This is a genomic window from Specibacter sp. NPDC078692 (assembly GCF_040686835.1).
Classification (GTDB): domain Bacteria; phylum Actinomycetota; class Actinomycetes; order Actinomycetales; family Micrococcaceae; genus Specibacter.
Genome location: NZ_JBFBLV010000033.1, coordinates 1 through 43,383, shown reverse-complemented (window position 1 = coordinate 43,383; position 43,383 = coordinate 1). Strand labels below are relative to the sequence as shown.

At 61.6% G+C, this 43,383-nt stretch carries 40 protein-coding genes and 1 riboswitch; of the genes, 23 read left to right on the top strand and 17 right to left on the bottom strand.

The window, feature by feature from the left end; all coding sequences use genetic code 11:
- Positions 1–365 precede the first annotated feature (365 nt).
- A complete protein-coding gene (locus AB0O97_RS17515; RefSeq protein ID WP_363884378.1) occupies positions 366–1,319 on the bottom strand; it encodes an MBL fold metallo-hydrolase in 954 nt (317 codons plus the stop codon).
- 213 nt (positions 1,320–1,532) lie between these two features.
- Here AB0O97_RS17515 and AB0O97_RS17510 point away from each other — a divergent pair, with 213 nt between their 5' ends.
- The gene (locus AB0O97_RS17510) at positions 1,533–2,501 is read left to right on the top strand and encodes a helix-turn-helix transcriptional regulator (RefSeq protein ID WP_363884376.1); all 969 of its coding nucleotides are present in this window, start codon (positions 1,533–1,535) and stop codon (positions 2,499–2,501) included.
- On the opposite strand, the gene AB0O97_RS17505 is transcribed toward AB0O97_RS17510, so the two are convergent.
- Together AB0O97_RS17505 and AB0O97_RS17500 are read right to left on the bottom strand one after the other, a co-directional pair.
- Positions 2,498–2,800: a hypothetical protein gene (locus AB0O97_RS17505; RefSeq protein ID WP_363884374.1), complete on the bottom strand. Its 303-nt coding sequence runs from the start codon at positions 2,798–2,800 to the stop codon at positions 2,498–2,500. The genes AB0O97_RS17510 and AB0O97_RS17505 overlap by 4 nt on opposite strands.
- 12 nt (positions 2,801–2,812) lie before the next feature.
- Positions 2,813–2,924, bottom strand: a riboswitch (SAM riboswitch).
- Positions 2,925–3,024: 100 nt separating this feature from the next.
- Positions 3,025–4,548 carry a sodium:solute symporter gene (locus AB0O97_RS17500; RefSeq protein WP_363884372.1) on the bottom strand — a complete coding sequence of 508 codons (1,524 nt, stop codon included), beginning with the start codon at positions 4,546–4,548 and terminating at the stop codon, positions 3,025–3,027.
- A 214-nt stretch (positions 4,549–4,762) separates the two neighbouring features.
- Here AB0O97_RS17500 and AB0O97_RS17495 point away from each other — a divergent pair, with 214 nt between their 5' ends.
- A complete protein-coding gene (locus tag AB0O97_RS17495) occupies positions 4,763–5,350 on the top strand; it encodes a helix-turn-helix domain-containing protein (RefSeq protein ID WP_363837418.1) in 588 nt (195 codons plus the stop codon).
- A 237-nt stretch (positions 5,351–5,587) separates the two neighbouring features.
- Here AB0O97_RS17495 and AB0O97_RS17490 read toward each other — a convergent pair whose 3' ends face one another.
- Complete coding sequence (locus AB0O97_RS17490) at positions 5,588–7,567, bottom strand: amino acid transporter (protein ID WP_363884371.1); 1,980 nt, start codon at positions 7,565–7,567, stop codon at positions 5,588–5,590.
- Between the two features lie 414 nt (positions 7,568–7,981).
- Between AB0O97_RS17490 and speB the strand changes: the two genes are divergently transcribed.
- Positions 7,982–9,064 (top strand): agmatinase, encoded by a 1,083-nt coding sequence (gene speB / locus AB0O97_RS17485; RefSeq protein ID WP_363884370.1) that lies wholly within the window; start codon positions 7,982–7,984, stop codon positions 9,062–9,064.
- A 59-nt stretch (positions 9,065–9,123) separates the two neighbouring features.
- Positions 9,124–10,794 (top strand): thiamine pyrophosphate-binding protein, encoded by a 1,671-nt coding sequence (locus AB0O97_RS17480; protein ID WP_363838156.1) that lies wholly within the window; start codon positions 9,124–9,126, stop codon positions 10,792–10,794.
- A 156-nt stretch (positions 10,795–10,950) separates the two neighbouring features.
- Here AB0O97_RS17480 and AB0O97_RS17475 read toward each other — a convergent pair whose 3' ends face one another.
- Entirely contained in the window at positions 10,951–11,124 is a 174-nt protein-coding gene (locus tag AB0O97_RS17475) for a transcriptional regulator (RefSeq protein ID WP_363837404.1), read from the bottom strand.
- A 44-nt stretch (positions 11,125–11,168) separates the two neighbouring features.
- Here AB0O97_RS17475 and AB0O97_RS17470 point away from each other — a divergent pair, with 44 nt between their 5' ends.
- From AB0O97_RS17470 to AB0O97_RS17450, 5 genes are all read left to right on the top strand, one after another.
- Complete coding sequence (locus tag AB0O97_RS17470; RefSeq protein ID WP_363884368.1) at positions 11,169–11,798, top strand: hypothetical protein; 630 nt, start codon at positions 11,169–11,171, stop codon at positions 11,796–11,798.
- Positions 11,799–12,102: 304 nt separating this feature from the next.
- Positions 12,103–12,435: a PadR family transcriptional regulator gene (locus AB0O97_RS17465; RefSeq protein ID WP_363837399.1), complete on the top strand. Its 333-nt coding sequence runs from the start codon at positions 12,103–12,105 to the stop codon at positions 12,433–12,435.
- On the top strand, positions 12,435–12,794 hold the full coding sequence (locus AB0O97_RS17460; RefSeq protein WP_363884366.1) for a DUF1048 domain-containing protein: 360 nt from the start codon (positions 12,435–12,437) through the stop codon (positions 12,792–12,794). The genes AB0O97_RS17465 and AB0O97_RS17460 overlap by 1 nt, the downstream gene beginning before the upstream one ends.
- A gap of 11 nt (positions 12,795–12,805) precedes the next feature.
- Positions 12,806–13,621, top strand: coding sequence for an ATP-binding cassette domain-containing protein (locus AB0O97_RS17455; RefSeq protein WP_363884364.1), 816 nt, complete (start codon positions 12,806–12,808; stop codon positions 13,619–13,621).
- Between the two features lie 9 nt (positions 13,622–13,630).
- On the top strand, positions 13,631–14,392 hold the full coding sequence (locus AB0O97_RS17450) for an ABC transporter permease (protein WP_363884362.1): 762 nt from the start codon (positions 13,631–13,633) through the stop codon (positions 14,390–14,392).
- A 110-nt stretch (positions 14,393–14,502) separates the two neighbouring features.
- Here the strand turns inward: AB0O97_RS17450 and AB0O97_RS17445 are convergent, their stop codons facing one another.
- Positions 14,503–15,129, bottom strand: coding sequence for a WHG domain-containing protein (locus AB0O97_RS17445; protein WP_363884360.1), 627 nt, complete (start codon positions 15,127–15,129; stop codon positions 14,503–14,505).
- A gap of 65 nt (positions 15,130–15,194) precedes the next feature.
- Here AB0O97_RS17445 and AB0O97_RS17440 point away from each other — a divergent pair, with 65 nt between their 5' ends.
- Positions 15,195–16,679: a carotenoid oxygenase family protein gene (locus AB0O97_RS17440; protein WP_363884358.1), complete on the top strand. Its 1,485-nt coding sequence runs from the start codon at positions 15,195–15,197 to the stop codon at positions 16,677–16,679.
- Positions 16,680–16,833: 154 nt separating this feature from the next.
- Here AB0O97_RS17440 and AB0O97_RS17435 read toward each other — a convergent pair whose 3' ends face one another.
- Entirely contained in the window at positions 16,834–17,340 is a 507-nt protein-coding gene (locus tag AB0O97_RS17435; RefSeq protein ID WP_363884357.1) for a hypothetical protein, read from the bottom strand.
- Between the two features lie 141 nt (positions 17,341–17,481).
- Between AB0O97_RS17435 and AB0O97_RS17430 the strand changes: the two genes are divergently transcribed.
- From AB0O97_RS17430 to AB0O97_RS17410, 5 genes are all read left to right on the top strand, one after another.
- Positions 17,482–17,889 carry a VOC family protein gene (locus AB0O97_RS17430; protein WP_363884356.1) on the top strand — a complete coding sequence of 136 codons (408 nt, stop codon included), beginning with the start codon at positions 17,482–17,484 and terminating at the stop codon, positions 17,887–17,889.
- 105 nt (positions 17,890–17,994) lie between these two features.
- Positions 17,995–18,660: a TetR family transcriptional regulator gene (locus tag AB0O97_RS17425; protein WP_363884354.1), complete on the top strand. Its 666-nt coding sequence runs from the start codon at positions 17,995–17,997 to the stop codon at positions 18,658–18,660.
- Positions 18,657–19,559 carry a TIGR01777 family oxidoreductase gene (locus AB0O97_RS17420; RefSeq protein ID WP_363884352.1) on the top strand — a complete coding sequence of 301 codons (903 nt, stop codon included), beginning with the start codon at positions 18,657–18,659 and terminating at the stop codon, positions 19,557–19,559. The genes AB0O97_RS17425 and AB0O97_RS17420 overlap by 4 nt, the downstream gene beginning before the upstream one ends.
- A complete protein-coding gene (locus AB0O97_RS17415; protein WP_363837376.1) occupies positions 19,552–20,004 on the top strand; it encodes a hypothetical protein in 453 nt (150 codons plus the stop codon). Before AB0O97_RS17420 ends, AB0O97_RS17415 begins: the two co-directional genes overlap by 8 nt.
- 90 nt (positions 20,005–20,094) lie before the next feature.
- Positions 20,095–22,125 (top strand): DUF5107 domain-containing protein, encoded by a 2,031-nt coding sequence (locus AB0O97_RS17410; protein ID WP_363884350.1) that lies wholly within the window; start codon positions 20,095–20,097, stop codon positions 22,123–22,125.
- Between the two features lie 49 nt (positions 22,126–22,174).
- Here the strand turns inward: AB0O97_RS17410 and AB0O97_RS17405 are convergent, their stop codons facing one another.
- Positions 22,175–23,023: an SDR family oxidoreductase gene (locus AB0O97_RS17405; protein WP_363884349.1), complete on the bottom strand. Its 849-nt coding sequence runs from the start codon at positions 23,021–23,023 to the stop codon at positions 22,175–22,177.
- Between the two features lie 349 nt (positions 23,024–23,372).
- Here AB0O97_RS17405 and AB0O97_RS17400 point away from each other — a divergent pair, with 349 nt between their 5' ends.
- From AB0O97_RS17400 to AB0O97_RS17385, 4 genes are all read left to right on the top strand, one after another.
- Positions 23,373–24,080: a FadR/GntR family transcriptional regulator gene (locus AB0O97_RS17400; protein WP_363884347.1), complete on the top strand. Its 708-nt coding sequence runs from the start codon at positions 23,373–23,375 to the stop codon at positions 24,078–24,080.
- Positions 24,077–25,045 (top strand): asparaginase, encoded by a 969-nt coding sequence (locus tag AB0O97_RS17395; RefSeq protein ID WP_363884345.1) that lies wholly within the window; start codon positions 24,077–24,079, stop codon positions 25,043–25,045. The genes AB0O97_RS17400 and AB0O97_RS17395 overlap by 4 nt, the downstream gene beginning before the upstream one ends.
- Positions 25,046–25,159: 114 nt before the next feature.
- Complete coding sequence (aspA, locus tag AB0O97_RS17390; RefSeq protein WP_363884382.1) at positions 25,160–26,596, top strand: aspartate ammonia-lyase; 1,437 nt, start codon at positions 25,160–25,162, stop codon at positions 26,594–26,596.
- 285 nt (positions 26,597–26,881) lie between these two features.
- Entirely contained in the window at positions 26,882–27,550 is a 669-nt protein-coding gene (locus AB0O97_RS17385; protein ID WP_363837364.1) for an FMN reductase, read from the top strand.
- A 67-nt stretch (positions 27,551–27,617) separates the two neighbouring features.
- Here AB0O97_RS17385 and AB0O97_RS17380 read toward each other — a convergent pair whose 3' ends face one another.
- Positions 27,618–28,673: an alpha/beta hydrolase gene (locus AB0O97_RS17380; RefSeq protein WP_363884343.1), complete on the bottom strand. Its 1,056-nt coding sequence runs from the start codon at positions 28,671–28,673 to the stop codon at positions 27,618–27,620.
- Positions 28,674–28,777: 104 nt separating this feature from the next.
- On the opposite strand from AB0O97_RS17380, the gene AB0O97_RS17375 reads away from it, so the two are divergent.
- The 4 genes from AB0O97_RS17375 (at position 28,778) to AB0O97_RS17360 (ending at position 34,422) form a co-directional block, all read left to right on the top strand.
- Positions 28,778–29,599 carry a TetR/AcrR family transcriptional regulator gene (locus AB0O97_RS17375; RefSeq protein WP_363884341.1) on the top strand — a complete coding sequence of 274 codons (822 nt, stop codon included), beginning with the start codon at positions 28,778–28,780 and terminating at the stop codon, positions 29,597–29,599.
- A gap of 52 nt (positions 29,600–29,651) precedes the next feature.
- A complete protein-coding gene (locus AB0O97_RS17370; protein WP_363884339.1) occupies positions 29,652–30,380 on the top strand; it encodes a hypothetical protein in 729 nt (242 codons plus the stop codon).
- Between the two features lie 107 nt (positions 30,381–30,487).
- Complete coding sequence (locus tag AB0O97_RS17365) at positions 30,488–33,544, top strand: glycoside hydrolase family 2 TIM barrel-domain containing protein (RefSeq protein ID WP_363884337.1); 3,057 nt, start codon at positions 30,488–30,490, stop codon at positions 33,542–33,544.
- A 56-nt stretch (positions 33,545–33,600) separates the two neighbouring features.
- Positions 33,601–34,422 (top strand): SDR family NAD(P)-dependent oxidoreductase, encoded by an 822-nt coding sequence (locus AB0O97_RS17360; RefSeq protein ID WP_363884336.1) that lies wholly within the window; start codon positions 33,601–33,603, stop codon positions 34,420–34,422.
- A gap of 46 nt (positions 34,423–34,468) precedes the next feature.
- On the opposite strand, the gene idi is transcribed toward AB0O97_RS17360, so the two are convergent.
- The 8 genes from idi to AB0O97_RS17320 all read right to left on the bottom strand — a co-directional run bounded on the left by idi (position 34,469) and on the right by AB0O97_RS17320 (position 43,197).
- Positions 34,469–35,083, bottom strand: coding sequence for an isopentenyl-diphosphate Delta-isomerase (gene idi / locus AB0O97_RS17355; protein ID WP_363884335.1), 615 nt, complete (start codon positions 35,081–35,083; stop codon positions 34,469–34,471).
- Positions 35,084–35,115: 32 nt separating this feature from the next.
- Positions 35,116–36,195, bottom strand: coding sequence for a thermonuclease family protein (locus AB0O97_RS17350; RefSeq protein WP_363884333.1), 1,080 nt, complete (start codon positions 36,193–36,195; stop codon positions 35,116–35,118).
- Positions 36,196–36,297: 102 nt separating this feature from the next.
- A complete protein-coding gene (locus tag AB0O97_RS17345; protein ID WP_363884331.1) occupies positions 36,298–38,103 on the bottom strand; it encodes a hypothetical protein in 1,806 nt (601 codons plus the stop codon).
- A gap of 46 nt (positions 38,104–38,149) precedes the next feature.
- The gene (locus tag AB0O97_RS17340; protein WP_363884329.1) at positions 38,150–38,740 is read right to left on the bottom strand and encodes a hypothetical protein; all 591 of its coding nucleotides are present in this window, start codon (positions 38,738–38,740) and stop codon (positions 38,150–38,152) included.
- 46 nt (positions 38,741–38,786) lie between these two features.
- Positions 38,787–39,332: a hypothetical protein gene (locus tag AB0O97_RS17335; protein WP_363884328.1), complete on the bottom strand. Its 546-nt coding sequence runs from the start codon at positions 39,330–39,332 to the stop codon at positions 38,787–38,789.
- A gap of 313 nt (positions 39,333–39,645) precedes the next feature.
- The gene (locus AB0O97_RS17330) at positions 39,646–40,884 is read right to left on the bottom strand and encodes an ROK family transcriptional regulator (RefSeq protein WP_363884326.1); all 1,239 of its coding nucleotides are present in this window, start codon (positions 40,882–40,884) and stop codon (positions 39,646–39,648) included.
- Between the two features lie 112 nt (positions 40,885–40,996).
- Positions 40,997–41,998, bottom strand: a complete 1,002-nt coding sequence (locus AB0O97_RS17325; protein WP_363884324.1) for a sugar phosphate isomerase/epimerase — start codon at positions 41,996–41,998, stop codon at positions 40,997–40,999.
- A gap of 50 nt (positions 41,999–42,048) precedes the next feature.
- Positions 42,049–43,197, bottom strand: a complete 1,149-nt coding sequence (locus AB0O97_RS17320; RefSeq protein WP_363884380.1) for a Gfo/Idh/MocA family oxidoreductase — start codon at positions 43,195–43,197, stop codon at positions 42,049–42,051.
- Positions 43,198–43,383 lie beyond the last annotated feature (186 nt).

Below are 43,383 nucleotides of genomic sequence, written 5' to 3'. Positions count from 1 at the left end.
GTGAACGTGGCGAAGAAATCATGCGTCAACATCATGAGGAAGATATTCTCGTCGATCACTACACAGGCCGCATTTTCGTCGGTGAAGTTGGGTTCTTGCGGGAAAAGACGGCCGTCTAATGCCGTCTTTTCCCGCAAGCGCCGTCCTTTTTGCGAAGGTGGTGCCGATCCGGGCCGACACCCGTGCGTTCCCGGCCGTTCAACCTCTCAAGCTCTCAAGTCCATACGCAACGTCGAAATGCCTGTCCAGACTATGACGTGCAGACCAAGGTCCACTAAAAGGATAGGCACCTTGAATAGACGCAATTGAATAAGCACCCGCAGCAATGCTGTGCCGGTGGGGCTTAGATTGCTGTGCCCGTGGGTCTAGATCGCCACGAGCGGTGCCCACTCACTGACTGTGAACAATGGTCCTGAACCGCTGTCTGATTTGCTGACCTTGAAGCCGCCGTGGCCACCAAAGTGTGCGGGAAACATGGTCAGTCCCTTCTCTGCGGCCTCGGGGAAGATCCGCTCCCGGGTGGCATTTGCCGTGGCCGGGTCCTCGTCGAAGCAGCTGGAGGTATGGACGTCGTGGACCTGGGCCGGACTGTGCAGGGTGTCGCCGACGAATAGCACTTCCTCGCCGTTCGAGGAGAGCCGCACGATCGATGCGCCCGGTGTGTGGCCAGGCGCGGCTTCGAGGGTCAACGCCTTATCGATGCGATGCTGACCGCTCCATGCTGTGGCCTGACCGGCGTCGAACACGGGCATAATGCTATCTGCCCAGACGGTGTGCGCGCCCTCGCCCATGATGGTGGAATTGCCGCTGGCAGGATTCCAAAAATCGAGATCCTTGGCCGGCAGCAGGTACTCCGCGTTAGGGAACGTCGGCACCCAGACCCCGTCCACGAGCCTGGTGTTCCAGCCAACGTGGTCGGCATGCAGGTGGGTATTTACCACGACGTCCACGTCCTGCGGTGCGATGCCCGCCGCGGCGAGCCGGCCCAGGAATTCGGTCTGCAATTGCGACCAGCTGGGCACGTCGGGTCGGTCCTTGTCGTTGCCGACGCACGTGTCAATGAGGATCACTTTTCCGCCACTGCGCAGAACCCAGGTCTGCATGGCGACGCGGGCCGTGCTGCTCAAGACGGTGTCGCCGTCGGATTCAAGGAAGTGGGGCCGCAACTGGTCGGCGCCGCCTGTCCAAGCCGCGGGATCCGTGCCGGGGAAGAATTGCTCCGGGGTCATGCCAATGCTGCCGACGCTTTCAACGACGCGAGTTACGGTGACGTCTCCGATGGTGAGGACTGGGGCGGTTTCAAGGTTGGAAATTGTCATGGTGATCTGTGCTTTCGCTCGGTGGATTCGTTCTGTGGATTCATTCGATGGCTATGTGAAGTACCGGGGCAACGTGAAGGTAAGTCCCGGCGGGCTGTGTTCTTCCAGCCCTGAAATCCAGTATTCGTTCCAGCGGGGAATCGTGGCACTCCCGCTTTTGCCTACCACTGACAGGGGTAGGCAGCATTGCGTGAAAGGCAGCAGACTAGGGGCATGACATCTCAGGACAATGGCGAGCTGGGTGCTTTTCTGCAGGCACGCCGTGAACGCATTACCCCGAAACAAGCCGGTCTCACGCTGTATGGCGACCGGCGCCGTGTGGCCGGGCTGCGCCGTGAGGAGTTGGCAATGCTGGCTGGAGTCAGTTCTTCCTATTACACAAGGCTGGAACAGGGGCGCTCACGCAATGCCTCACACCAGGTTCTGGATGCTCTAGCCACAGCACTGCAGCTCAACAGCGCCGAACGGGCCCACTTGATTCGGCTAGGGACAACCCCTAAGCGCCGCCCGGGAACCCCTAAACCGCCTATAGAGCACGCCGATCCGGCTCTGCTGGAACTGCTGGCGGCTGTCGGTGACGTACCAGTGCTCATTCTGGGCCGGCGCAGTGACGTTCTCGCCTGGAATTCCTTGGGCCACGCGCTGCTTGCACCACATCTAGATATAGCGGCGCCACTATCGCCTGCAGCGCGACCGAACATGGCATCCATGGTCTTCCTGGACACTGAAACTCGTGCCCTGTATCTGGACTGGCCATCCAAAAGCCGTGCTGTGGTGGGCAATTTGCGGCTCATCGCCGGCAAGTACCCCGAGGATCCGCTACTGGCTCAACTGGTGGGTTCCTTGGCCGTAGCCAGCCCAGAGTTCGCTTCTCTTTGGGCCGACCACAGGGTTCAACCGTGCGCGACTGCTGTGTACGAACTGGCGCACCCGCTCATCGGAAAACTTGCGCTGACCCAACAGACCCTCAGATCGGTGGAGCACCCCGATCAAACCTTCGTAACGCACACGGCTGCGACGCACACGGCTGTCCCTGGATCGTCGGCGCGAGAAGCGCGAGAAGGGCGAGAGGCGCTGGTGCTGCTGGCGCAACTGGTGGGAACCGCGCAGGCCGAGGCAGACAATGCTGCCCGGCTGCACACGCAGCCGCACACCCAGCGGCGCGATAGTGAACGGCGCTAGAAAGCGGAGAGCCGGAACCCCACGTTGCGGCCGGCCCGCACACCGCTCTGCGCCACCGTGACGACCAAGGTGCCCAGCTCTGGAATCCAGCGGGCCGGGCGAACCGCCTGGGTCAGGGCTGTGGCAAGCTGTTGCGGCTCCTGCGTCTGATAGTCGTGGAAGCCGTTGGGGGTTTGAAAGGAAACGGCGCCGCGGTTCACATCTACCGAAGGCAGCACCGGAATTCCGGTGGATTTTGCGGGGGCGGACTGCCCAACATTTTGGCGCTGACGGGGCGTGACAGGGGTGCTCGAAGACATGGCGATGACCTTTGCTTGCTCTTGCCCAACGGAGGTTTCCGCGGGCCGCTTCCTCATCCGAACCACCCGTGAAGCATGGGGTTGGCGTGCGGCCAGTCGGAGCTTGGCGCCGCATCTCTTGAAGCTGTCCTCTACACTACTGTTTTAACGGCCGACGGCGGATGGTGACGTAATAAATTACGTCACCATCCGCCGTCGTACTTCTGAGAAGGTTACTTCACGAGTTACTTCACCAAGGTGGCAGCGTCCTCATCCGGGTTGGAGTCCGTGGCCGCCGCGGCGAGGCGGTCGTCCCAGCCCTTGCGGATGTGCGCGGGGGTCGCCGGGGTCAACAGGGAGATGACAACGTAGACCAGCAGCGAGGCGATGAGGCCGAAGTAGATGGGCTCGTTGGCGTAGATGCCGTCGGCGCTGGGGATGATTGAGGTGGCGTACAGAACCAACATGACCAGGGTCAGTGCGCAACCTACGGCCATGGACCAGGCGGCGCCGAGGCCCGTGCCGCGCTTCCAGACCAGACCGCCGATGATGGCCACGAGCAGGCCGCCAACCAGGATGTCGTAAGCGATGGTGAGGGCGAAGACCACATCGTTGACCACGATGGAGATGACGATCACCATGACACCCAGGATCAGTACGTACCAGCGGTTGGCGCGGACGTCGTGCTCGGGGTTGGCGGTGTCGGAGGCATCGATGGTCTTGCCGAACCAGCTTGCAACGAAGGGGACAACGTCTTTGCGGGCCACCGTGGCGGCGGCAATCAGGGCGCCGGACGCGGTGGACATCATGGCGGCCACGGCGGCGGCCATGACAATGCCGCCGATGCCCATGGGCAGCAGGTAGGTGGCTACTTCGGCGTAGACAACGTCCTTGCCTAGGCCTGCAACATCGATGTCTGGCAGTGCCACAAAGGCGGCCATGCCGATCATGGCACCGGCAACGCCGTACAGGATGCAGTAGATGCCGGCCGTGGCGCCGCCCCACCGGGCCACCTGCGGATCGCGGGCGGTGAAGACGCGCTGCCAAATGTCCTGACCGATGAGCAAGCCCAAGGTGTAGACCACAAAGTAGGTGATGATGGTCTGTACGCCGATGCCATCCCACTGGAAGAAGCTGGCGTCAACGCGTTCCTTGATGCCGGCCAGGCCACCGGCTGCGTTCCAGGTGAAGGGCAGCATGAGCAAGAAGATGCCCACGGTCTTGATGACGAACTGCACCTGATCGGCGAGCGTGATGGACCACATGCCGCCAATGGTCGAGTAAATCAGCACAATGACACCACCGATGGCTATGGCCAACCAACGGTCCAGGCCAAACAGCACCATGAAGATGGTGGCGTAGGCGCCGGTGGAGGTTGCCGAGATCATGATGGTGTAAGCCAGCATGACAATGCCGGACATCTTGGTTGCCTCGGCGCCGTAGCGCAGGCTCAACATTTGCGAGACCGTGTAGATCTTTAGCTTCTGCAACGTCGGAGCGAACAACAGGCTCAGTAGCAGCACGCCGACGCCGATCGCGACCACCAGCCACATGCCGGAAATTCCGAACTTATACCCCAGCCCAACGCCACCAACGGTGGAGGCGCCGCCGAGGACCACCGCAGCCATGGTCCCCGTGTAGAGGAAGGGGCCTAGACGGCGTCCGGCGACGAGGTAGTCGCTATTGTCCTTGGTCCGCGATTTTCCCCACCAGCCAAAGGCCAGCATGGCCACCAAATATAAGACGACTATGGCAATGTTTAAGTCCATGGTGTGCTCCAGTGTGCGAAAGTTATGGGATCTAGCCGCGCTAGCTGAACTAGCGGAGCAGGCCGAGAAATAGAGTAGCCAGGGTCTTGCCTAGCCAATATTGCCTATTGAGCAACAATTGTTGTCTATTAGGATAAACTGTGATCGTGGTTACAGTCAATGTGCCGCTAGAAGTCATTGGATCGCACTAGCAACGCGCAATAGAGGAGCCGTCATGAAAGCCTTAGCCCTAGAGCCCAGTTTTGGGCCGGTTGCCATTGGCTCGCGCATCCGTGCTGCCCGTCAGGATCAGCGCCTGACCATTGAGCAAGTGGCTGAGGCTACGGGCCTAACTAAGGGCTTCTTGAGCCGAGTTGAACGCGACCTCACCTCACCCAGTGTTGCCTCCCTCGTCACTATGTGTCAGGTGCTTTCGATCTCCATTGGGGATTTGTTTGCCGCTCCGGAGACGCACTTGACCCGTAGGGGCGAAGGCCCGCGAATCTCTTTGGGCGGCGAAGGGATCGTGGAGCGGCTCTTGACATCGCGTTCAGAACGGCGGTTGCAGGTCCTCGGTGCCACCATTGAACCCTTTGGCCGTGGGGAATCCGAACTGTACGCCGTGGACTGTGACGTGGATGTCCTGCACATCATCAGCGGGGAACTGACGCTCATTATGACGCAGGAATCGTATGACCTGAAAGCTGGGGATACGCTCTCCTTCCCTGGCCGTGAGCCGCACAGTTGGGAAAACCGCACACCGTATCCGGTGGAAGCGCTGTGGATTCTGGTGCCAGCGGCCTCGGGGTCCGGGGCCAGCTAAGGGGGTCACTGATCTGGGCAATAACACCCTCCAGTGCTTTGGCCCTTACGACGGCGAGATCGCCGACAGCGACGGGAACCGCATCTCGGTGGCCGCTCACCCTGGGATGGGCGGAGGATGTGCACAACCGCTGGTGACGTATTTCCCGCGTTGGCGTCGCTGCGCTCGTGGGGCTTCGTGGGGTGCAGCGTCGCGTGCCTGCGTGTTTAGCCGACGTTGGTGCGCAGACCAGCGAGACTAGCCGACGTGGACCCAGGGGCGCTGCATGAGATCCGGCTCCGCCTCACGGAGCACTTCACGTGTGACGGGGGCAATTTCGCCTTCTCCAATGAACAGGAACTTGAGCAGATTGGAGATGGGATTGCCCTCGTTCCAGCGGAAGTAAATGTGCGGAATGAGTCCTGTGACATCACGAATGTGCAGCAGCACGGCGGCAATAGTGTTGGGCACGTTGGTGGCATGAACCTGCAGGATCTTGAAGCCGTGCCGGGTGATACCTCGGACTTCCAGGTCGGCTTCAAAGTCCGAGGAATCATCCACAATAACTTCCAGGAACAAGACATCCTGCAGATTTCCCATCGCGTTGACATAGGCTGCGTGGGCCAGTTTGCGCCGATAAGCTGCGGCATTCTTGGTCTTTGGGTCGTGGGAAACGATCCGGATGGTGTCCGTCTTTACGGAGGTCACAAAAGCAGTGGCCGCCTCATCCATGTGAATCGATGAGGCACGCAGTTCGAACGCACGGCGCATGCGTGAAAGCAGGCTGACCAACACAATCCCCAAGATAAACAGGGCCGCAATCTTGAGCCCGTCGGGCCGTTCAATGGAGTTCGCCACCGTGGTGTAAATGAAGGCCACCGAGATCACGCCGAAGCCAATCGCCTTCTTTTTCTCACCCTTGCGTTTGGCAGACAGGGTGACCGCAACAGCGGCAGAGGTGATGAGCACCAGCACACCGGTGGCATAGGCACCTCCTTGAGCAACGACGTCGGCCTTGAAAATGATGGTGATCAGAACGGCGACGGCGGTAAACACCAGAACCAGCGGGCGGACGGCTGCCGCCCATTCGGGGGCCATGCCAAAGCGCGGCAGGTAGCGGGGGACCAGGTTGAGGAGTCCGGCCATGGCGCTGGCGCCGGCGAACCAGAGGATGGCGATGGTGCTGATGTCGTAGGCGGTGCCGAAGCCTTCCCCGAGGAGATCGTGGGCCAGGAAGGCTAATGCGCGGCCGTTAGCGGCGCCGCCGGGCTGGAATTCGTGGGCCGGGATCAAGATGGTGGTGGCGAGCGAGGAGGTGATGAGGAAGGAGCTCATGATGAGCGCCGCCGTCGTCAGTAGCTTGTGAGCGCCCTTGATGCGGCCCTCGGGATTCTCTTCGGTATCGGTGGAGCGGCCCTTGATTTGCGGCATGACGGCCACCCCGGTTTCGAAGCCGGAAAGGCCTAGTGCGAGCCGGGGGAAGACGAGCAGTGCCACGGCCACGATCATGAACGGGCTGCCGTGTTGGGTGGTGAGGGCTCCCCACCAGTCGGCGGTGAGGAGGGGGCTTTGCGTCACTTTTGCCAGTGCCACCGAGATCACGATCAAGTTCATGGCGAGGAAAACGGCCACCAGAACCACGGCGATGCTCATGGCTTCCTTGAATCCGCGCAGGAAGATGGCGGCCAGGCCGGCGATCAGGATCAGCGTGATGCCGACGTTGTGGCCCTGCAGGAAGTGGGGTGCAAACGGGTTTTCAATAATGTGAGCGGTGGCGTCGGCGCCGGAAAGCGTAATGGTGATCATGAAGTCCGTGGCGGCAAAGCCCAACAACGCCAGAACGAAGAGTTTGCCCCACCAGCGTGGCAGGAGGCGTTCGAGCATGGCGATGGAACCGGCGCCGTGGGGGCTTTCCCGGGCAACGCGTTTGTAGACGGGGAGTGCTCCGAGCAAGGTGACAAGGACCAGAACGATCGTGGCCAGCGGGGCCAGAACTCCTGCGGCTAGGGCGGCGATGGCCGGCTGGTAACCCAGTGTTGAGAAGTAATCCAGACCCGTGAGGCACATGACCCGCCACCAGGAGGCCGGATGATGATTCTCAGCGGGCCGGCCATGGGGACCTTGACGTTTGCCGGAACTCTCAGGCAAACCCTCCAGTAGCCAGAGGCGCAGGGCAGCCTTTCCCCGCGGCTTTGCATACGTGCCGGGTTCGTCGGGTGCTTTGGCGAGCGATGTCACGAAGGGGCCTTCCGTGTCGTGGCCGTCCATTGGCGGCTTATGGAGACTAGCACCGGGTTGGGCTCGCAGACCCCTGTCTTGACGAAATCTTTACGGCCTGGTTTTTGTGTCACGGGATTCTTCCGGCGGAGTAGTCCGTGCCGCCTTAGTGACCAGCGCCGTAGATAGTGCGGCGGCGAGGGGCATTATCGACGGCTTTCTTGAACGGGAGCGCACGGGAGCGCACGGGAAGCGCACGGCGGGGTGGGCACCTGGGTATCGGGTCCGGCGTCGAGCATAAAAAGTATCCTTTATGAAACTTCTGGTTCCCATTAGTGAACATCGGTTGTACGATGGTGAACAATTGTTTGGGTGTGACGCACGTCTACTGTGCGGGACCCGCCTGAGAAAATGCCACATGAAACGAGGACGTCCATGAAAGAGCTCCGCATCGAGGCCAATGGGAATCTTGGCCCGATCGATTCCGCTCAAATTCCGCGCTATGCCGGTGCTGCAACCTACGCACGCCTGCCACGGTTGGACCAGGTGGCGAAGGCTGATGTCTCCGTTGTGGGCGTCCCCTTCGACAGCGGCGTTTCCTACCGCCCGGGTGCGCGCTTCGGCGCCAATCACGTGCGCGAGGCGTCCCGCCTGCTGCGCCCGTACAACCCGGCCTGGGATGTTTCCCCCTTTGAGAACTGCCAGGTGGCCGACGCCGGTGACATGGCCGTGAACCCCTTCAATATCAACGAAGCCATTGAAACCATCCAGCAAAACGCCCTCGATCTAACGGCTGACGGCGCCAAACTCCTGACCATCGGCGGCGACCACACCATCTCGCTGCCTCTGCTGCGCGCTGCCGCCGAACGTGCCGGCGAGCCCGTGGCCATGTTGCACTTTGACGCGCATCTGGACACCTGGGACACCTATTTCGGTGCCGAATACACACACGGCACCCCTTTCCGCCGAGCTGTCGAAGAAGGCATCCTGGACACCGAGGCCATCTCCCATGTCGGCACCCGCGGTCCGCTCTACGGCAAGAAGGACCTCGACGACGATCACCGCTTCGGATTTGGCATCGTCACAGCGGCAGACGTCTACTACCAGGGGGTGCTGGAAACTGTGGCCAAGATTCGTGACCGCATCGGCAAGCGCCCGCTCTACATCTCGGTCGACATTGACGTCCTGGACCCCGCGCATGCACCTGGCACCGGCACGCCCGAGGCCGGCGGCATCACCAGCCGCGAACTGATCGAGATCATTCGTGGATTCCGCGGCATGAACCTGGTCGGCGCCGACATTGTGGAGGTCGCCCCGGCTTATGATCATGCGGAAATCACCGGCATCGCCGCCAGCCACGTGGGCTTCGAACTCGTCACGTTGATGGCCGACAATCATGTGGAAGGTGACCGCTTTGGCACCCCGAACGGTTACGCCGCGCAGGCCCTTGACGCGGAAGCACGACGCCGGCCCGCCGGTTTCGCGCCCACGGCAGCCACTAAGGGGGAAACCAAGTGACGAACGGATTGAACATGAAAAACCACGCCACGGAGGTTCAGGCCGCAGAGGCCCAGACCATGGAAGCCCAAGCACCGGAAGCCCAGCGCAACGGTGGCGACCTCGTCGTAGAGACCCTGACCGCACTGGGTGCCAAGACCGTTTTTGGTATTCCCGGCCAGCACGCCTTGGGCCTCTTCGATGCGCTCAGCCGATCGTCCCTGCACTTTGTGTCCTCCAGAGTGGAGAACAATTCGGCGTTTGCCGCCGACGGCTACTCCCGTGCCACCGGTGAAGTGGGGGTGCTGTTCTTGTCCACGGGCCCCGGCGCACTTACTGCGTTGGCCGGATTGCAGGAAGCCTACGCCACCGGTGTACCCATGATTGTGGTGGCTAGCCAGATTCCGTTGGAGGGTTTGGGAGCCCGACGCAAGGGCATGTTGCACCAGCTCGATGACCAAAAAGCCTCCGCAGCCAACGTCACCAAGAGCCAGCGACTCATCCAGCATGCCTCCGGAATTCCGTCGGCCATCCAGGATGCGTGGACCGAAGCCGTGTCTTCTCCGCAGGGCCCGGTCTGGATTGAAGTGCCACAAAACGTGCTGCTGGATCCCATCTTCGTGCCCGCAGTCGAGGATGCGCTGGCCGAACCGTTCGACAACCCGCCGCGCGTCGAGCTTGTCAGGGAGGCCGTGAAGTGGTTGACGGCCGCCAAGCGCCCGGCGATTGTGGCCGGTGGTGGCACCCGCCGCGGACACGCTGAAAAGCAGTTGCTCTCCATCGCCGAGAAGCTCAACGCACCCGTGGTCTGCACACCCGGTGGCAACGGGGCGTTCCCTTGGAACCATGAACTTTCCTTGCAGTCGTGGATGGAGGACCGCTACGTCACCGAGGTCCTTGAAGACGCTGATGTGCTGGTGGTCATCGGCTCCTCGCTGGGGGAGGTCTCCAGCAATTACTTCACCATGGAGCCGCGCGGGCGCATCATCCAGATCGACGCAGAACCGCGCGTACTGGAATCCAACCGCCCCGCGCTGGGTATCCGGGCCGACGCCGGACAAGCACTGAGCGCTCTCGATGACGCTCTGGACGCATCGTTGCGGGACGATGCCGATTGGCACGGCGCCACACCGCAGGCCGTGGTGGCGGAAACTCTTGCGAAAGTTCAGGCGCGCTTGGACAGCCAGGATTTGGGCCTGGAACGGAAATTCATGGCCGATATCCGCGACGCCGTCCCTGCCGATATGCAAACCTTTTGGGACATGACCATCTCCGCTTATTGGGGATGGAGTTGCTGGGATTCCAAGGACGGCGAGTTCCATTCGGCCCAGGGTGCTGGCGGGCTGGGCTATGGTTTCCCGGCGGCGCTCGGAGCGGCGCTGGGCCTGCAGAGTCAGGGTAAGTCGCCGCGGGTTTTGGCGGTGGCCGGCGATGGTTCCGCCATGTACTCCATCTCGGAATTGGCCACGGCTCGTCAGCACAACGCGCCTGTCACCTGGCTGATTGTGGACGACGGTGGCTACGGGATCCTGCGCGAATACATGATCGACACCTTCGGCAAGGCTACCCACACCGAGCTGGCCCGGCCGGACTTCGTGAAGCTGGCCGAAGCCTTCGGCGTGCCGGCTCAACGGGTCAAGCCGGAGGATGTGGGGGACGCGCTCAAGGCGGCCTTTGCAGCCGACGGCCCCAACGTAGTGGTGGTCGACGTGCTCCTGAAGATGTTCGGCCCCACCCACCTGGACATCTAGCCTCAGCCCCTCAGCGACGCTATCCCACCTTTGGTGCGTTTTTCCGAAACGCTATCCCACCATTGGTTCCCTTTTCGGGATCGCTATCCCACCCAGTACGACGACGGGAGGTCACCTTCGCGAAGAAGGTGACCTCCCGTCGTCGTACTTCAGACGTTACTGGGCGAGGAGCTCGAGCAGGTTCTGCCGGTACTCCAGAAACGCTGCCCGCCCACGCGCAGTAATGCCGAGGTAGGTGACCGGGGTGCGGCCCTGGATGGTCTTTTCTTGGATGATGTAACCAGCGTCCTGGAGCCTGTGCAGGTGCACCGACAGATTCACCGCCCTCATGTCGCGCAATCGGGCGCCTCACCGCGAGGCCTAGACTGGGGCGCATGGCCATTATTTATGACGCGCAGTTGAGCCCATCCAAGTCCGAACTCCTTGAGAAATGGCTGCCGTCGCAGCCGTGGTTCCGCGGCGAAGCGTCCACATTGGTGCGACTCGGAGCGTTTCGCTTCGACGATCCCGCCGGTGAGGTGGGAATCGAAACTCACGTTCTCGCCGTCGATGGTGCGACGTATCAGGTGCCGTTGACCTATCGTGGCGCCCCGTTGGAGGGTGCTGAGGATTTCCTGGTGACCACCATAGACCACTCGGTTCTTGGCACGCGGTGGGTCTATGATGCCACGGCCGATCCGGTTTATCTCCACGAGCTTGCCGCCGCCATAGTCTTGGGGAAGCCGCAAGCGCCGGAGCAGTTGGTGGTGGGAGATTCGTTCGAGGCCCTTCCTGTCACCGTCTCCGTGAGCAGTGTAGGAACGCACGACGCCGCTCTGCCGGAGTTGCGCTTCGAGGCCCCGCGAACTGCTGCAGGAGTCACCACTATTCCAGCTGGGTCAATCAACTTCGCCGTGCTGCGCGAGCTAGACACCTCGGGTGCTCGCCAGTCCGGACCCGCGCTAACTGCCCGATGGGATGGTCAGGACGAACCCGTAGTGGTTGCTGCGGCGATTATTGTCTGAAGCTGAGCTGTTCAGGCCCTAATTTCCCGAGTTACCGAATTCGAGTCGCCACATATGGCCCGTTCGCGGCCTCGGAACAGGCCATATGTGGCGACTCGAATCAGCTGGACGATGCGAATCGATTTATCTGCGGTTTCGAATTGCCGACGCGAGGTGAGGGCACCATTTCGAGCGGCGCCGAGATCGTGGTGTACCTAGCGTTTTTGGTGCGGTTCTTGTTCTAGCTCGCCCCTTCCCACCTCTACTACTTAGCGCTACTATGTACTTGTAACTAGTAGTGCTAAGTAGCTGAGGGGAGTGTGCCGTGGGGAAGCAAATGACGGAGATGCTCAAGGGCACTCTGGAGGGCATTGTTCTGGCTATTCTGGCCACGCAGCCCGCCTATGGCTACGAAATCACCGCGCAACTGCGGGCTCAAGGCTTTGATGACATTGCTGAAGGCACTGTGTACGCGCTGTTGGTGAGGATCGAGCGCAACGGGACGGTCGACGTCGTCAAGGTCCCCTCCGAAAAGGGCCCGCCGCGGAAGGTGTATTCGCTGAATCCGCAGGGCCGGGAACAACTTGAAGAATTCTGGAGAACGTGGGGCTTCGTGGCCGAGAGGCTGGAGAAACTCCGTCGTGGAGGATGGCAATAATGGCTGCAAAATGGATCGAGACGGTCACTGGATCGCTCGAGCAAAAGAAGCAATACAAGGCCAATAAGGCGCGCATGCAAGCACTGCCGGCGCCGTATCGCACGGCGGTCGACGCGATCGAGCGGTACCTGACGTACTTTGGCGCCATTAATAAGGGCGATGTTTTGGTGACGATGTTCCAGGACCTCGGCGATCTTTTCGAACAGGCGGCGGCGGACGGCACCCCGATTCGCGACCTGGTCGGCGCGGACCCCGTTGAATTCGTGGAGGCGTTTCTGGCGAATTACGCCGAAGGGCAGTGGATCAGCAAGGAACGACAGCGCCTGATCGATACCATTGACGGCATCACGGAAGCCTAGCGGAGCCCGCCATGAGTGCGTTTACGCCCCAATCCCTGGCCATCTCGGTGCAGGGTCTGGAGAAGTCGTTTAAGAATGTGCACGTGCTGCGGGGCGTGGATTTCGAGGTGGCCCGCGGCAGCATCTTCGCCCTCTTGGGGTCCAACGGGGCTGGCAAGACCACTATCGTGAAGATCCTTTCCACCCTCTTGAAGCACGACGCCGGTGCTGCCGCCGTCCACGGATTCGACGTCGCCTCCCAGCCCGGCAAGGTGCGGGAATCGATCAGCCTCACAGGCCAGTTCGCCGCCGTCGATGAAATTCTGACAGGGCGGGAAAACCTTGTGCTGGTAGCCAAGCTGCGGCATGTGGCGGACCCAGGTGTTGTGGCTGATGGCCTCCTGGTGCGGTTCGCGCTGACCGAGGCGGGCTCCCGGAAAGTCGCCACCTACTCCGGAGGCATGCGGCGCCGGCTGGACATTGCGATGAGCCTGATAGGCGACCCGCCGGTCATTTTTCTTGACGAGCCAACCAGCGGGCTCGACCCGCAGGCGCGCCTTGAGGTGTGGGCTGCGGTGAAGGAACTTGCCGGCCACGGCACCACTGTACTGCTCACCACGCAGACCCTTGACGAGGCCGAACATCTTGCCGATCGCATCGCGATCCTGCACGAGGGACGGATCATCGTCAACGGCACACTGACCGAACTGAAGGCGCTGCTGCCTCCGGCCAAGGTCGAATACGTGGAAAAACAACCCACTCTCGAGGACGTCTTTTTTGCCCTTGTTGGCGGGAACGGGCACCAGGGCAGCGCCGGAGTTGCTCGGGAGACCACCACAACGGACTAAGGATCCATCATGAGCAAGCATTTCTTTTCCGACACCGCAGTCCTGCTCGGACGGTCACTGCGGCACATTACACGCAGCATGGACACCATCATCACGACCACCATCATGCCGATCGGGTTTCTGCTGCTCTTCGTTTACGTCTTTGGTGGGGCCATTCACGCGGGCACGGACTCCTATGTGAGCTACCTGCTGCCGGGCATCTTGGTCATCACCATAGCCTCCGGCATCTCCTACACGGCATTCCGGCTGTTCCTGGACATGCAGAGCGGCATCTTTGAGCGGTTCCAGTCCATGCCAATTGCCCGGTCTTCGGTGTTGTGGGCACATGTGGTGACATCGGTGGTAGCAAACTCGGTCTCAGTGATTGTTGTGGTACTAGTGGCCGTCATTATGGGATTCCGCTCGGGTGCTGGGCTCTTGACGTGGCTGGCCGTGGCCGGAATTCTGCTGCTGTTGACGCTGGCATTGACCTGGATCGCCGTTATTCCGGGGCTCACGGCTAAATCGGCGGACGGGGCGAGCGCCTTCGCCTATCCCATCATTTTCCTGCCGTTTATCAGTTCGGCGTTTGTTCCTACGGAGACTATGCCGGGCCCGGTGCGTTGGTTTGCCGAGAACCAGCCGGTGACCTCCATCGTCGACACGATCCGGAACCTGCTGGCGCAACAGCCGGTGGGCGCGGACATTTGGATCGCGCTCATCTGGTGCGTTGGCATCCTCCTTGTCGCGTACGTTTTCGCCATGTTGGCCTACCGGAAGAAGATCGCGTAGGCGCCCGCCGGGCAGAAATGATCCCGGTCCCGCTTTCTGACACCGGGATCCCAGCGTCAGAAAGCGGGACCGGGATCATTTTCCGGGAGTCTGGGTTGGTGGATTGAGGCTCAATGGCCCATCGTGACCGGTGCGGTTAGCAGTCGGGACAGTAGCGGATCCAGCACCTGTTGGGTCGCCCCGTCCTCGGCTCGATAGATGCCGGCAATCTCGAGCATTATGTAACCGTGCAGGGCGCTCCAGCACTGGCCGGCCAAGTGCCGGGAATTCTCTCGCGGGATCACTCCGGCGCCCATCACCCGGTCGAGCGCCTCGGCGAGGACCGCGAACGTGTCCCTGCCGACGTCCATTTCCGTGCGGGTCAGCCGGTAGCCGCCTAGCGAGGCGCCGCCGAACATCACTGCATAGAGGTGCGGGTACTCCAGTGCGTTCTCCCGGTATGCCCGACACAGCCGGACGAGGTCCTCGAGCGCGTCGTCGGTGTGCTCGACGGCAGCCAGACGCTCCCGAAGTCTCGCGAAGCCTTCGGCCACCAGTTCCCGGACCAGGGAGGGCATCCCGCCGAATTGAGTGTAGACCGCCATCGTCGAGGTAGACGCCTCCGTGGCCAGTCGACGGGCCGAGAGGGCAGCGGGTCCTTCCTCGCTGAGCAGCTGGGCTGCCGCTTCCAGCAGGTTCCGGCGGACCCCAGAGGCCAATCCGGGGCGTGGTGTGGAGGGTTCGAATGGAGGGTTCATGGTTGACATTATTACATAACGCCGTTATACCTGAAGTAATAACACTGTTATTGGAGGATGTTGACATGACGAATCGCTATCTTCAAGGAAGCCTTGCCCCCGTACGCGAGGAGCGCACCGCGACGAATCTGCCAGTAACCGGTGAAATACCGGCCAATCTCGACGGTCGTTACCTGCGGATCGGACCAAATCCGGTGGTTGACCCCGGTGACAACTACCATTGGTTCCTCGGCGACGGCATGGTGCACGGCGTCCGTATCGCCGACGGCCAAGCCAAGTGGTATCGCAACCGCTATGTCCGGTCCGCCCATGTCACCGACGCGCTCGGGGAGCCCCGGACGCCCGGCAGCGGTAATCCAGGTGACTTCGCGGCGAATACCAACGTGCTCGAGCATGCAGGACGCACCCTGGCTTTGGTTGAGTCCGGTTCCCCTCCCTACGAACTGACCGCGGAGTTGGACACCGTCGGGCCCTGTGATTTCGGCGGCACCCTAACCGGCCCGATGCAGCGGGGAGGGTACACGGCTCACCCGCACGAAGATCCGTTGACCGGGGAACTGCATGCGGTGACCTACAACTGGCTCCGGGGCAACCGGGTCAACTACTCGGTGCTCGGCACCGACGGCCTGATCCGGCACTCGGTCGACGTCCAGGTCGGTGGCAGTCCGATGATGCACGACTTCGCACTGACTGAGCACTATGTGGTGCTCTACGACCTGCCGGTTGTCTTCGACACCTCGATTGTCACACGCACGATGCCGCGACTGATGCGACTGCCTGCGCGTCTCATGATGAGCCGGCTGATCGGAAAGAACCCGCTGCCGGACAAGGTGATTGACGGGATTGCACGCGGCGCGGCCACCGGCGGCGACCAGGCGCCGAGCGTGCTGCCCTACTCCTGGGACTCGAAATACTCCGCCCGGATCGGGCTGTTGCCGCGTGACGGCGGGAGCGACGACGTTCGCTGGTTCGAGATCGAACCCTGCTTTGTCTTCCACACCCTCAACGCCTACGAGGAGGGGCCGCCCGAAGCTCCGCACAGCGTGACCATTGACGTCATCCGGCACGATCGGATGTTCGCCACCGACCTGCATGGACCGAACGAGGGCCCTTCGACACTGACCCGTTTCACGATCGACCTGCTGGCGGGCAAGGTGCGTGAGGAGCAGTTCGACCAGCAGTCGCAGGAGTTCCCGCGGATCGACCAGCGCCTGACTGGATCCCGGCACCGCTATGGTTACGCGGTCGGCTTCGAGCGCGCACTCGGAGGCGACGGCGTGATCAAGCACGATCTCGTGGCCGGCACCTCTAAAGTCCGCCGACTCGGTACGGGCCAGGAGGCCGGTGAGTTTTGTTTCGTGCCCCTGTCCGACACCTCCGCAGAGGACGGGGGCGTGCTGATGGGCTATGTCCTGGACCGGGCCAGTGACCGGAGTGACCTGGTGCTGCTCGACGCCCAGACCCTCGACGATGTCGCTCGGGTGCACCTTCCGGGCCGAGTTCCCGCCGGGTTCCACGGCAACTGGACGCCTACCGGCGCCGATCGATGACGCAGAACCCTTCCAAAAAAGACGCTCCCTCACCTGGGGGGGGTGTTTGGCCCAACGCTCCTGCAGGTCCGGGTCACGTTCAGCGGACGCCCCGGCAGCGGTTCAAGCGGGCTCTGGACCTTTTTGGCAGTCGTGCGCCGTAGGCGCGGTGTTGTCAGTATTCGCGGGGGAGGGGCTCATGCCCTGCGCGGGGGAGCAGAGCCGGGTACGTGCAAACGGCTGCGGTGAATAACAGCAGGAAACCCAACATGCCCATGGCCACAGAATTGCCGGACACCTCAGTCGGGTCCAAGTCCACGGTGCTGAGTATTGTTCCCAGCGCCACCCCAATCACGCCGTAGCCCAGTGACACGAAGCAGACCACCACGGCTTTCTGGGTGGGAAACCAGTGACCGTCCCGGAAGAACCCGCGGGCCAGGACCCAGCCAATAAGGAACGGGAGAATGGAAGCGGCGAAGATGACAGCCATGATGAGAACCGTCGAGCTGTAGCCAACGCCGTCGGGTCCCACATGCCGGGCAATCTGGCTGGGGATCAGGGGACTGAGAATTAAGTAGAGAACCACGGCCACGATCAGTGCGCAGGCCGGGGCCACGATCAGTAATGGCACGGCTCTGGTGTTCACGCGGGTCATGCCGCTCGTGTTTGAATTCACAGTCAATCTGTCCCCTCGGATTCCAATTCCGAAATGGATTGCAGTAACCAATGTATCGACGCCGGGTCGGGGAGTCGAACCGTTCCGTCCCGGGGATGTTCGTTATGGCTGTAGCGCCAGCGACGACGGTTTGATTACGATTGCGCCATGACACACACCGCACCAGCCCCCGTGATCTATCTCAGTTTTCCCGGCACCGCGCGTGAAGCGCTCACTTTCTATGCCGACATCTTTGGTGGGGAGCTCGTGCTGCACACTTATGAGGAATTCAGCCGCACCGATGGTCCCGGCCATGCGATAGCCCATGGAATGCTCCTGGGTCCGGTCTCCTTGGCGGGGTCGGATGCTGCCACGGGACAACAAACGGTTCGGATGGAAGGGGCCATGCTCTCCCTGCTTGGTACCGCGGACGCAGACGTGCTCGAGGAGTGGTTCGCCGAGCTGGCCGTGGGCGGAACTGTTGTGGATCCTCTGACTGAAAAACCATGGGGAGCCTGCGACGGGCAGGTTATTGACCGTCACGGCCTGCATTGGCTCATTGGGTACGAGCATTGAGAATCCTGAGAAACCCAGCTAGCCCTCCAGCAGTTCCAAAAGTTGAACGTGTTCAAAAATGGTGCTTTACTCAGAACTGAACACGTTCAAAAGATGGGATTCGGTATGGACGCGCAACCGATGGACAGCAAGAGCGAGCAAACCAAGGCGCTGGTACGTGAAACTGCCATGGCCATGTTCCGCACCAAGGGCTACGCGAAAACCACCATGCGGGGGATTGCTGCCGACGCCGGAGTCTCCCTGGGTAGTACCTATTACTACTACGCCTCCAAAGATGAACTGGTCCTGGAGCTCTACCGCGAATCCGTCACCGAGCAGCGGGCCGCCGCCATCTTGGCGCTGGCCGATGCCAGCGGCTTAGCCGAAAGGCTCAAGGCCGCACTGCACGCCGGCATTGACGCACTCACGCCGTATCACTCCTTCGGCAGCGCGTTGATTGGCAGCGCACTTCCGCCGCAATCGCCACTGAATCCGTTTGGTGAGCCGTCGCGGGAAGTCCGGGAGTCCGCCGTCGGAATTTTCAGTGAAGTGGTGGAGGGAGCCAAGGTGCCACAATTCCTCCGCGCCCAACTGCCCGAACTGCTGTGGCTCGGGTACATGGGTGTGGTCCTGTTTTGGGTGTACGACCGCTCCGAAGGCCAGCGCCGCACCCGCACCCTGATCGACGGAGCAGCGCCGCTGATCGCCAAGCTCGTTGCATTCTCGCGCCTGCCGGTGGTCAAACCGTTGGTCGAGGAAGTGCTCGCGCTCAAGGCGAAGGTTCAGTCGTGAAAACCGTTGTCATCGCCGGGGCGTCCGGGTTCATTGGCGCTCATTTTCGCCAACAGTTTGCCGCTGCCGGGTGGCAGGTGCGAACCGTGGGCCGCAACGGCTCAATCGCCGACGCCGCGTGGGGCGACACTGCCGCCATCACCGCACTGCTGGATAACGCTGACTTGCTGCTCAATCTCGCCGGAAAATCGGTCTCCTGCCGCTACACCCCTGCCAACAAGGCCGAGATCGTGCGGTCCCGGGTCGAGACCACAGCCGAGCTGGGCCGGGCCATGGCGGCCTGCGCAAATCCGCCGCGCGATTGGTTCAACGCCAGTACCGGCACCATCTATCGTGATGCGCGGGACAGGCCTCAAGATGAGTACGACGGCGAACGTGGCTCCGGTTTTTCCGTCGAGGTGGCGCGGGGCTGGGAGGAAACGCTCGCTGCCGCGGACACTCCGTCGACGCGGCGGATCCCGCTTCGGATTTCCATCGTCATGGGCCCTGGCGGTGGCGTGATGCGCCCCTTCAACAATCTGGCGCGGCTGGGGCTGGGTGGGCGTATGGGTGATGGTGGGCAAATATTCAGTTGGATTCATGTCCAGGATTTGTTCCGCGCCGTGGTGTTTCTGCACGAGCACAGGGAGATCACGGGACCCGTAAATATCGCGTCTCCAGTGGTGGTGACGAATGCCGAGCTGATGCGGGCTGTGCGCAGCGCAAACCGGGCACCGTTCGGGGTCCCCACCCCGGCATGGCTGCTGAAGATGGGGGCGGTGTTGATTCGGACCGAAACCGAGCTGGTGCTCAAGAGCAGGTGGGTGGCCTCGCGGAAACTCCGGGATGCAGGCTTCATCTGGAAGCATCCGGAACTCAGCGGTGCGCTTGCGAGCATTGCCGGGGATCGGCATGAGTGAGGAAAAGGTGGCCGGATTCAGAATGGAGTATGGGGTCCCGGCGGTATTGATTGGCTGGTTCGTGACGTTCTTCGTTTTCTGCTTGGGATTGACCGTCGCCAACTTTGTGACGGAGGGAGCCAATGGGCTGGGCCTTGGATTCCTAGCCGCGTCTATGATGGTTGGCCTCCCCGTCGCAGTATTGATCGGGTTGCCGCTTGCGCTGCTGATTTCTTGGCCGCTGCGGAGGGTGCGGAACCAGGAACTGCACGTTCTGGTATTCGCACTCGGCGTTGGCGCGGCCATGGTGGGTGGGGTGTATTTCTCCTACGGGGGAGAGGTGAACTGGGGTGCTGCGGCTCTGGTAGCAGGGGCCGCCCTGAGCGCCGCAATTGGGCGGGCTAGCGTCATCACCATGGTGGCGAAACGGAATCAAGTGCAAATCGGGCCGCGAGGTAGGTACTAGCAAGCACGTGGATGGCCAAATCCGCTAGGCTCACAGCAATAGAGATCTCCTGCTTTTTGCGTGCCCCTCGACTGTGATTGGACCTTCCGTATGTCAGCCGTCTCCACCCTGAAAATCACAACCCGGACCCTTGAGCTGGCAGAGTTGGGCGCCGATTCGCCGCTGCCTTCGGTGCAGCCGCTGCTGGAGCCGCCCTATACCGTGGGCGCAGGCATTCCCGAAGAGATCTCAGCGGGGGTGCGCTGGGGCAAGGTCAGCAACATTTACCCCTATCCCATGCAGGAGAGCTATTCGCGAGAGACCCGCGCAACGGAACTGACCGCCGTCGTGCTTGAAAATGAGCATCTGAAGGCCACCTTCCTGCCGCAGCTGGGCGGGCGTCTGTGGGAGCTCACGGACAAGGCCACGGGCAAGGAATTGTTGCACACGCAGGAGAAGATTCAGTTCGCGAATCTGGCCCTGCGCAATGCCTGGTTCGCCGGTGGGATTGAGTACAACATTGGCACGCGCGGGCATTCGCCCACCACGTGCGTGCCGCTGCACACGGCGATTGTGCGCACGCCGGAGGGTCAGGAAATCCTGCGGATGTGGGAGTTCGACAGGCTCCGCGAGGTGGTGTTCCAGATCGACGCATGGCTGCCGGCCGACTCCAACGTGGTCCTGGTGGCCGTGCGCATTCGCAACCCCAACGACAAAACCGTGCCCATGTATTGGTGGAGCAATGCGGCCGTTCCGCAGTCGCCGGACACACGCGTGATTGCCCCGGCGACGCACGCCTACGCGACCGATTATGACGGTTCCATGACCCGCGTGGACACCACCAACTTCCATGGCACGGATGCCACGTGGCCCACTAACAACACTCAGGCGGCGGATTTCTTCTTCGATATTGCCCCTGAGGAGCGGCGCTGGGAAGTTGCCGCCGATGCCGACGGCGACGGGCTGGCGCTGATTTCCTCGGCCCAGCTGCGCGGTCGGAAGCTGTTTGTTTGGGGCGAAGGCGTGGGCGGGCACCGGTGGCAGGAGTGGCTGTCGCCCTCGGATTCTGGCGAGCCGCGGCGCTATGCGGAGATCCAGGCCGGCTTGGCCCAGACCCAGTTTGAGCACGTACCCATGCCCGCCGGGTCCAGTTGGCAGTGGGTTGAGGCGTACGGCAACGCGGGCCTTGATCCGGCCCTCGCCGCGGGGGAGTGGAACGCCGCCGCGGCCCATGGCGCGCAACGCGTGGAGGCGTTGGTCTCTGAGCGCAGTATTGCCAATGCCCTGTCCGACGCCGGACGCTGGGCTGATCTGCCGCCTTCGGAAATGGTGGTGGCTGGCAACGGTTGGGGTGCTTTGGAGCGGGTTCGTCGCCACCATTCCACCACTGACTGGATCGATGAGGCTGGCACACCCTTTGGGGTTGAGACGCTCACCGCAGACCAGGCGCCATGGCTGGAGCTACTCAACGCCAACGAAGGGATTGTGGAGAAGCCCTTTGAAGCGTCTTCGGGAGAGGTGCCGAGTCAGCCATTCGCGGGGGCTGATTCCTTTGTCCGCGGACTGGATTGGGAAGACCTGCTCACGGCTGGCCGGAATGCCAGTGCCGAGGGCGCATTCCACCACGCCGTTATGGTGCATGCCCGGGCGTCCACGTCTGCGGGGGATCAGGGTGTGGTTGCGGCGTTGTACCGAACGGCCCTTGAAGGGAGCTTCGTGGCTGGGGAGCCCTTGAGCGCGCGCAGCCGTTCATTGGCACACCGCGGTTTGGGGTTGGCGCTGATAGCTTCTGGGGATGTGGCCGGTGGTTTGTCCCAGTTGCGGGCAGCTTGCGGCGTAGATCCCAGCTGCCGTGAACTGTTGGTCGAGGCCATGACTCTGGCTCTGGACAACGGTGAGCCCGCTGTGGCGCTGGATGCGCTCAGCCGTGCACCCGAATCTCTGGCATCACTGGGCAGGGCCCGGTTCCTAGAAGCCACGGCACTCGCTGCACTGGGGGAGGACGCTGCCGCCGCCGCGATTCTCACGGCAGGACTGGAAGTGGCCGACCTCCGCGAAGGAGCCAACTCAATCTCGGACCTGTGGACTCAGGTCTGCCCAGGGCAGGATGTTCCGGCCGAGTACCAATTCAGCATGAAGTGACTCCTCTAGTGTCAAAGCGGTCTTCAGCCCTAGTTCTGGGGCACGAGGATCACTCGGTCTGTGCGGCTAGAAATTCGGCGAGGGATTGCGGCTTGTGCCCTGTGAGTTCCTCGACGGAGGTGCTCAGCTGTGCCATCGCGCCCGAGCCAATGGCGGTATACGTGGACACCCAGGCGTCGTATTGCCATTGCGGAGCATCCCAAGCTTTGCGAGATTCATAGGCTTCGGACACTGTTTCGTTGTGGAAGCTGATGTCCCGTTTCAAACCGGCACTGAGAATAGCCGCAACTTCCGCCATGGTGAGGGCCTCTGGGCCGGTGAGTTGGTACGTCCGGCCAGCATGCGCAGCAGGATCTTGGAGGATAGCTGCAGCCGCGGCTGCGACGTCGCGGCGGGAGACCACCGCGGCCTTGCCGGTCCCCGCCGGGCCGCGGATGACGCCGTCGTCCCCTACCATCATGGGCATGAAGTCCAGGTAAAAGTTGTCCCGCAGAAACGTCCACGCCATGCCCGATGCGCGCAGGTGTTCCTCCGTGGCGAAATGATCGCGGGCCAGCGTGAAGAGCGCATCCGGAGCTGCCGCCACAAACGATGTGTAGACAATATGCCGCACCCCGGCAGCCACGGCACCGTCTATGAACGCCTTGTGCTCATCCAAACGGGTGGCGCTTTCCGCGGCTGAGACCATGAGAACCGTGTCGATGCCCTCGAGTGCATGTTCGACGCCGGAGCGGTCACCAAACGCTGCCACCGCTACATCCGCCAGTGGAAGTTTCGGTGCCCGCGCTGGGTCGCGGACAATCAGCCGCTGGGGGAGGCCAGCGGCAGCGAGGGTCCGGGCCGTGTGTCCGCCTATGAATCCGGTGGCGCCGGTGACTGCGATGTATGGAAGTGTCATGGCTCAAGTACAACGTTGGGCGCGGAGATTGTCGAGAGAACCCGGGCGGCTGGCGGCCGCTGCTGCGTCAGCCATTACGTATCTAGCCCCCGAATCAGCGCCCTGCACGCATGCCAGCGCCTAAGCCGCATGCTCGTGGAGGCAGATGCGAGCGTGCACCATCCTGTCCAAACCAATAAGTGGCAGCCGAATCGTGGTTATCGGCAATGCTTGCTTCGTCCACTGGCTCATAAGCGTCGACGAAGCAGTGCGCTAGCGTTCCCGAAAAAGCAGCCATTGCTGCGCTAGCGTCGGGCCGGTTGGCAGGGATGGCTTGACACGCGCTGTGAGCCGTGTCATGGTCTTCACTATGAGCCTGTCAGACAGCTGGACAGCCGGACAGTCGCAAATCGTCCGGGTGAGCGCCGCCGAGGCCGTATTCCAAGCCATCCGCTCCGCCATTGAGGGCGGTCAGCTCACCGTTGGCACCAAGCTCAGCAGCGAAACCGCGCTCGCAGCCCAATATGGTGTCAGCCGCTCAGTGGTCCGTGAAGCCCTCCGGTCCTGCACCGCGCTGGGCCTGACGGAAACGCAGACCGGCAAGGGCACCTTCGTCATAGCCAGCCGAGCATCGAGCGATCTGGTCCTGGGTCAGTTCTCGGCCCGCAGCCTCATGGAGGCCCGCCCTCACATCGAGGTGCCCGCCGCCGAATTCGCAGCAACCCGCCGCAGCACCGAACAACTCGAGGAAATGCGCGGCATCCTGACCCTCATGGCCGAAGAGGACGACCCCGAAATCTGGGTCAACCTGGACGCCGCCTTCCACGGCGCCATCGCCCGCGCCAGCGGCAACGGCGTCTTTGAAAGCGTCGTCAACGACATCCGTGACGCCATGGTGAACCAGTCCGAAACCATCAACCTCATCACCGGCCGGGCACGCCAATCCGACGCCGAACACCTCGTCATCCTCGACGCGATCCAACGCAGCAACACCAAGGACGCGGGCCTCGCCATGGCCACGCACCTCTCCGCCGTCGACACCGCCCTGAGCCAGATCATGGGAGCCACCCAAGCATGAACCGCAGCAATTTTCCGGCCCACGCACCGCTCGCCGTGCAGACGCGCGGCGACCTCATTGAGAGTGTCCATTATGGTTCGCTCGTTGCCCTGACGTCCGACGGCGGGAGCGTCCTCCTGCGTGGAGAGCCCACCGCCCGCATGTACCCCCGCTCCGCCCTAAAACCGCTCATGGCGGTGGCCATGTTGCGCGCCGGTGTGGAACTCTCCGATGAACAATTGGCGCTGGCCTCAGCCAGCCATTCCGGCGCAGCTGAACACCAGAGCACCGCGGCAGCCATTCTGGCAGGAGCCGGCCTCACCCCGGCTGATCTGGGGAACTCCACCGATCTGCCCTACGGTGTGGAGGAACGGGTGCAGTGGCTGGCCGCAGGCAATGGCCCCACCCAGTTGACCCAAAACTGCTCCGGGAAGCATGCCGCGTTGCTGGCCACCTGCGTGCATAACGGCTGGTCGGTGGAGAACTACTTGCACGCAGATCACCCGCTCGCGGCACTCATCCGGGCCACCGTGGAAGATCTCACCGGCGAGGCCATCACCATCGTCAGCACCGACGGCTGCGGCACCGAGGTGTTTGCGCTGTCACTGACGGGCATGGCCCGCGCCTTCGCCCGCATGGTCACGGCAAAACCGGGCACCCCGGAACGCCGCGTTGCAGACGCCATGCGCGCGCACCCCGGGATGGTGGCCGGCCGCGGCCGCGACGTCACCGCGCTGATGCAGACAGTTCCCGGGCTCCTGGCCAAGGACGGTTTTGAAGGCATCCAGGTGATTGCCCTCGCTGATGGCAGCGCCGTGGCACTGAAAATTTCCGACGGCGGCGACCGAGCTCGTATGCCGGCGGCAACTCCGGCACTCATCGCCCTAGGAGTCGACCCTGAGCAAATGACTGCTTTCAATCGCCTCCCCGTCTATGGCGGCGGGCATCACGTGGGCGAACTTCTGGGGCTGCCAGTTCCCCTTTAGTGTCTATCGAGCAGCACCCTAAACAAGCTATTGATCCGAACGTTTATCCGCACCAGAGAGTGCAATTTTGTGGCGCAATGATGCGCCTTTCTTAGGAGAGTCATGACTGAAACCATGTCCACCACGCCCGTATCCGATCCCGTTGAATACCGCAGCGAACATGATCTGATTGGTGACCGCGACATCCCCGCGGACGCCTACTGGGGTGTGCACACGCTGCGTGCCGTGGAGAATTTCCCCATTACCGGTATCCCGCTGAGTAACAACACCCATCTGGTCAACGGCTTGGCCATGGTCAAACAGGCTGCAGCGCAGGCCAACCATGAACTTGGATTGCTCGACGACGTCCGGGCCGCAGCCATCATTCAAGCTTGCCAGGACATCATTGCCGGGAAGCTGCACGACCAGTTCGTGGTGGACGTTATCCAGGGAGGTGCCGGGACGTCCTCGAACATGAACGCCAACGAAGTCATCGCCAACCGGGCACTGGAAATCCTGGGTCACCGCAAGGGCGATTACCAGCACCTGCACCCGAATGACCACGTCAACCTGAGCCAGTCCACCAACGATGTCTACCCGACGGCCGTGAACGTGGCGACCATTTTCGCGGCGAAATCGTTGGTCGGGGCCATGGAATACCTGTGCGATGCCTTCGCTGCCAAGGCTCTGGAATTTAGGACCGTGGTGAAAATGGGCCGCACGCAGTTGCAGGATGCGGTGCCCATGACGCTCGGCCAGGAGTTCAACACCTACGCGGTGACGATGGGCGAGGACCGGGCACGGCTGGCCGAATCCACGCTGCTGGTACATGAGATCAACCTCGGCGCCACGGCAATCGGCACCGGGCTGAACGCTCCGCGGGGCTATTCAGAACTGGCCTGCCGCCACCTTGTGGAGATCTCAGGGCTACCGCTGACCGTTTCAGTTGACCTGATTGAGGCCACGCAGGACGTCGGTGCTTTTGTGCACCTCTCCGGTGTGCTCAAGCGCGTGGCCGTGAAACTATCCAAGATCTGCAACGATCTGCGACTGTTGTCCTCCGGTCCGCGCGCCGGCTTCGGCGAAATCACGCTGCCGGCTGTGCAGGCGGGATCCTCCATCATGCCGGGCAAGGTCAACCCTGTCATCCCGGAAATGGTGAACCAGGTGGCCTATGAGGTGGTGGGTAACGATGTCACCATCACCATGGCGGCCGAGGGCGGGCAGTTGCAGCTCAACGCCTTTGAACCCGTCATTGTGTACAGCTTGACCAAGAGCATGCGCCACCTTGAAGCGGCCTGCATTACCTTGGCCGACAAGTGCATCCGCGGCATCACCGCCCACGAAGACAAGCTACGCGCACAAGTTGAGCACTCCATTGGTCTGGTCACCGCGCTCAACCCGCGCCTTGGCTACGCCACCTCAACAGCCATTGCTCTGGAAGCACTGGCCAGCGGGCGCGGCGTGGCCGAGCTGGTGCTCGAACGCAAACTCCTCACAGAAGAACAGCTCAACGAACTGCTGCGTCCGGAGTACCTCGCCAATCTCAGCGAGCTATCTACCAGCAATTGAGCTCCTCAGTAGCTGACCTCTTCCGTAACTGAGCTCTGCTTCCAGTGATCTCACCAGCAACTTTCCATCCAGTATTTTTCCTTCGAGTGGCCCGAATGCGCGGACGTAGCAGTGCGCTAGCGTTCCAGAAGAAACCGCCATTGCTGCGCTAGTCGCGAAGCTTCGAACCATCGCTGGAGCCGCGGGCTAGGCGCTGTTTCGCTGGCCTCAACCAACGCCGGGAATAACTCCGGAATTCTCTCTGTTGACTCAATTAGATGCAAACGCATGAATTAAGGAGTCATAATGCAGCGTACGGTAGTAGTCATTTCGGCAGGCCTCGGTGTTCCCTCGTCCACCCGTATGCTGGCGGACCAAATTGCCGCTGATGTACAGTCGCGTCTGAGCCAGGCAGGGACCGAACCCATCATTGACGTCATTGATCTGCGCGACTACGCCACCGACATCGCCAACAATATGGTGTCCGGATACGCCGGACCGGCATTGGCCGCGGTCATCAAGCGGGTGGAAGCTGCCGATGCCATGATCGCCGTGACTCCTACCTTCAGCGCTTCCTACAGCGGTTTGTTCAAGTCGTTCTTCGACGTTCTGGATCCGAAGTTCATTGACGGAATGCCCGTGCTGTTCGGTGCTACGGGTGGCTCATCGCGCCACTCCCTGGTGCTGGACATGGCTATCCGACCGCTCTTTAGCTACCTGCGTGCCAATACGATGCCCACCGCCATCTACGCTTCCCCGGAGGATTGGGGCGGCTCCGGCACCAACACCTTGGAACGCCGGATTGGGCAGGCCGCGCAAGAATTGGTGACCGTCCTGACCGGCCAGCAAGGATCTGCCGCCGGAACCTCGGGAGCCGTCCTGATCGATCACAAGGCCAAGCGCGCCGAACGTGAGGCCTCGGATATGACGTCGCTGCCGTTTGAAGAACTGCTCGCCCAGACCCAGCGCCGCTAGCCGGTCACCAAGCCGGAACGTACCGAGCCGGAACGTACCGAGCCGGAACACACCGAGCCGGGGCCGCCTAGAAGATGGGCTGCTCCGGCTTTACTGTGAGCGGCCGCGGATCCAAGGCGTCCAGAACCACCGAGAGCGCAGTGCGGTAGACGTCCGGATGAATTTCCGGGCTTGCATGCCCGGTGTGCGGAACGTCGTAGGCGAACCGTGGATTGCGCGGCAGCAGCGCCTCCCAGCCAAGTTTGGCCATGGCGGCATTGACTATGAAGTCTTCGGGATCGTAAATGAGCCCGAGCCCGGTGCTCGTGGGCACGCCGCCGTCGAACTGCCGGGGGAACGCTTGCAGGAACGTGGCTTGGGTGGTGCTCAGAATCAGCGAATTATTGTTCGAATCCAACGATCGAGCCACACCACTGCGGGCCGCCTCATACATGCCCTGACCGTTCGGGTTGCTCAGCCCACCCCAAAGTCCCGCACCCAGCCGCCCCAGTAGCCCCAGATACGGCACCACTTTTCCGGCGATCGAGATGTATTCCTTGCCGGGGTCCAAGGTGTCAGCCACATTCGACGGGCTTGATCCCATCACGATCAGCCGCACTTTTACGCCAATTTCCGTCAGCAAAGAAGCAAGTACGACGGCGGCCATCCCACCAAAGCTGTCTCCGTAGAAATACACGGTGTCGATGTTGCGAGCGTGGATGTCGCGCTGGATGGCGATGAACAGCTGGGCGATATCGATACCTTCATTGGAGTAGCCAATGTAGGAGGCTGGAGCGCGCTGGTTCATGGCCGGCTGCAGCGCCTCGAGTTTGCGCCCGGCGTCGCGGTAGCTGACCCGGAAACCACCCAACAGGTACCAGGTCCGGCCCGGAAAACGTGCAGCGGCAGTCTGGTTGGCTTCGTTATCTGGAGTGGCGATGCGGTACTGGCTGCGCTCGGTGAGTTGAGCATCCAGGGCAATGTTGGCTTGGAAAGTCGTGGTCAGCGCAGCGGCACCCATGGTGAGGAAGAATTTTCGGCGAGGCATATCGGCGATCTGGTGAGCGGGCTTCGCGGCAGGGGCGGGCTGCTCGGGGGCCTGATCGGGCCGCTGGCTAGTGTCTGATACTGTGCTTGCTGTCATGGTGGATCACCCTTATTCTTCCACGCTTCGTGAGGGATTATTCCAGTACCTACCAGCCGTTCCCAGCCACCCGGAATTTAGCTGCGAACCCGTAGACTGGGGGCGTGAACACCACGCCGCACAACCTGCACCCTGCCGTTCCGGAGCTGCCATCTGCCGGAACAGTATCCGGGCGTCTGTATTCCGGCTTACAACCATCCGAACGTGTTCAGGAACGGTATGAGAAGTTCATTGAGGCCGGCATCGAGGTGTTTGGCACCGTGGGGTATTCCGCTTCCAAGATCAAGACCTTGTGCCAACGTGCGGGCCTGAGTGAACGCTACTTCTACGAGTCTTTCGATTCCCGCGAACACCTGCTCACCTGCGTGTATGAGACGCTTTCGACTAACTTAATGCAGCAAGTGACCGCGGCACTGCAGGATCCTGACGCTGAGGCAAAGGATGCCATCAAGGCCAGTTTGGCAGCGGTGGTCAAATTTATGCTGGGAGATCCCCGCCATGCACAAATTGTGTTGGTGGAAATTGTTGGTATTTCTGAGGAATTGGAAGCCAAACGTCACTTGGCGATGACGAATTTTGCCGGACAGTCCATGGGGGCGTTGCTGGTATTGGGCGGGTTGGAAAGCCCCGTGGTCAAAGAGATGCTCGGTGGTGGACTGGGGGGTCAAGGTGGGGGATCCAAATCCCGTGCAGGTATACGTCCTGTAGACCCGAATCACCCGCTGGCCGAGGTATTTGAATTTGCCAGACTCACGGCCATTTCCATGGTGGGCGGGGTGAACAATATGCTCCTCGACGCAGTCATCGGGGGGACCACCTCCAACGTTGAGAAGATCCTCGAGGTCGCCTACCAGCTGATATGCAACGCCTCCTCCGGGATCAGGGCACTTGCCGGCACTGGCCCAGCACGTCCGGCCCGAAAGTGACCCCCGCGACGTAACTATTGGTTGCTGCACAGCGAAGTGACACGATGGGTTCATGTCATTTCCAGAACTCTTTGCCAGCTATTGGTGGTTGCTCTTCCCACTGGGAGGCATGGCGGCCGGCGGTTTCAAAGCACTGTTCGCATCTCATGAACGTGCGCAGGAGCGAGCCCATCAACGTGAGATTGAGATGTACAAACTCCAACACCCGGAAGTGGCGGCGCTGGATGTCTCAACCCGCCCCCAGCCGTTGACGGAAACCATCAGTCTGGCCAAAGACGGCTATTCCGAAGGCGACGTGGCCAGGGTGAAGGGTGAACACGATTCGGTGAATAAGCGCTGGCTCAGCTACGAGCTTGACGTCGGCAAGCTGATCGACTTCCCTATGATGAGCGATGTGCGTGAACCGCTGACAGTCGCGTTTTTACGAGCCAAGCGCGACGCCGATGCCCTCCGCCCGCTCGAGGGCGATGAGATCTCTGCCAAGAGCCGTTGGGACGACTACCGCAACGCCGTCAATGCCTTCGCGGTGGCCTTTGACGTCGCGGAAAAAGAAGCCCACCGGATCAAGGACTCCGCCTTCAACGATGCGCAACGGGCGCGCCTAGGCACCGCCCGCAAGCTAGTGAACATTGCCGAGGACAACGCCGCCAGCCCTGCCGAGCGCCAGACCGCCTACAAGCGGGCGCGCAAGGAACTCGATGGCCTGATCGTCCTCCCCGACGTCACGATCGCCTCCCTCGAGCAAAAGGTGGCACGCATGATTGACGGCACTGCGGGCTAGATAAGGCCGCGCAAACGCTTTTGGGCTCACCCGCTTCCGGTTGCCATGCCTCCCGCGCGAGACCCTCCCCAAAGCCCCAATCCGCACGACGCCAAGGACCCGATACTGTGAACGCCCCGAGCCCTGCCTCCACGCTTGCTGCCAATCTGGCCGAAAACCCCTACAACGTCGTCATGGATCTAGAAAACCCAGGTCCTGGCACCGGTGGGATTCAACCGCGCGCCCACGTGGACAGCGGTTTGCCCACCCTCTCGCTCAACGGCGATTGGCGTTTCCACTACGCACCAACGCTGGCAGCGGCCCCTCTCGGTATTGAATTTGAGACGTTCGACGACGGAGCCTGGGACACGCTACCGGTCCCCTCCTGCTGGAATTTCCATGGCTATGGCGCTCCGGCCTATACCAACGTCCAGTTCCCCTTCCCCCTGGATCCGCCGTTCATGCCGGATGCAAATCCCGTAGGCGATCATAGGCTGAGGTTCAATGCCACACCTGAGTTCCTGAACGGCGCCATTTTGCGTTTCGATGGGATCGATAACGCGGGAACTATTTGGCTCAATGGTGACTTGTTGGGCACCACTCGTGGCTCAAAGCTGGTGCAGGAGTTTGACGTAACCGGCAAGGTTCGGGCCGGCGAAAACCTGCTGGTGGTGAGGGTTTCGCAATTCAGTGCATCCAGTTACCTAGAGGACCAAGACGCTTGGTGGTTACCGGGCATCTTCCGTGACGTGACCCTGTTGGCCCAGCCCGCCGGAGCCATTCGGGACGTGTTCGTGCATGCAGGCTTCACCCCAGACAATTCAGGCGCCAACGCCCTTTCAGGCACGGGAACCCTGCGCGTGGAGTTGGATCCGCCGGTGCCAGGAACCAAAGCGGAGATTGTCCAGCTCGCCGTCTCTGAAATCCTGGATTTTGGTGCGGTATCTGAGACTGACGCCAGCACCACCAGCACCACCAGCACCACGAGCGCCTCAGGCGCCAGCAGCGCAGCCACCTCGCAAACCCTTCACGTGGGTGCCGTGGAACCATGGAGCGCCGAATCGCCCACCCTGTACCAACTGCGGATCACCACACCAGTGCAAACCCTCCACCTAAACGTAGGTTTCCGGAGCATCACGGTTGAGGACGCGCAGATTAAACTGAATGGCAAACCCCTACTCTTTAGGGGTGTCAACAGGCACGAGCACAACCCGGATTTGGGCCGCACCGTCCCACAGGAACAGGTACTGCGCGAACTGCACCTGATGAAGCAGCACAACATCAACGCCATCCGCACAGCCCACTACGCCCCGCACCCGTTCCTGCTGCACGCTGCCGACCAGCTGGGCTTCTACGTCATCGACGAGTGCGACTACGAAACCCACGGTTTTGAAGACGGCGACTGGGCGGGGAACCCCAGCGCCGAACCGCAGTACCGGGAGGCCCTGCTGGATCGGATGGCGCGCTTGGTGGAGCGGGACAAGAACCACCCTTCAATCATCATGTGGTCGCTGGGCAATGAGGCAGGCACAGGAGCCAACCTTGAGGCCATGGCGCAGTGGACTAAGCAGCGCGATCCCGAACGGTTGCTCCACTACGAGGGCGACTGGGCCAGCCCCTACGTGGATGTCTATTCGCGCATGTACGCTTCACCGGCGGAAGTGGAGTTGATCGGCCGCCAGCAGGAGGAGCCGCCAGCGGACGCCGAACAAGATAGTCACCGACGGAACTTGCCGTTCATCCTGTGCGAATATGTCCACGCCATGGGCAATGGCCCCGGCGGCCTGCAGGAATATCAGGAGCTATTCGATAAATACCCGCGCCTACAAGGCGGCTTCGTGTGGGAATGGATTGAACACGGCATCCGCCAGCACACCATGGACGGGGAAGCGTACTTTGCCTACGGCGGTGACTTTGGCGAAAAGGTCCACGACGGCAACTTTGTCATTGACGGGCTCGTCTCCGCAGATCTGGAACCGCGCCCGGGACTGTTGGACTTCAAAAAAGTGGTGGAACCGCTGAGCCTGGTCATTGATGCGAACTGGCAGAGGCTGAACATCCACAACAAGTACAACTTCCTGGACACCTCGCATCTGGCCTTCACCTGGAGCGTTGCGGGGCCGGAAGGTCGCGTGGCCTGTGGCACCCTGGAGGTGCCGTTGACGGCGGCAGGGGAGGAGTCCGGCGTCGTGCTTCCGGCGGAATTGGCTGTGCACCGAGGTGAGCAGCGGGTGGTTTCGATCAGTGCCGTGCTGGCCGCCGATGAGCCGTGGGCGCAGGCCGGGCATCAGATTGCCTGGGGTCAGCAGGGGCAGGTGGCCGCGCCGCTTCCTGAGGTGCGTGGCGACGGCCAGGCCCAGGTGGAGGGGCGGAGTGTGCGTTTTGGGCCCGCAGTCTTCAGCCTCGATACGGGGGAGCTGAGCGCGTTCAAGGGTGTGCCGGTCAATGGCCCGCGGCTGACCGTGTGGCGTTCGCCGACAGACAATGACCACGGCAAGAATTGGGATCTGCCAGGGCAACCGCGCGATGCAGACACCTGGCGGGCTGCCGGGTTGCCGCTGCTTGAGGGGCGTCTGCAATCGATGAAGCACGACGCCGGGATGCTGGCTGTGCGGGTGCGTTACGGTGTGCCGGTGCTCCGGAGTCACGTAGACGTTGAGTATGTGTGGCGCACCGACGGGGTTTATCTGGAGTTGGCGGCGAGGGTGGAGCCGGGGCCCGGCTGGGATGTGGGTTGGCCGCGCGTAGGCTTTGATTTTGAGTTGCCGGGCGAGTTTTCACAGGCGTCGTGGACCGGATTCGGGCCGGGGCAAAAGTACCCGGACACGGGGCTGGCTGCGCAACTGGGCTGGTTCAATGCTTCCATCGAGGAACTCCAGGTGCCGTATGTGCGGCCGCAGGAGAATGGTGCACGGGCGGGAGTATCCCACTTGGAGATTGCGGCTCCGGAGGCCGGGCAGAGCATCACGTTCCAGAGCGAAACGATGTGGTTCACGCTGCGCCCGTGGTCCCAAGAAGTACTGACGGCGGCCAAACACACCCCGGATCTGGCGGCCGATGGCATCAGCTATCTGACGCTGGATGCTGCGGTGCACGGGATCGGCACGGCGTCATGCGGGCCCGGAGTGCTACCGGCGTACCAGCTGGCACCGGGGCCAGTGAGTTTCAAGGTGGTGCTGTCCTAAAAAGCAGCTGGGCGGTGGTCCCGGGAGTAAGCTGAAAATTGTTCTAAGGATGCACTATGAAACGAACGGTTATCATCACCGGTGCCAGCGACGGCATCGGGGCGGCAGCGGCAAAAATGCTGGCCTATCCGGGCGACACCCTGGTTTTGGTGGGGCGCTCGCCGGAGAAGACGCGGGCTGTCGCACAGGAACTCGACGCCGACTATTTTCTGTGCGACTTCACCGAGCTTGCGCAAGTGCGTGCGCTGGCGGTCACGCTTGCGCAGAAGTATCCCAGAATCTCCGTCCTAGCCAACAATGCAGGCGGCATCATGGCTGCGCGGGAAGAAACCGTGGATGGGCACGAGAAGACTTTTCAGGTGAACCACCTGGCCCCGTTCCTGCTCACCACACTGCTCATTGATAATTTGGTGGCCAGCAGGGCAACCGTCATCAACACCTCCAGTGCTGCGCACCGGCACATGGCCAAGTTCAACATTGACGATCTTGACGTGCGCCAGCACTACAGCCCCAGTACTGCCTACGGGAACGCCAAGCTGGCGAACATCCTGTTCACAACGGAACTTCAGCGCCGCTTCGGGGATCACGGCGTGAACGCTGCTGCGTTTCATCCAGGCGTGGTGGGAACCAACTTTGCTGCCGAATCAACACCCTTGATGAAGCTGGGTTACGGGCCTATTGCCAAGCGGTTGCTGCTCTCGCCGGAGCAAGGAGCAGACACGCTGCTGTGGTTGGCCACCACCGTTCCCGGTGCTGATTGGAAGCCGGGGAAATACTACGCCAAGCGCAAACCGGCCAAGCCGAGCCGGCAGGCGCAGGACTCCGCCTTGGCCGTGCAATTGTGGGAGCACAGCGCTGCCATGGTGGCGGCTGGCTAGCGCGGAAACTAAATCCAACCCCGACAACCTGGATCTGCAACCTGCCTTAGGGCTGCAGGTACCCGCCGGTGTAGACGCCTTCGCTCAGTTGCTGAACAAGCCAGGGGCTGAAGGCGAAGGGTGTGGCAGCAACCGCTTCTTCAACATCCACTACGTCGGCCCAGGCCCAGTCACAGACTTCGGCGGGGTTGGGCGCGATGGCAGCAGCGTCATCGTCATCGGATCCTGCAGCAGCATCGCTGTCGGTGGTTGGCACGCCGTCGGCGGAAACAGCGCCGTCGTACACGGCGGTAAAGACGGGGCAGATTTCGTTTTCCACAATGCCGGAGGCGTCCACTGCCCGGTACCGGAAGTCCGGCAATGCTGGCTCGATGTTGGTCACTGTGATGTTTAGTTCCATGGCGGCACGGCGGATGATGGCTTCTTCGAATGATTCCCCGGGGGCCGGGTGACCGCAGAAGGAATTGGTCCATACGCCCGGCCAGGTCAGCTTGGACAATGCCCGGCGGGTCAGCAGGGTGCGGCCCTGGGCATCGAAAAGGTGGCATGAAAAAGCCAGATGCAAGGGGGTCTCAGTGGTGTGGACCAGAGCCTTGTCGGCGGTTCCGATCTCAGCTCCACTGTCATCTAGCAACCTGACCAGCTCAACATTTTGACCCATGGTGGGTAAAGTTCCTTCCGATGACAGCAATTTCAGCAGGGCCGATATGTCTTTCCCCCGGGCGCATAGCACCGAGGACCAGTGTATCCGTCGTAGCCGCCGCCAGAGTTTTCTACAGGTGGCACATAGGCAGGTGGCACATAGGGTGCTGGCGCCGGCGGCACATAAACCGGCGGTAAGTTCCTGATGCGCTCAGCCTCAGCGGCCGCAGCAGCTTCTGCTTGGGCTTTGGCCACGGCTTCCGCTTCTGCTTGCTTGGCTGCCGCCTCCTTTTGGGCTTTAGCCTCTGCTGCATCTTGTTTGGCTTTAGCTTCTGCCGCAGCCTTCTTGGCGGCCGCCTCAGCTTCTGACTTCTGTTGCGAAGCTTCCGCTTGAGTCAGCGCAGCCAGATTGGACTCCGCCTTCTGGATCTTGGTGGTCAGAAGATTGATGTGGGTTTCTAACTCAAGCCCTTTAAACGCGGTCCATGCGACGATTCCCGCATCAGATGTACCTGCTTTCAGGACGGCCAGAAGCGCTTTTCCTGTTGCAAGGGAAGCTGCGGCGATGGTTATTGCAGCGCCCGTGGCGGCCGCAGTAGAACCAGTTTGGGCAGCGATTACCGTCTCCAAAGCGCTGGTGACCGCAGCCACCTGTCCGGGCAAAGTACATTCGAGATCTGGATCAAAGATGCCCAGAGAGCTGACTTTTGCCTCTGCCTCCGCTTTTTCCACTGGAGGCAAGAATTTTGAATTTTTGCCGAAGACCACGGCCGAGCCCAGACCAGCCTTGGCGATTTCGGCACTGACAAACACGTCAGTGGACGTGAATACGGCAGCAAGAGTGCGGTCGTACTGATCTGTTCGTTCAACGTCGTACATCAGCTTAATCCGCGAGTCGATGGGCAGTAGCTCGCTGAGAAACTCGGTGGCTTCTTCGCCGAGACACTCGGGAGGTGTGTTGGGATTTTTGGTTTCGGGGGTGTCGATGTTCAACAACCTGATGGTCTGGTCTTTACCATTCACGCTCGCAACCAGAGTGTCACCGTCGATGATGGATACGACTTTTCCGGTGTCGGAGTTTTCATCTGTGCAGGCGGTGGCACCGACCACGAGTGTGGCAACGAGCCCCATACTCAGCAAAAGTCTTCTCCCCGGGAAACCATTTTTGAATGCCATCGTGACTTCACGCACCAATATTCTCAGGAGCCGGTTGCGGCTCGACCAACAGCCAGTTTACGGCTTGAGCACGTCATGCGTGACCACGGCATGGAGCTCGATCCCGCCTTCCTTCAGCTTCCAATAGTGCAGCCGCAGCGCCCCCGCGGTTCCTTGCTCAACATAGAGCCGCCAGCACACATCCTCCCCGCGCAAGGTGGGTGGGGCTTGGGCGCCGTCGTTGAGTCGCAGGATGTGCGGTTCCCGCTTGTGCAGGGGCCCTTTCCAATGGGCCACCAGCTCCACCGCAGCACGCAGCGACTTGGCGCGTTGTTGCGTTGTGAGGTCCGCCAGAGAGTCCAAAAATACCGGACCCACGGTGAACTTTCCCAGCGGATGCAGACTCTTCTCCGTCGCCGGAACCACCTGTGCCCAAGCATTCCGCAGCTCGAAGGAGAATTGTTCGGTCGGGTCCAGGAACAGGGTCTCCGGCGCATTCTCGGACCGAGAAGTGGCAGATCTGCGCTGCTGCCGGATCTGCACCAGCGACGCCTTGGTCTTGGCCAGCTCAGCCCGCAGCGCCTCCACCTGATGTTCGGCCGCATGCAATTTTCGGGCAAGCTCGGCAGAGCTGCGGCGTTCGTCCACCAGCTGATCTTGCAGCGCCCGCGCCACCTTATCCGTGGCCCCTTGCCGCTTCGCCGCCGCCATCAACTCATCGATGGTGCGCCGGGCCGTCACCAGCTGCATTTGCGTGCTTTGGAGTGCCGTGCGCCGTTGAGCCGGGCTGAGCAGGGCTTCCTGCTGTGAAAGTTCGGCCCCGGATAGTCCGGGTTCGCCGTCGTCGTCCGCGGTCTCCGGGGGAGGGGAGGTAACGGCGGGGCAGGTGGTGAAGATCGAGGCATAAGGCCGGTCCAGGTCAAGCCAGGGTGGACCGCCTCGAAGGAGAGCCGGCGGCGGGACGGCTGATTCGTCGTCGTCCACGTCCAGCATGGACAACACCACGGCACCGTTTTCGTACAGGACTCGCACCCGGACCACTTCACCCTCGGTCAGCAGGTCTTGGGCGGAATCGAGATCGTTGGAGGAGATTCGTTCCACGCCGATGCGGAAGTCACTGCCGGGCCAGAGCTCCACCGTGGCGTAGCTGGGGTAGACGTTTTTGACCCGGGCCAGTGCCACGTCGCCGTTTTGGTAGACGGTGACCGGGGATGGGCGGGGGAGTAGAAGGGTCTTGATGTCCAGGGCATGGGTGGCGGGATCGAGTAGCCCAGAGAGCTGCTGGCCCTTGGCGATCAGCCAATTGAGCGGGATGCCCGGCAGCAGATCCTCGCTGCGAATGAGTGCCTGTTCGCCGCTGGATACCAGTTCCACCATGGCCCGGTCATCGGCGAGAAAGCCCTTGACTATGGCTTCGGAAAGTACCGGGACGGGTGCGGTGACGGGCGGGGCCGGCTCGGGATGTTGGGCGGCCAAGACCTCGTGCTCAAGAGTGTCATACAGTGCCGGCAACTGGCCCGCGTGGTGTGGCACATGAGGCCGAGGGACCCGCGCTTGCCACAGCTTGCCAGAGGGATAGACCCGTGCGCCCGTGCCGAATATGTGCAGCTGAGGAGGCAAGCCCTTTTCCAGCTGGTGAGTGTCGGGGCCATTGGTCACCTCGATGACAGCGGCCTCGGCACCCAGCCGCGAAGCGAGCACCTGGGCATCGATCCGAAAAACTTGCTCCGGAATGTGGGAGAGCACCACCACCGTGACATCACGGGCCGGATCCATAAGATGCCTGGCCAGTGCCGCCCCACCCATCCGGTGCACGGCCGGCTGGGTGGGTTGTTCGGGGGTGGACGCTGGAAGGAGCCGCTTCCTGTTCCGCTGTGCAGGCACTGTGGCTCCTCCCGTCGGTATTACCGAATCGTGTTAGTGACCCACCTTACAGTGGCGGTCTGACACTGGCGGTTGCGGGCACAAAATTACGTGCTGGCCCAGCTGCCAGCCCATAAACCACCCCACCAAGGAGGGCCGACGGCGTGTCATCAGTGCCGTCGTCGTCGGCAAAGCAGTCGTCGGCAATCAAGAGCGCGAAGGGTTGCACCAACGTCACCACCGGCGCCAACGGCACTACCCGCGCCAGCGGAGCGGATGCGGTTTTGGTGGTGGCGGAGACTATGTCCCGAGAGGTGAGTATCTGAATGCCAGCTGCCGGGGCCGTGGAGAAATCCCGCTGCAACGTGGCCAACCACTGCTGCCGGCGATGCTCGTGAGGAACCACAATCAGGACCGCTGCGTCGCGCAGCACCGTGCAAATCGCGGCCGTTACACCAAGGTAGGCCTTTCCGGTGTCGGAGCCTGTGTCAATCACACCACGCCGGGCATTCATGTCCCAGGCAGCCAACGCCTTGTGCTGCCAAGGCTCGGGAAAGCTACTGGTGGACAACGGCCGCGCTGGGCCCTGCTCTGAGCCCTGCGCTGGACCCTGCGCTGGACCCTGCGTGGGGGAATCCTCCTGCTGTTGGACTGTCATGTTGCTCCTTGAGATGAAAGATTTGGGGCGAAACTTAGCGGTGAAACTAGGATGCGAGTGCCATCGCACGGCGGCGCTTGAGCGTCACAGTGCCAGCGATCGCTGCACCAGCGACCACGAGGCCGCCGAGAATCCATGACCACATGCTCGCTGGCGATGCGGGCTCCGAAGTTGCAGCGCTAACGCCGTTGTCGGCAGCCGCCAACGCTTCCGGGGCTACCGGAGCGGCCAGCGGTGCGACCACAAAGTCGGTGGTTGCTGTTGCTTCTTGGGGAGTGGTGGTGGTGACAGTGACGGCCCATTCACCCTCGGTCAAGAAGGCTTCCGGGCTAACCCAGAGGCCGCGGCCTTCGGAGGAAGAGATCAGGGCGATGGGGCCGGCTTCCTTGCCGTCCTTGGATGTTGCAGTGGCCACAGGATTCATGATCGATTGGACCGTGTGGCCGTCCTCCGTGTAGGTGGCCGCCACGGTGATGCCGCCGGCACCATCGGGTGTCACTTGAAGTTCGTAGGGCCCGCCGTGGGCGCTGGCCGTGGAGACACCGATCAGAAGAAGTATGAGGGACAGAGCGGCAACAACGAATGTGCCCATCAGTGTCCGGGAAAGCTGAAGTCCAGTGGTAAGCCAAGCTCTGGAACGCCTCTCGGGGCTCGGCTCTAGAAGATTCACGCACGACGCCGGGCCCACTCACTTAGGCTGGACCACCACGGACGGGGCAGGGCGCAGCGGGGCAGGCGGACCCGGCACAGAGTGGCAAGGCGATAGGACGGATAGTGCGCGGTGGCCGCGGCGTGAGACGGAGCCAGTGCGGGCAGGGCCAAGGGCAGCCAGGCGGACCCGGCGCAGGGCAGCGTCAAGACACCTCTTTCGCGTCAGGACGCAGGTAACCTGACGGGGCCAGGTGTCAGCTGATCAGCGCCTCGGGCTCGGCGATACTGGCCGGGTCTGCCAGCACCGAGGCAAAAGCCAGCTGTGCCGCACCCACCAGCAGTAGATCAAGACCCAGTACGGCACGGACAATGCGGACGTCCGCATCAGGGCCGGTCATGGCCTTGGCCTTGACGATCTCTTCCATGCGTTCGGGCTCGGTGGCGTACAGGGTGCCCAGGAAGCCACCCAAGATGATCAACTCCGGGTTGAAGATATTGACAATGCTGCACAGGGATTCACTCAGGTAGCCGACCTGTTGGTGGACTAGCTCTAGAATCTTCGGCTCGGGCCCGCCGGGACGGGAGAATTGTGCCAGCAGGGTGCTATCGAGTTTTTCAACCTCGTTGCCACTCAAATCCAATGCCGCCAGCAAGGGTGCCTGGCGTACTTCAGTTTCGAGACAGCCTTGCCGTCCACAATGGCAGGTGAGGCCGTTTGAGTTGACCAGCCCGTGGCCAAATTCGCCGGCAAAACCACTGGTTCCCAGTAGTGGATGTCCGTCAATGGCAATGCCGCCACCAATACCGCTGGCGCCGCCGTTGAGGTAAATGTGGTTGCGTCCGCCGCGGCCTGCGCCAAAGGTACTTTCGGCCATGAGCCCGGTGGAGGCATCGTTTGCAGTAGTAACGGGCAGCTTAAGTGCGGCGCTGAGCATGGCCGAGAACGGGACGCCATGCCAGTCAAGATGAGGTGCGGCAACCACTTCACCATCAATTTCACGTACCAGCCCGGGGACCGCCACGCCAACGCCTACGGTACGGAAAGAACTGTCCAGCTCACCACGCATGCCAGCTACAACCGCTGCCACAATGTTGATGACTTCCTCAGGGGTGGGCACCCGGGCAGTGTCATAGCGGATACGTTTGAGGACGCGGCCGGACAGAGAGACCAAACCGATGGTCACGGCGTCGACCTCTGGATTGATGGCGATCGCCACAACGTCCTCGCGAGGCACAATGATGGGGCTTGGGCGGCCGGCATGATGTGTCGTGCCGGGCTCTTGTTCTTCGACAAGCCCCAACTCAACGAGTTCGGCGACAAGACCAGCCACCGTGGACCGGTTCAGGCCTGTGGCTCGGGTGACATCGGCTCGCGACAAGCGTCCACGAACATGGGCCAGGTTCAAGACAACGGCCAGGTTGTTCCTGCGGACGTCATCAAGGTTATTGCCCCTGCGTACAGTCCGAGGAGCTGGAAGATCTGGTACTGCCACTTAAACCACCTCTTTCGGCACACTTGTGAAGGAGAAAACTTGCAAGCGGCCCGCTCCATATTACCCGAACGGCGCAGGAGTTGGAGCGGACCGCTGATCACTGCGGGGCCAGCTACTGGGCTTTGAACGCGGAGTCGAAGGCGGCATCCGGGGCGGCAAAGGCATTGCGTTTGACGAAAGCCAGTGCCTCGGGGGCACCCAACAGCCTGTCCATGCCGGCGTCCTCCCATTCCACGGAGATGGGTCCGTCGTAGCCAATCTGGTTCAAGGCGCGGAAGCTGGCCTCCCAGGGAACATCGCCGCGGCCCGTGGAAACAAAGTCCCAGCCCCGGTTCAGATCTGCCCATGCCAAGTGCGATCCCAGCACACCGTTGCGGCCGTTGCCCAGACGTAGCTTCACATCCTTGCAGTCCACATGGATAATCCGGTCAGCGAATTCCAGAATGAAATCGACAGGATTCAGCTGCTGCCACATGAAGTGGCTCGGGTCCCAGTTCAAGCAGAACGCCTCACGGTGGCCAATAGCTTCCAGGGTGCGCTTGGTGGTCCAGTAGTCGTACGCAATTTCACTGGGGTGAACCTCGTGAGCGTAGCGGACGCCCACCTCGTCAAAGACGTCAAGGATCGGGTTCCAGCGGTCGGCGAAGTCCTGGTATCCGGCGTCGATCAGTTCCTGCGACACCGGCGGGAACATGGCCACATATTTCCAGATGCTGGAACCGGTGAAGCCAATGACTGTCTTCACCCCGAGCTTCGCGGCGAGCCGGGCGGTGTTCTTCATTTCTTCGGCAGCGCGTTGACGCACACCTTCGGGATCGCCGTCGCCCCAGATCGCATCGGGGAGGATGTCACGGTGCCGCTGGTCGATGGGATCATCGCAAACAGCCTGTCCTTTGAGGTGGTTGGAGATGGCGTACACCTTGAGGTTGTACTTGGCCAAGAGCGCCAGTTTTTCGGCGATGTAGGCTTCATCGTCCCACCGCGAAGGGTCAAGATGATCGCCCCAGCAGGCAATTTCCAGCCCGTCGTAGCCCCAGTCTGAGGCCAGTTTTGCCACTTCTTCAAGGGGCAGGTCGGCCCATTGGCCGGTAAACAACGTGATCGGTCGGCTCACTTGTGTCTCCTGTTTCTTGGTGCTCTTGAATGGGGTTAGAAGAATTTGGGTTAGACGGTGGTCCAGATGCTGTTGGCAGCCGCGCTGGCTTCCACGGCCGCAAGGACTTGCTGCACCTGCAGTCCGTCAGCGAACGACGGCGTGGGTGCGGTGGCGCTGGCAACGGCCTGAACGAAATCCCGTACCTGGTGTGAAAAACCGTGTTCGTAGCCGAGCATGTGCCCGGCCGGCCACCACGCGCTGATGTAGGGGTGCTCGGGCTCAGTGACCAAAATAGTGGTGAAGCCCTGCTCGGTGACAGGTGCGCTCGCATCGAAGAAATCTAGCTCATTGAGCCGTTCCAAATCGAAGCTGATGGCGCCTTGGGAACCCGATACTTCGATGCGCAAGGCATTCTTGCGTCCCGTACTGAAACGGGTGGCTTCAAAGGAGCCCAAGAAGCCATCGTCCTTGGATCCAAATCGACCCGTGAAAAGGGCCAAATCATCGACAGTGACGGCGCCACTGCCTTCCGCCGCGGTGCCGGAGAGGCCAGTGGAAGCTGCGGCAAGCGGCCGTTGCGTCACAATGGTTTCCATGGTGCCACTGACAGAGCTCAGCTCCACACCGGTGATGAACTGGGCAAGATCGACGGCGTGCGCCCCGATATCTCCCAAGGCGCCTGATCCTGCGCGATCCTTTTGCAACCGCCAGCTGAGCGGGCTGTTCTCATCCATCAGCCAGTCTTGCAGGTAGGAGGCACGGACCTGGCGGATCTTGCCGATCCGGCCAGCGGCAACCATGTCACGGGCCAGGGTAGCTGCGGGCACCCGACGGTAGGTGAAACCCACCATGGAAAACGCCCCCTTCTTGGCGCCACGTTCGGCAGCCTCAGCCATGGCTTTGGCTTCGGCAACCGTATTCGCGAGGGGCTTTTCGCACAAAACGTGCTTACCGGCGTCGAGCGCTGCAATGGCAATTTCAGCATGAGAATCGCCGGGGGTGACGATATCAATGATGTCAATGTCCTCGCGGGCAATGGCCTCACGCCAGTCAGTAGAGGTCTCTGCCCAGCCCCACTGTTGCGCAGCGGCCGCGGTTTTCTCGGGGTCCCGGGCAACCAGCAGTGTCATCTCGGGTGTGGCGTCCAAGTCAAAGAACCGTGGGGCAACGCGCCAGCCCTGGGAGTGAGCCGCACCCATGAAGCCAGCCCCGATCATGGCGACCCGCAGTGGGCGTGGTGAGTCAGACATGAAAAACCTCTCTGAGTGTTGGAACCAGTGCTACTTTAAACACTTGTCAATGCTGAAGAGCGGGGCGTCCGTGACAGCATTTGAGTGCTGTCACGGATCGTTGGCGAGGCTGAATACCACAGGTGGTCACGTGACGGTGTCTGAGAATGTGGG

Excerpts from the sequence above, each read along its gene's own strand:
- AB0O97_RS17515 (WP_363884378.1), bottom strand. The coding sequence starts at position 1,319 with ATGACAATTTCCAACCTTGAAACCGCCCCAGTCCTCACCATCGGAGAC.
- AB0O97_RS17510 (WP_363884376.1), top strand. The coding sequence starts at position 1,533 with ATGACATCTCAGGACAATGGCGAGCTGGGTGCTTTTCTGCAGGCACGC.
- AB0O97_RS17505 (WP_363884374.1), bottom strand. The coding sequence starts at position 2,800 with ATGTCTTCGAGCACCCCTGTCACGCCCCGTCAGCGCCAAAATGTTGGG.
- AB0O97_RS17500 (WP_363884372.1), bottom strand. The coding sequence starts at position 4,548 with ATGGACTTAAACATTGCCATAGTCGTCTTATATTTGGTGGCCATGCTG.
- AB0O97_RS17495 (WP_363837418.1), top strand. The coding sequence starts at position 4,763 with ATGAAAGCCTTAGCCCTAGAGCCCAGTTTTGGGCCGGTTGCCATTGGC.
- speB (WP_363884370.1), top strand. The coding sequence starts at position 7,982 with ATGAAAGAGCTCCGCATCGAGGCCAATGGGAATCTTGGCCCGATCGAT.
- AB0O97_RS17480 (WP_363838156.1), top strand. The coding sequence starts at position 9,124 with ATGGAAGCCCAAGCACCGGAAGCCCAGCGCAACGGTGGCGACCTCGTC.
- AB0O97_RS17475 (WP_363837404.1), bottom strand. The coding sequence starts at position 11,124 with ATGAGGGCGGTGAATCTGTCGGTGCACCTGCACAGGCTCCAGGACGCT.
- AB0O97_RS17470 (WP_363884368.1), top strand. The coding sequence starts at position 11,169 with ATGGCCATTATTTATGACGCGCAGTTGAGCCCATCCAAGTCCGAACTC.
- AB0O97_RS17460 (WP_363884366.1), top strand. The coding sequence starts at position 12,435 with ATGGCTGCAAAATGGATCGAGACGGTCACTGGATCGCTCGAGCAAAAG.
- AB0O97_RS17455 (WP_363884364.1), top strand. The coding sequence starts at position 12,806 with ATGAGTGCGTTTACGCCCCAATCCCTGGCCATCTCGGTGCAGGGTCTG.
- AB0O97_RS17450 (WP_363884362.1), top strand. The coding sequence starts at position 13,631 with ATGAGCAAGCATTTCTTTTCCGACACCGCAGTCCTGCTCGGACGGTCA.
- AB0O97_RS17445 (WP_363884360.1), bottom strand. The coding sequence starts at position 15,129 with ATGAACCCTCCATTCGAACCCTCCACACCACGCCCCGGATTGGCCTCT.
- AB0O97_RS17440 (WP_363884358.1), top strand. The coding sequence starts at position 15,195 with ATGACGAATCGCTATCTTCAAGGAAGCCTTGCCCCCGTACGCGAGGAG.
- AB0O97_RS17430 (WP_363884356.1), top strand. The coding sequence starts at position 17,482 with ATGACACACACCGCACCAGCCCCCGTGATCTATCTCAGTTTTCCCGGC.
- AB0O97_RS17425 (WP_363884354.1), top strand. The coding sequence starts at position 17,995 with ATGGACGCGCAACCGATGGACAGCAAGAGCGAGCAAACCAAGGCGCTG.
- AB0O97_RS17415 (WP_363837376.1), top strand. The coding sequence starts at position 19,552 with ATGAGTGAGGAAAAGGTGGCCGGATTCAGAATGGAGTATGGGGTCCCG.
- AB0O97_RS17410 (WP_363884350.1), top strand. The coding sequence starts at position 20,095 with ATGTCAGCCGTCTCCACCCTGAAAATCACAACCCGGACCCTTGAGCTG.
- AB0O97_RS17405 (WP_363884349.1), bottom strand. The coding sequence starts at position 23,023 with ATGACACTTCCATACATCGCAGTCACCGGCGCCACCGGATTCATAGGC.
- AB0O97_RS17400 (WP_363884347.1), top strand. The coding sequence starts at position 23,373 with ATGAGCCTGTCAGACAGCTGGACAGCCGGACAGTCGCAAATCGTCCGG.
- AB0O97_RS17395 (WP_363884345.1), top strand. The coding sequence starts at position 24,077 with ATGAACCGCAGCAATTTTCCGGCCCACGCACCGCTCGCCGTGCAGACG.
- aspA (WP_363884382.1), top strand. The coding sequence starts at position 25,160 with ATGTCCACCACGCCCGTATCCGATCCCGTTGAATACCGCAGCGAACAT.
- AB0O97_RS17385 (WP_363837364.1), top strand. The coding sequence starts at position 26,882 with ATGCAGCGTACGGTAGTAGTCATTTCGGCAGGCCTCGGTGTTCCCTCG.
- AB0O97_RS17380 (WP_363884343.1), bottom strand. The coding sequence starts at position 28,673 with ATGACAGCAAGCACAGTATCAGACACTAGCCAGCGGCCCGATCAGGCC.
- AB0O97_RS17370 (WP_363884339.1), top strand. The coding sequence starts at position 29,652 with ATGTCATTTCCAGAACTCTTTGCCAGCTATTGGTGGTTGCTCTTCCCA.
- AB0O97_RS17360 (WP_363884336.1), top strand. The coding sequence starts at position 33,601 with ATGAAACGAACGGTTATCATCACCGGTGCCAGCGACGGCATCGGGGCG.
- idi (WP_363884335.1), bottom strand. The coding sequence starts at position 35,083 with ATGGGTCAAAATGTTGAGCTGGTCAGGTTGCTAGATGACAGTGGAGCT.
- AB0O97_RS17350 (WP_363884333.1), bottom strand. The coding sequence starts at position 36,195 with ATGGGGCTCGTTGCCACACTCGTGGTCGGTGCCACCGCCTGCACAGAT.
- AB0O97_RS17340 (WP_363884329.1), bottom strand. The coding sequence starts at position 38,740 with ATGACAGTCCAACAGCAGGAGGATTCCCCCACGCAGGGTCCAGCGCAG.
- AB0O97_RS17335 (WP_363884328.1), bottom strand. The coding sequence starts at position 39,332 with ATGGGCACATTCGTTGTTGCCGCTCTGTCCCTCATACTTCTTCTGATC.
- AB0O97_RS17320 (WP_363884380.1), bottom strand. The coding sequence starts at position 43,197 with ATGATCGGGGCTGGCTTCATGGGTGCGGCTCACTCCCAGGGCTGGCGC.